This window comes from Limnospira fusiformis SAG 85.79 (assembly GCF_012516315.1).
GTDB classification, from domain to species: Bacteria; Cyanobacteriota; Cyanobacteriia; order Cyanobacteriales; family Microcoleaceae; genus Limnospira; species Limnospira fusiformis.
Map to the genome: position 1 here is coordinate 6,108,586 of NZ_CP051185.1, position 57,671 is coordinate 6,166,256.

Annotated in this window: 60 protein-coding genes, 1 tRNA gene, 1 pseudogene and 1 other annotated feature (2 of these 63 only partly in view); of the genes and pseudogenes, 31 read left to right on the forward strand and 31 right to left on the reverse strand. The window is 45.1% G+C overall.

Annotated features, from left to right (window positions below):
* Positions 1-777, forward strand: the 3' portion of a protein-coding gene (locus HFV01_RS28465; protein WP_035758960.1) for a 4-Cys prefix domain-containing protein. The gene continues 1,209 nt to the left of window position 1, outside the view; 777 of the gene's 1,986 nt are visible here — the last part of the coding sequence; its start codon lies beyond the left edge, outside the window; its stop codon occupies positions 775-777.
* 148 nt (positions 778-925) lie between these two features.
* Here HFV01_RS28465 and HFV01_RS28470 read toward each other — a convergent pair whose 3' ends face one another.
* Entirely contained in the window at positions 926-2,095 is a 1,170-nt protein-coding gene (locus HFV01_RS28470; protein ID WP_006622624.1) for an AbrB family transcriptional regulator, read from the reverse strand.
* Between the two features lie 124 nt (positions 2,096-2,219).
* Positions 2,220-2,681: a peroxiredoxin gene (locus HFV01_RS28475; protein ID WP_006622625.1), complete on the reverse strand. Its 462-nt coding sequence runs from the start codon at positions 2,679-2,681 to the stop codon at positions 2,220-2,222.
* Between the two features lie 189 nt (positions 2,682-2,870).
* Between HFV01_RS28475 and HFV01_RS28480 the strand changes: the two genes are divergently transcribed.
* The 7 genes from HFV01_RS28480 (at position 2,871) to HFV01_RS28510 (ending at position 9,361) form a co-directional block, all read left to right on the forward strand.
* Entirely contained in the window at positions 2,871-4,457 is a 1,587-nt protein-coding gene (locus tag HFV01_RS28480) for a B12-binding domain-containing radical SAM protein (RefSeq protein WP_006622626.1), read from the forward strand.
* Positions 4,458-4,543: 86 nt separating this feature from the next.
* Positions 4,544-5,236 (forward strand): deoxyribose-phosphate aldolase, encoded by a 693-nt coding sequence (gene deoC, locus HFV01_RS28485; RefSeq protein ID WP_006622627.1) that lies wholly within the window; start codon positions 4,544-4,546, stop codon positions 5,234-5,236.
* Positions 5,236-6,132: a DNA repair protein RecO gene (recO, locus tag HFV01_RS28490; protein WP_006622628.1), complete on the forward strand. Its 897-nt coding sequence runs from the start codon at positions 5,236-5,238 to the stop codon at positions 6,130-6,132. The genes deoC and recO overlap by 1 nt, the downstream gene beginning before the upstream one ends.
* An 85-nt stretch (positions 6,133-6,217) precedes the next feature.
* Positions 6,218-7,291 (forward strand): HindVP family restriction endonuclease, encoded by a 1,074-nt coding sequence (locus HFV01_RS28495; protein WP_006622629.1) that lies wholly within the window; start codon positions 6,218-6,220, stop codon positions 7,289-7,291.
* A gap of 17 nt (positions 7,292-7,308) precedes the next feature.
* Positions 7,309-8,253, forward strand: a complete 945-nt coding sequence (locus HFV01_RS28500) for a DNA cytosine methyltransferase (protein WP_187758618.1) — start codon at positions 7,309-7,311, stop codon at positions 8,251-8,253.
* Positions 8,254-8,351: 98 nt separating this feature from the next.
* Positions 8,352-8,549 carry a hypothetical protein gene (locus HFV01_RS28505; RefSeq protein ID WP_155839116.1) on the forward strand — a complete coding sequence of 66 codons (198 nt, stop codon included), beginning with the start codon at positions 8,352-8,354 and terminating at the stop codon, positions 8,547-8,549.
* A gap of 314 nt (positions 8,550-8,863) precedes the next feature.
* Positions 8,864-9,361 (forward strand): ATP-binding protein, encoded by a 498-nt coding sequence (locus HFV01_RS28510; protein WP_006622631.1) that lies wholly within the window; start codon positions 8,864-8,866, stop codon positions 9,359-9,361.
* A gap of 46 nt (positions 9,362-9,407) precedes the next feature.
* Here the strand turns inward: HFV01_RS28510 and iscB are convergent, their stop codons facing one another.
* Both iscB and HFV01_RS28520 read right to left on the reverse strand, forming a co-directional pair.
* Entirely contained in the window at positions 9,408-10,679 is a 1,272-nt protein-coding gene (gene iscB / locus HFV01_RS28515; RefSeq protein ID WP_193520651.1) for an RNA-guided endonuclease IscB, read from the reverse strand.
* Positions 10,680-11,013: 334 nt separating this feature from the next.
* Positions 11,014-11,280: a DUF6439 family protein gene (locus tag HFV01_RS28520; RefSeq protein WP_006670603.1), complete on the reverse strand. Its 267-nt coding sequence runs from the start codon at positions 11,278-11,280 to the stop codon at positions 11,014-11,016.
* A gap of 41 nt (positions 11,281-11,321) precedes the next feature.
* On the opposite strand from HFV01_RS28520, the gene HFV01_RS28525 reads away from it, so the two are divergent.
* Positions 11,322-11,705: a sll0565 family protein gene (locus HFV01_RS28525; RefSeq protein WP_006622634.1), complete on the forward strand. Its 384-nt coding sequence runs from the start codon at positions 11,322-11,324 to the stop codon at positions 11,703-11,705.
* Positions 11,706-11,709: 4 nt separating this feature from the next.
* Here HFV01_RS28525 and mtnA read toward each other — a convergent pair whose 3' ends face one another.
* Positions 11,710-12,816, reverse strand: coding sequence for an S-methyl-5-thioribose-1-phosphate isomerase (mtnA, locus tag HFV01_RS28530; protein WP_193520652.1), 1,107 nt, complete (start codon positions 12,814-12,816; stop codon positions 11,710-11,712).
* An 89-nt stretch (positions 12,817-12,905) separates the two neighbouring features.
* Between mtnA and gcvP the strand changes: the two genes are divergently transcribed.
* The 3 genes from gcvP (at position 12,906) to HFV01_RS28545 (ending at position 19,444) form a co-directional block, all read left to right on the forward strand.
* Positions 12,906-15,845 (forward strand): aminomethyl-transferring glycine dehydrogenase, encoded by a 2,940-nt coding sequence (gene gcvP, locus HFV01_RS28535; protein WP_193520653.1) that lies wholly within the window; start codon positions 12,906-12,908, stop codon positions 15,843-15,845.
* 887 nt (positions 15,846-16,732) lie between these two features.
* Complete coding sequence (locus HFV01_RS28540) at positions 16,733-17,905, forward strand: WecB/TagA/CpsF family glycosyltransferase (protein ID WP_006622637.1); 1,173 nt, start codon at positions 16,733-16,735, stop codon at positions 17,903-17,905.
* Between the two features lie 555 nt (positions 17,906-18,460).
* On the forward strand, positions 18,461-19,444 hold the full coding sequence (locus tag HFV01_RS28545) for a serine hydrolase (RefSeq protein ID WP_318286041.1): 984 nt from the start codon (positions 18,461-18,463) through the stop codon (positions 19,442-19,444).
* 27 nt (positions 19,445-19,471) lie between these two features.
* Here HFV01_RS28545 and rplL read toward each other — a convergent pair whose 3' ends face one another.
* The 9 genes from rplL to glyQ all read right to left on the reverse strand — a co-directional run bounded on the left by rplL (position 19,472) and on the right by glyQ (position 24,891).
* Complete coding sequence (rplL, locus tag HFV01_RS28550) at positions 19,472-19,876, reverse strand: 50S ribosomal protein L7/L12 (RefSeq protein ID WP_006622639.1); 405 nt, start codon at positions 19,874-19,876, stop codon at positions 19,472-19,474.
* Between the two features lie 47 nt (positions 19,877-19,923).
* The gene (gene rplJ, locus HFV01_RS28555) at positions 19,924-20,493 is read right to left on the reverse strand and encodes a 50S ribosomal protein L10 (RefSeq protein ID WP_006622640.1); all 570 of its coding nucleotides are present in this window, start codon (positions 20,491-20,493) and stop codon (positions 19,924-19,926) included.
* A gap of 60 nt (positions 20,494-20,553) precedes the next feature.
* Positions 20,554-20,726 (reverse strand) — a sequence feature (ribosomal protein L10 leader region).
* Between the two features lie 185 nt (positions 20,727-20,911).
* Complete coding sequence (rplA, locus tag HFV01_RS28560) at positions 20,912-21,628, reverse strand: 50S ribosomal protein L1 (protein ID WP_111892340.1); 717 nt, start codon at positions 21,626-21,628, stop codon at positions 20,912-20,914.
* Between the two features lie 96 nt (positions 21,629-21,724).
* Positions 21,725-22,150: a 50S ribosomal protein L11 gene (gene rplK / locus HFV01_RS28565; protein ID WP_006622643.1), complete on the reverse strand. Its 426-nt coding sequence runs from the start codon at positions 22,148-22,150 to the stop codon at positions 21,725-21,727.
* Positions 22,151-22,153: 3 nt separating this feature from the next.
* Positions 22,154-22,825 (reverse strand): transcription termination/antitermination protein NusG, encoded by a 672-nt coding sequence (nusG, locus tag HFV01_RS28570; protein ID WP_006622644.1) that lies wholly within the window; start codon positions 22,823-22,825, stop codon positions 22,154-22,156.
* Complete coding sequence (gene secE / locus HFV01_RS28575; RefSeq protein ID WP_006622645.1) at positions 22,822-23,046, reverse strand: preprotein translocase subunit SecE; 225 nt, start codon at positions 23,044-23,046, stop codon at positions 22,822-22,824. Before secE ends, nusG begins: the two co-directional genes overlap by 4 nt.
* A 205-nt stretch (positions 23,047-23,251) precedes the next feature.
* Positions 23,252-23,324, reverse strand: a tRNA-Trp gene (locus HFV01_RS28580).
* Positions 23,325-23,442: 118 nt separating this feature from the next.
* Positions 23,443-23,829, reverse strand: a complete 387-nt coding sequence (gene rplS, locus HFV01_RS28585; protein ID WP_035760001.1) for a 50S ribosomal protein L19 — start codon at positions 23,827-23,829, stop codon at positions 23,443-23,445.
* A gap of 180 nt (positions 23,830-24,009) precedes the next feature.
* On the reverse strand, positions 24,010-24,891 hold the full coding sequence (glyQ, locus tag HFV01_RS28590) for a glycine--tRNA ligase subunit alpha (RefSeq protein WP_035760003.1): 882 nt from the start codon (positions 24,889-24,891) through the stop codon (positions 24,010-24,012).
* 151 nt (positions 24,892-25,042) lie between these two features.
* Here glyQ and HFV01_RS28595 point away from each other — a divergent pair, with 151 nt between their 5' ends.
* Complete coding sequence (locus HFV01_RS28595) at positions 25,043-25,513, forward strand: hypothetical protein (protein WP_006622649.1); 471 nt, start codon at positions 25,043-25,045, stop codon at positions 25,511-25,513.
* Between the two features lie 452 nt (positions 25,514-25,965).
* Positions 25,966-26,214, forward strand: a complete 249-nt coding sequence (locus HFV01_RS28600; protein WP_052584871.1) for a hypothetical protein — start codon at positions 25,966-25,968, stop codon at positions 26,212-26,214.
* 35 nt (positions 26,215-26,249) lie between these two features.
* Here the strand turns inward: HFV01_RS28600 and HFV01_RS28605 are convergent.
* Positions 26,250-27,438 (reverse strand): annotated as a pseudogene (locus HFV01_RS28605) (RNA-guided endonuclease InsQ/TnpB family protein).
* Positions 27,439-27,518: 80 nt separating this feature from the next.
* Positions 27,519-29,111, reverse strand: a complete 1,593-nt coding sequence (locus HFV01_RS28610; RefSeq protein ID WP_318286312.1) for a DUF2079 domain-containing protein — start codon at positions 29,109-29,111, stop codon at positions 27,519-27,521.
* A 290-nt stretch (positions 29,112-29,401) separates the two neighbouring features.
* On the opposite strand from HFV01_RS28610, the gene HFV01_RS28615 reads away from it, so the two are divergent.
* Positions 29,402-30,589 carry a histidine kinase gene (locus HFV01_RS28615; protein WP_006622654.1) on the forward strand — a complete coding sequence of 396 codons (1,188 nt, stop codon included), beginning with the start codon at positions 29,402-29,404 and terminating at the stop codon, positions 30,587-30,589.
* 237 nt (positions 30,590-30,826) lie between these two features.
* Here HFV01_RS28615 and mutT read toward each other — a convergent pair whose 3' ends face one another.
* Both mutT and HFV01_RS28625 read right to left on the reverse strand, forming a co-directional pair.
* Complete coding sequence (mutT, locus tag HFV01_RS28620; protein ID WP_006622656.1) at positions 30,827-31,243, reverse strand: 8-oxo-dGTP diphosphatase MutT; 417 nt, start codon at positions 31,241-31,243, stop codon at positions 30,827-30,829.
* 75 nt (positions 31,244-31,318) lie between these two features.
* Positions 31,319-32,314: an RNA polymerase sigma factor, RpoD/SigA family gene (locus HFV01_RS28625; protein ID WP_006622657.1), complete on the reverse strand. Its 996-nt coding sequence runs from the start codon at positions 32,312-32,314 to the stop codon at positions 31,319-31,321.
* Positions 32,315-32,881: 567 nt separating this feature from the next.
* On the opposite strand from HFV01_RS28625, the gene HFV01_RS28630 reads away from it, so the two are divergent.
* The 10 genes from HFV01_RS28630 (at position 32,882) to HFV01_RS28675 (ending at position 43,715) form a co-directional block, all read left to right on the forward strand.
* Positions 32,882-33,649, forward strand: a complete 768-nt coding sequence (locus HFV01_RS28630; protein WP_008052815.1) for a proteasome-type protease — start codon at positions 32,882-32,884, stop codon at positions 33,647-33,649.
* A gap of 97 nt (positions 33,650-33,746) precedes the next feature.
* Positions 33,747-34,706 carry an ABC transporter permease gene (locus HFV01_RS28635; protein ID WP_006622659.1) on the forward strand — a complete coding sequence of 320 codons (960 nt, stop codon included), beginning with the start codon at positions 33,747-33,749 and terminating at the stop codon, positions 34,704-34,706.
* 316 nt (positions 34,707-35,022) lie between these two features.
* Positions 35,023-35,919 carry an ABC transporter permease gene (locus HFV01_RS28640; protein WP_006622661.1) on the forward strand — a complete coding sequence of 299 codons (897 nt, stop codon included), beginning with the start codon at positions 35,023-35,025 and terminating at the stop codon, positions 35,917-35,919.
* 100 nt (positions 35,920-36,019) lie between these two features.
* Positions 36,020-36,661, forward strand: coding sequence for an alpha-ketoglutarate-dependent dioxygenase AlkB family protein (locus HFV01_RS28645; protein ID WP_193520655.1), 642 nt, complete (start codon positions 36,020-36,022; stop codon positions 36,659-36,661).
* A gap of 192 nt (positions 36,662-36,853) precedes the next feature.
* Positions 36,854-37,006, forward strand: a complete 153-nt coding sequence (locus tag HFV01_RS28650) for a hypothetical protein (protein WP_193520656.1) — start codon at positions 36,854-36,856, stop codon at positions 37,004-37,006.
* Positions 37,007-37,102: 96 nt separating this feature from the next.
* Positions 37,103-38,809, forward strand: a complete 1,707-nt coding sequence (locus HFV01_RS28655; RefSeq protein ID WP_193520657.1) for a DUF262 domain-containing protein — start codon at positions 37,103-37,105, stop codon at positions 38,807-38,809.
* Positions 38,799-39,011, forward strand: a complete 213-nt coding sequence (locus HFV01_RS28660) for a hypothetical protein (RefSeq protein ID WP_006669003.1) — start codon at positions 38,799-38,801, stop codon at positions 39,009-39,011. The genes HFV01_RS28655 and HFV01_RS28660 overlap by 11 nt, the downstream gene beginning before the upstream one ends.
* A 349-nt stretch (positions 39,012-39,360) precedes the next feature.
* Positions 39,361-41,532 (forward strand): dynamin family protein, encoded by a 2,172-nt coding sequence (locus HFV01_RS28665; RefSeq protein WP_193520658.1) that lies wholly within the window; start codon positions 39,361-39,363, stop codon positions 41,530-41,532.
* A gap of 39 nt (positions 41,533-41,571) precedes the next feature.
* Positions 41,572-42,567 (forward strand): P-loop NTPase family protein, encoded by a 996-nt coding sequence (locus HFV01_RS28670; RefSeq protein WP_006669001.1) that lies wholly within the window; start codon positions 41,572-41,574, stop codon positions 42,565-42,567.
* A gap of 11 nt (positions 42,568-42,578) precedes the next feature.
* Positions 42,579-43,715, forward strand: a complete 1,137-nt coding sequence (locus HFV01_RS28675; protein ID WP_046318891.1) for a PilN family protein — start codon at positions 42,579-42,581, stop codon at positions 43,713-43,715.
* A 78-nt stretch (positions 43,716-43,793) separates the two neighbouring features.
* Here the strand turns inward: HFV01_RS28675 and HFV01_RS28680 are convergent, their stop codons facing one another.
* The 10 genes from HFV01_RS28680 to HFV01_RS28725 form a co-directional block, all read right to left on the reverse strand.
* Complete coding sequence (locus HFV01_RS28680; RefSeq protein ID WP_008056158.1) at positions 43,794-44,447, reverse strand: Uma2 family endonuclease; 654 nt, start codon at positions 44,445-44,447, stop codon at positions 43,794-43,796.
* An 8-nt stretch (positions 44,448-44,455) separates the two neighbouring features.
* On the reverse strand, positions 44,456-44,689 hold the full coding sequence (locus HFV01_RS28685) for a DUF433 domain-containing protein (RefSeq protein ID WP_006622668.1): 234 nt from the start codon (positions 44,687-44,689) through the stop codon (positions 44,456-44,458).
* Between the two features lie 294 nt (positions 44,690-44,983).
* Positions 44,984-45,295 (reverse strand): type II toxin-antitoxin system VapC family toxin, encoded by a 312-nt coding sequence (locus HFV01_RS28690; protein ID WP_006622669.1) that lies wholly within the window; start codon positions 45,293-45,295, stop codon positions 44,984-44,986.
* Between the two features lie 26 nt (positions 45,296-45,321).
* Positions 45,322-45,699, reverse strand: a complete 378-nt coding sequence (locus HFV01_RS28695; protein ID WP_006622670.1) for a HEPN domain-containing protein — start codon at positions 45,697-45,699, stop codon at positions 45,322-45,324.
* 403 nt (positions 45,700-46,102) lie between these two features.
* A complete protein-coding gene (locus HFV01_RS28700; protein ID WP_006622671.1) occupies positions 46,103-46,426 on the reverse strand; it encodes a nucleotidyltransferase domain-containing protein in 324 nt (107 codons plus the stop codon).
* Positions 46,427-46,452: 26 nt separating this feature from the next.
* A complete protein-coding gene (locus HFV01_RS28705) occupies positions 46,453-46,656 on the reverse strand; it encodes a hypothetical protein (RefSeq protein WP_006622672.1) in 204 nt (67 codons plus the stop codon).
* A gap of 177 nt (positions 46,657-46,833) precedes the next feature.
* Entirely contained in the window at positions 46,834-47,223 is a 390-nt protein-coding gene (locus HFV01_RS28710; protein ID WP_006622673.1) for a type II toxin-antitoxin system VapC family toxin, read from the reverse strand.
* Positions 47,220-47,450 (reverse strand): type II toxin-antitoxin system Phd/YefM family antitoxin, encoded by a 231-nt coding sequence (locus HFV01_RS28715; RefSeq protein ID WP_006622674.1) that lies wholly within the window; start codon positions 47,448-47,450, stop codon positions 47,220-47,222. The genes HFV01_RS28710 and HFV01_RS28715 overlap by 4 nt, the downstream gene beginning before the upstream one ends.
* Before the next feature lie 95 nt (positions 47,451-47,545).
* Positions 47,546-48,598, reverse strand: a complete 1,053-nt coding sequence (locus HFV01_RS28720) for a CHAT domain-containing protein (protein WP_193520659.1) — start codon at positions 48,596-48,598, stop codon at positions 47,546-47,548.
* A 37-nt stretch (positions 48,599-48,635) separates the two neighbouring features.
* On the reverse strand, positions 48,636-51,653 hold the full coding sequence (locus tag HFV01_RS28725) for a tetratricopeptide repeat protein (RefSeq protein ID WP_193520660.1): 3,018 nt from the start codon (positions 51,651-51,653) through the stop codon (positions 48,636-48,638).
* 157 nt (positions 51,654-51,810) lie between these two features.
* Here HFV01_RS28725 and HFV01_RS28730 point away from each other — a divergent pair, with 157 nt between their 5' ends.
* Positions 51,811-52,056, forward strand: coding sequence for a ribbon-helix-helix domain-containing protein (locus HFV01_RS28730; protein ID WP_193520661.1), 246 nt, complete (start codon positions 51,811-51,813; stop codon positions 52,054-52,056).
* On the forward strand, positions 52,053-52,292 hold the full coding sequence (locus HFV01_RS28735; RefSeq protein WP_193520662.1) for a hypothetical protein: 240 nt from the start codon (positions 52,053-52,055) through the stop codon (positions 52,290-52,292). The genes HFV01_RS28730 and HFV01_RS28735 overlap by 4 nt, the downstream gene beginning before the upstream one ends.
* 24 nt (positions 52,293-52,316) lie before the next feature.
* On the opposite strand, the gene HFV01_RS28740 is transcribed toward HFV01_RS28735, so the two are convergent.
* Together HFV01_RS28740 and HFV01_RS28745 are read right to left on the reverse strand one after the other, a co-directional pair.
* Positions 52,317-52,547 carry a DUF4926 domain-containing protein gene (locus HFV01_RS28740; protein WP_193520663.1) on the reverse strand — a complete coding sequence of 77 codons (231 nt, stop codon included), beginning with the start codon at positions 52,545-52,547 and terminating at the stop codon, positions 52,317-52,319.
* 156 nt (positions 52,548-52,703) lie between these two features.
* Positions 52,704-53,282 (reverse strand): hypothetical protein, encoded by a 579-nt coding sequence (locus tag HFV01_RS28745; RefSeq protein ID WP_006622684.1) that lies wholly within the window; start codon positions 53,280-53,282, stop codon positions 52,704-52,706.
* A gap of 183 nt (positions 53,283-53,465) precedes the next feature.
* Here HFV01_RS28745 and HFV01_RS28750 point away from each other — a divergent pair, with 183 nt between their 5' ends.
* Positions 53,466-54,419, forward strand: a complete 954-nt coding sequence (locus HFV01_RS28750) for a hypothetical protein (protein WP_187757797.1) — start codon at positions 53,466-53,468, stop codon at positions 54,417-54,419.
* A gap of 86 nt (positions 54,420-54,505) precedes the next feature.
* On the opposite strand, the gene HFV01_RS28755 is transcribed toward HFV01_RS28750, so the two are convergent.
* The gene (locus HFV01_RS28755; protein ID WP_006622687.1) at positions 54,506-55,177 is read right to left on the reverse strand and encodes a DUF1349 domain-containing protein; all 672 of its coding nucleotides are present in this window, start codon (positions 55,175-55,177) and stop codon (positions 54,506-54,508) included.
* Positions 55,178-55,649: 472 nt separating this feature from the next.
* Between HFV01_RS28755 and HFV01_RS28760 the strand changes: the two genes are divergently transcribed.
* The 3 genes from HFV01_RS28760 to ahcY all read left to right on the forward strand — a co-directional run.
* Positions 55,650-55,817 (forward strand): hypothetical protein, encoded by a 168-nt coding sequence (locus HFV01_RS28760; RefSeq protein ID WP_006622688.1) that lies wholly within the window; start codon positions 55,650-55,652, stop codon positions 55,815-55,817.
* Between the two features lie 105 nt (positions 55,818-55,922).
* Complete coding sequence (locus tag HFV01_RS28765) at positions 55,923-56,633, forward strand: histidine phosphatase family protein (RefSeq protein ID WP_006622689.1); 711 nt, start codon at positions 55,923-55,925, stop codon at positions 56,631-56,633.
* 122 nt (positions 56,634-56,755) lie between these two features.
* Positions 56,756-57,671 carry the 5' portion of an adenosylhomocysteinase gene (gene ahcY / locus HFV01_RS28770; protein ID WP_006622690.1) on the forward strand. The gene runs 365 nt beyond the window's last position, so 916 of the gene's 1,281 nt are visible here — the first part of the coding sequence; its start codon is at positions 56,756-56,758; its stop codon lies beyond the right edge, outside the window.

The following is a 57,671-nucleotide window of genomic DNA, read 5'->3' on the forward strand; positions in this document are numbered from 1 at the left end:
TTCGATTTTAACAATGCCCATGAACTTTATATTGTTAATGTCGGTGATAGTCGCGCCTATTGGATAACGCCGGAGTCTTGTCAACAGTTGACCATTGATGATGATGTTACCATCCGGGAAGTGCGTCTGGGTCGTGCTGTATACTGGGATGCTAAACAACGCCGGGATGGCGGCGCTTTAACTCAAGCCTTGGGAACCCGAGAGGCAGAATTTTTGCGCCCGGCAGTTCAACGGTTTATCATTGAGTCTGATGGTCTACTTTTGTTGTGTTCTGATGGACTCAGTGACAACCAATGGGTTGAGAAAACTTGGGCGGACTATGCGCCTTTAGTTTTACGGGGCGAAAAATCCCTAGAATCAGCGGTTCGGGATTTGATTGAGGTGGCTAATACTCAAAATGGTCGGGATAATGTTTCGGTGGTTCTAACTTATTTTGGGGTTTCTCCTCAAAAATTGGTTCTGGTCGAACCCACTGCGACCACTCAAGAGTCGCCACCCTTAGAGTCGGAATTTACAGCAGCATCACGCGCCTTGATGGAAGAAGAAGCTGTGACTTCTGTTGACAAGAGGGCTACTCGTCTCCAGCGATTGAAACAGGCTGTATTGATTCTGGCTTTATTGATTTTGGCGATCGCAGGTGGTTATTTAGTTTGGCGGTTAGTCTACCAAGACTCCCCCACAGACTCCCCCACGGAAACACCCACGGAAACACCCACGGAAACACCCACGGAACCCTCAACCACAGAAGTAGATTCTGCTACCTATTACATTTCCTAGGCGAACCTTCAGAGGGCGGGTTGATTTATCTTATCCCTAGGAGGGAAGGATATAGGCGAACCCTCAGAGGGCGGGTTGATTTATCTTATCCCTAGGAGGGAAGGATATAGGCGAACCCGCCCCTACATGAGATCTGGTGGAGAGTTGGTTATTCTTTTTTGTCAATCATCATCTGCTGTAAAATCCAGGGTACAATTAGCAGAATTAATAGCATTCTGGTCATCTGCATAGCCATGACCAAACCGGAATCTCCCCCTAGTTGTAGGACTGTGGCTATCATAGCGGTAATTCCGCCGGGGGTTGAGCCTAAAATAGCGGTCATGGTGTCAACTTTAGTAATTAGATGGAATATATATCCAACCCCTAAACAGCTTAAAATTAAAACTATGACTAAGATTACCTCAATTAATACGGCTTTGATTAACTTTTTGGCGGTGTTCCCATCAAATTTAAGACCGGTACCGAGTCCGACGAATAGCAAGCCGACAGTAAAGCCGAGGGGTGGCATTTCAAAGGTATAAGGTAAACTCCAAAAGCCAATTAATCCCGCCAAAAAAGGGCCGAGAAATAGGGAAGAAGGAAGCCGCAGCAAAGGTCCTAGCCACACTCCCAAACCGCCGCAGACGCTGATAATTAGCCAGTTAAGGAAAGCTGGGGCGTGGGGGGGACTAGACAGGGAAGTAGGGGAAGATAAGACTAATGGCATTTCTGGAAGTCCAGGGGAAGCAAACCAGAAACTAGCTAGGGTGGGGATAATTAAAGCGACTAGGAGAATGCGGATATATTGGAGGACGGCGACGGCGATCGCATCAGCACCCATTTGTTCACTGATAGCTACTAAACTAGGACCAGCACCGGGAATGCAACCTAAAAATCCGGTAGTGCGATCGATTTTCGCCCACCGCCATAATAGATAGCCATTACAGACACTCATGGCACCTGTTACTACAATACAACCTAATAGGGGTAAAGCGTAGGTTTTACCGAGTATCAAAGTTTCGGGGGAAAATCGAGTAGCAGTAGTTAAAGCAACGATCGCCTGTCCGACCAGGTTAAAAGACTTGGGTAAAGGTGTAGACTTCTGCCAAATTAGAGCCAATAAAATCCCGACAATCATCGGACCTATCAGCCATCCTACTGGCATATTTAAGGAAGCCAAAAGCCATCCTGCCATGATAGCGATCGTCATCTCAATTAGGATAACTCCCACTTTTTCCCCATTTAATAGTAACGTTTTTAACGGGCTTTCATGTATCGAAAAATCAAGATGTTTGGCGGTAAATTGCATGGGAATAAAAGCAGAGCTATTAATTTTCATTTCATGACTATCTATATAGAATGGTTCAATGTAATTCTGAGAAAGCGGAGGATAAAGATTTTAATAAATACTAATCATACCAGGGCGGGCATTATAGCCCGCTCGAATTTTGCCCCAAGTCCACCTAGACAGCAGACATAGAACGCAAAGTTTTTAAGGCTTCATCCACATGACCTTTAAAATCCAACATGGAATCAAAAATGTGACGGACTACCCCTTGATTATCGATTACATAAGTCACCCGACCGGGAAGTATCCATAAGGTGGCTGGAACTCCGTATAATTTCCGCACCTGATTTCCCTTATCACTTAACAGAGTAAAAGGCAAATTATACTTACCGACAAATTTCTGATGTTCATCGGGGGAGTCCGCACTGACTCCGATAACTTCCGCCCCAGTTTCCTGAAAAATCGTGTAACTGTCCCGAAAGGCACAGGCTTCGGCCGTGCATCCTGGGGTATCATCTTTAGGGTAAAAATAAAGCACTACTGCTTTGTTACCCCGAAAGTCTTTGAGGCTAACCGATTCCCCGGTCTGGGAGGTTAAAGTAAAATCGGGGGCGAGGTCTCCAACTTGAACTGGCATATTTGCGATATCCTGTAACTTAACTTTAGCAAAAATGTTAAATTTTGTGTGCCTTTGTTATGATATCGCGGAATCTATCCTGCGGAAACCTAATTAATGGAAACCTATTCCCCCAGGTTCCATGCTGCACGATTCTATAGTTCCGCGCCCAAAAGCGATCGCCATATTAAACAATGAGGTATTGATTAAATGCGAGTTTTACTAATTTATCCAGTGTTTCCTAGAACCTTCTGGTCCTATGACAAAATTCTGGAACTGGTCGATCGCAAAGTCCTGTTACCTCCCCTAGGGCTGATCACCGTAGCGGCGATTTTACCCCAAGAATGGGAATTTAAGTTAGTCGATCGCAATATCCGACCCGTCACCGAAGCCGAATGGGAATGGGCGGATCTAGTCATTCTCACCGCCATGATCGTCCAAAAAGTCGATCTGCTGGCACAAATTCAGGAAGCCAAACGCCGAGGTAAACCCGTCGCTGTTGGTGGACCTTATGCCACCTCAGTCCCTGGTGAAGTTGCAGCCGAAGCAGATTATTTAATCCTGGACGAAGGCGAAATCACCTTACCCCAATTTGTCGAAGCCATTAACCGGGGAGAAACCAGCGGCACTTTCCGATCGCCAGAAAAAGCTGATGTTAGCACTACTCCAGTTCCCCGTTATGATCTGCTGGAATTGGATGCTTATGACTCTATGTCCGTACAGTTTTCCCGTGGCTGCCCCTTCCAATGCGAATTTTGCGATATCATTGTACTCTACGGGCGCAAACCCCGCACCAAAAATCCTGAACAACTCCTCAAAGAATTAGATTATCTGTATGAATTAGGATGGCGGCGGGGAGTGTTTATGGTCGATGATAATTTTATCGGCAATAAGCGCAATGTTAAGTTATTGCTAAAAGCCCTCAAGACTTGGCAAATTGAACATCAATATCCTTTCCGATTTAATACAGAGGCATCAGTGGATTTAGCCGCCGATGAAGAACTCATGGATATGATGGTTGACTGTAATTTTGATGCGGTATTTTTGGGTATTGAAACCCCGGACGAAGCTAGTTTGGCTTTAACTAAAAAATTCCAAAATACCCGTAGTTCTTTAAGCGAATCTGTCGATAAAATTATCCGGGCTGGCTTGCGACCAATGGCGGGATTTATTATCGGTTTTGATGGCGAAAAATCTGGGGCGGCTTCCCGGGTGATTGAGTTTGTAGATCAGGCTGGTATTCCTACTGCCATGTTGGGGATGTTGCAAGCCCTCCCCAATACCGGATTATGGCATCGGTTGGAGAAAGAAGGACGCTTACTAGCGGATCGGGAAAATATTAGCCAACACGCTACTAACCAAACTATGTTAATGAACTTTATTCCGACTCGTCCGGTTGAAGAAATTGCCGCCGAATATATCCAGGCTTTTCGGACTCTCTATGAACCCGATCGCTATTTAGACAGAACCTATAACTGTTTCCTGAAATTAGGCGCACCTCGCAGTAAAACCCCTTTTAAAACTCCTGAATTGGTGGATTTACGGGCTTTGGCAATTATTATTTGGCGACAAGGAATTAAGCGATCGACTCGGTGGAAATTCTGGCATCATTTATTGGGTATTATTCGCCATAACCCGGCGGTTTGGGAACATTATTTAACGGTCTGCGCCCACAATGAACATTTCCTCGAATATCGCGACATTGTAACTGCTGAAATTACTCAACAACTAGAGAATTTTAAAAAAGTGGAGTCGGCGGAATTGCCGCCCGCCGAACTCTCGAAAGTTACAGCTTGAAGTGATTAGTTATGGGGAGCAAATTTGCTCCCTGTTATGACGTTCAATTAATTTAAATCTATGATACTGAATTAGAGCATCCTAATATGATGAGAGAATCTTACGATGATCTTGATATTGCGCCCCTAATTGACCATACCTTATTAAATCAGACGGCTTCTGATGAACAAATCCAAAAGTGTTGTGAAGAAGCGGATCGATATAATTTCGCTTCCGTTTGTATCTTCCCTGGTTTTGTCAAACTGGCGCGGGAACTTCTGCACAATAAAAGCCCTAAAGTTTGTACGGTAATTGGGTTTCCCTGTGGTGCGAATACTTCCGCCGTGAAACTGTATGAAGCCTTAGAAGCGGTCGAAAATGGGGCGACTGAGTTGGATGTGGTGATTAATTTAAGTTGGTTAAAGTCGGGAAAAACTAATGAGTTTAACCGGGAATTAGCCGAAATTTGCGAGGAAACCGGAGTGGTGGTTAAAGCCATTTTGGAAACAGCCGTTTTGACAGACGCAGAAAAACGTCTGGCCGCGGAATTGGCTATTGATGCGGGGGTTACTTATCTCAAAACTAGCACGGGATATTATGGAGGTGCGACGGTCGAGGATGTTAGGTTACTCAAGCAAGTAGCGCGGTCTCAGGTGGGAATTAAGGCTTCTGGAGGTATTCGCACTTATGATCAGGCGATCGCACTTTGGGAGGCGGGGGCGACCCGTTTAGGTACTTCTGGAGGGGTACATATTATCCGCAACCCGCGCCATCAACTCAACCAAGAAAATCAGGATTAATGAGTCGTACTTATAAAGCTACTGGGATTATTTTAAAGGCGATACCTCTGGGAGAGTCCGATCGCCTATTAACTATTTTAACACCAGAATTTGGTCTGATGCGAGTGGTAGCACCGGGGGCGAGAAAATCGCGATCGCGTCTGGGGGGGACTACGGGTTTATTTGTGGTTAATCAGTGGTTAATTGCCAAAGGGCGATCGCTTGATAAAATTACTCAGGCGGAAATTATCAACTCCCATAGTGGACTCGCTAAAAATTTGGGTAAATTAGCCGCTGGTCAATATTTGGCTGAATTGGTTCTTAGTCAAGCCTTGAGTGAACAACCTCAACCGGAACTCTTTTTGCTATTGTCAGAACATTTAGACCGCCTAGAAGGACTTCCTAATACCTCTACAGAGGAAAATGCGATCGGTATAGTCGCCCGTTTAACTCATGGAATTTTTCACCTCTTAGCTTGGGCGGGAATTGCTCCCCAGGTCCAGTTATGTTGTCTAACTCAACATCCTTTAAACCCTAATTTTAGCGACCCTAATTGGTTGGTAGGGTTCAGTTTAGCGGCTGGGGGTATCATTAATTTAGTCGAATTATCCCGCATTACCAGCCAACATAATGACCATCAATCATCCTCAGTTTCCGAAGCAGGTGGGCGTTATCTAACTGAGGAAATATCCATCAAAATTGATGCGCGTCTAGCAGCAGAACCCTTGGCAATTCTTCAACATTTAGCCCAATCTGAATTAACTAATCTCTGGAATACCTATCAACCATCAGCTTGGATAACCGTGGAAAAAATACTACGCCGCTATGCTGAATATCAGTTTGCTCGCTCGATTCAATCTGCCTCTTTAATTGACAGTTGGCTATTGAATTGTTCCCCTACTAATTGGTGTCAATAACTAGGACTGATGATTGATTAATCATGGTTTCGGTAGCTGGTCGATTTTGGTTATATTTTGGATAAACGATTCAATCATAATAAAAATGGTTAAAAAGCAGCCTAGCTTATTTGGGATAAGATATTATAATCGCGATTTCTTACAAAAAAAATCCTGGGGTAAAAATTGTTTTAATTCATCTTTTCCGACAGCTTTATGTTGCTATTTGCATGAGATCAATCTTGAAAATATCTATATTAAAGTAAATTCTAACTTAGAGATTGAGCATACAACTATTGCCACCGAAGATGTTTTTGGTATTAATCCTCAATCGGATCTAGCATTTTATGCTTTTGAATCACAATTTACACCCTATCAACAATATTTAATTGGTACCCTTCCCAGAGTTGATTTAGTTACGCAAACTAACGGACTTTGTTTGCGTGCTATGGAAATTAAACTGACCGCATTACCAGATAATACAACTTGCGAACTACCTGAAAATCAGTACGGATGTGAAATTGTAGTACGACCCGATACTATTGTTGATTTAGCCTGTAGCATAGCCTCTAATCTTCGGCAACAAGGAACTAATATGGCGGAATTACTACAATTAACATTTCCACAGGATTTAGATTGGACAGAACCCCTATCAGTAATTCCTTATGTCTCAACTATGATAGAAGCGATCGATAACTTAATGAGCCACATTGTTTCAGTTCAAAAACCATTTTTAATGCAGCCAATTTGGAAAACTCAGGGAAAGTCTCCCCAATTGTCTACTAACTGTTTAGATGTATTTATTTGGAGTGATATTTCCTTTAGTCGATTATTTATCAATTTGGCTAAACAAGAAATAGAAAACTTTGGTCAAATCATCAAAATTTCCAGATATACACGAACAGTAATTTGGCTATTTAAAATGTTAAGTGATTTTGGCGATCGCGGATTATTTGACCATGTAAGCATTATTGATTCCTGCTCATACAACACCAAAAATGATAAAGCATTTGCAGTCAATGGAAAAATAACTCACGAATATATGAACTCAGAGTCTTGGCGACAACCAAGAATCCCTAAGCAGGAAATCAAAAATATTATTTTAGGAGATGGTCAAAATTTACTGAGTCCCGAAAGAAGGTTTGATGCTATAATATACAACTCACCAGATTTATTTTGACTATAAATTTGTGAACTATGAGAACTATAGATTTGTTTGCTGGATGTGGTGGATTATCTTTGGGATTTGAAAATGCTGGATTTGATATTAAAGCTGCATTCGAGATATGGCAGCCAGCCATTAAAGTTTATCAACGTAACTTCAGACATCCCATTTTTCAAGTTGATTTATCTGAAGAAAGCGTGATACATACTCTGCGAGAGTGTAAACCAGAAGTCATTATTGGTGGTCCCCCATGCCAAGATTTTTCCAGCGCGGGTAAAAGGGATGAAAGTTTAGGACGTGCTAACTTAACTATCAATTTTGCTCGCATTATTGCTTCTATTAAGCCTCGCTTTTTTATGATGGAAAATGTTTCCAGAATCACCAAGAGTCAAACTCTTAAAGTGACTTGGCAAATCTTAAAAAACAGTGGCTATGGTTTGACTGGCTCAGTTTTGGATGCTAGTTATTGTGGGGTTCCACAAGCCAGAAAACGATATTTTCTCATCGGTGAACTAGAAGGAAAAGACAATTTTTTAGAACCTTATTTGTTCAAAAATTATGCCTCTAAGCCGATGACAGTTTTTGATTATCTAGGTTTGAGTTTGGGAATTGAGTATTTTTATCGTCACCCAAGAAGTTATCAAAGGCGAGGAATTTTTAGTATCTATGAACCTAGTCCCACAGTGCGAGGTGTAAATCGACCTATCCCTAAAACTTATCAAAAACATCACGGCGATGCCTGTGACCTCAATCCCTCTCTACGACCACTAACTACTATGGAAAGAAGTTATATCCAAACCTTTCCTAAGTCTTTCAAATTTGAGGGGAGTAAATCTGACTTGGAACAGATGATTGGCAATGCGGTTCCCGTCAAATTAGCTGAATATGTGGCAGGTTCTCTTCTTAAATATATTGAAGATGGTTATAATCACGTTGGGTCTCACGATTCCTATATACAACTTAGCCTCTTTAATTGACAGTTGGCTATTGAATTGTTCCCCTACTAATTGGTGTCAATAAATTAACGGGGGGGGGACAAAATTATGATTAACTTGTCATTAACTATGGTATAATCTTGGCCCGTCTTGAAAATCCTAGTTATTCCGTGCATGGGGTTGACAAAATACTAGATTTATGCAGTGAGGCGATCGCTAAAATCGGCAATTTAGTATCTGATGATACAGTAGATTATGGCGGATCAGTTCTATGTAGGATATCAATTCTCAGGGGCTGCCACCAGTGGGAATGTTGCTCCCCAATCACTGATTTATGAAAAGGGTGATCTCCGAAGATAATTAATAATGATAACTAAGGAATAGATAATACCCTAATGCAAAACATATTCGGGGGTGGGGTCAAAAGTACCACATTGGCCAAACCAGGCAATGAGTCCTTGTTACTATCATTAGATTTAAAGACAATTGCAGATTATTTTTGAGGAAATTTGCATTTTCCGGATTTTTTTGCTAATATTAATTTAGGGACGGGTACTTAAACTTAAACAACAACTTGATTCAACATAAGTGGAGTATTCACAACTATGCAGTTGATGAAAATAGTTCACCTGAAAGCCTGGGAGTTTTCTAAGTGATTGCCATATCATCACGTCCGGTTAAACGTAACTGGGTCACAATTAGCTTTGCTTCTACACTCTATCTGGGATCGATTTTGGATTTACTTCTCGCCGAAATCCCCTCGGAGTGCCAAGATGAAATCAGACTAGGACTACAAGAAGCCCTAGTTAATGCTGCCAAACACGGCAATAAGCTAGATCCCAGTAAAACGGTTGTCGTTCGTTTTGCGATCATCAATAATCAGTTCTGGTGGTTGATCTCAGACCAAGGACGGGGATTTAAACCCCCATCCTGTGGCTGTAGCTTGTCAGCAGTGGAAACTAATGATAACTGCTGGGATGACCCAGAACTACCCCATGATGAACATGAATGCGGACGAGGATTGTATATTCTTGAGCAAATATTCGATCGCGTGGAGTGGAACCAAGATGGAACCGAACTAATCCTAAGTAAACAAATCCCCGCTATATCACGTAAACCTCTTGGGAGCGTGGAAGCCCCGTGTCTTTAGACCGGGGAGGAAACGCGACAGGGGGACTTTAGTCCCCGTCAATCTTTCAAGCATAGGCGTAACCATCCTTCCTGTGAATGGGTTGGCAGTATTTGTGGCTGATGCCTGCCACCCGTACCGAAGCGGTGGTAATATCAAAACTACCAGACGCACGGCAGAGAACCCGTCCTAGATATGAGCCAATTTTCTTCCCCGCTGTGACCAGTGCCGTCACCATGTCGCCAGTCTGAAAGCCTTTATGAATTTGCCTCCTGGAGCGGTGACGATTCGGGAATCCGTACTTATTCGTCCCGCACATCTGACGGGTTCCATGCCCCTTTGCTAAAATCAGCAACGGTTTTGAAGTCAGAACTTCGAGTGATTCGACTGGTCCAACACAGGCAGCATCAAGCCAGTGAGCTTTAGGTAGGTTGAGCCTCAGTCGATTGAACTTCGTTTGTCCGCCCGTTCCTGTGGTAACTGGGAGTCCTGTTGCTTTCAGAGCCTTGAACAAGGCCCATCGGGTCGAGTTAACGGCAGCCGCATCTTTAAGGGGTGATTTGGCCTGCCTGAGAAGACGACTCAGGACATCAGGCTGGCCCGATAAAAAATCCCGAATGTCCCCATTGCCTTTGGCTTGATTGCATGAGTGGCAAGCCATCGTCAGGTTAGAAACCCGGTCAGAGCCACCCTTAGACCGAGGCTGGATCTGCTCAACTTCAAGTGGTACATTTTGAGCCCCACAGTAAGCACAGGTTCTGTCCCACTTGAACAACAGGTATTCCCTGACTTCATAGCCTTGTAATTCTCCCTGCTGATACTCAACACCTGATATCTCAGGGTTTTCCATCAATTGCAGGTCGAACCGTACTAGCTCTTGAGCAATGCGGCCAACTGGGGCAAGTCTACGAAATCGGTGAACCCAGGTCATTAGAGTATCTACTCGATGCTGCAAGCTGGGAGCTAACCAACCTTCGGGACGAGTCCGATTCAAGAACCGAGCTGGTCGATATCGGGTCTTGCGGTTTCGTCGAGAACGTCGGAGTTGACGACGAGAGAGCAATGCTTCTTTAATCTGCTGTCCTCGGTGCTGCAACTCGGCAGCAAAGATAATATGATTCCCTTGCTTTAAGGCAATTCCAGTGACTTTAGAGCCTGGGTCTAATTTGAGTTCGAGGGGTTCAGGATTAGCGTCAACCTCCTTGTTTAGAATAATGGTGAATGGGTAGCGTCGAAATACCGATGCTTTCCCGGCTTTGAGCAGTGATCGTGCCACCCCTGGCTTGCACGGTGTCAGGGGCTTGCGGTTGGTATCTAAAACGAAAATATGGTTAGACATTGTTGCGTCTGTTCTGATTGCTCGTAACGTTTGCGCTTGCGCTAACGCGCACGCTGCGCGAACGCTAATGTTCAGAGTCGGTACTTTCCAAATCGCACTGTCTTAACCCCTTAGAACTGTTTAACGATTTGGTTCTAGTGCCTGGAACTAGCACGCATTCCAGGGTAGGAACTTTAACTCTTGCTCGCTCACGTAGCCAGTTAAGGCTTAAGCTGGTCAGCTACCTGAAAGCGGGGGCACGAAGCCCCCGTGCTTCAGCCGGGGGTGCTGACAGTCTAGTCGAGGCTGGTAGCCCTATCTGTGGAATATTTGATTCAACAACCCATTTCGGGGATCATTTAGAGCCATGAGTAGGACATGGAGGTGCAGAGATGGACCTATCTAACCAACCGACCGCCTGTTGTAATCTGGGGATAGCCTCAGATGGTTCATCCTTGAGCAAAAAAATCAAAGCCGCGGCCACCTGTTCCCGAGCCCGAGCATTACGATTAGATTTGAGACGATGCCAGTCCCGTTCAGAAATAGCCAGATGTTCAGCTAGTTTCTGGGCTAGTTGCAAAGTCTCGGCATTATCAATTTTGGTTGAACTAGAATGAGTCATGGTGATTCTATATTTGAAGTTGGGAGAATTTTCTAATCATTATGCCAAGAAATACCTCATCCCAACCTAACCCCAATGATTCTCAACTGAATCGGGACCAAGAGGAAATCGAAGAAGCCCTCGAATCTGCCTCGACAGCGATCGCCACCATACAAGAGAGGATAGCTCAAATTCAGCGCGATCGCCAACGTCAAGCCGAGCTGAAAAACCGTATTGACCAAGTGATCCCCCAACTCCAGCAGGTCAAATCCCAACAACTCAAGCAAGAATTAAAACAGCTTACCCAGGAACTAGAAGCCGTAGAACTCAACTTAGAAAGCAGCCTGTTTACCTGGGGTAGCCTCAAAGAACCCTTTTGGCAAGCAGTCCGTTTTGGGGGACTAGGGGTAGTAATTGGTTGGCTGCTGAAATCCTGTTCTGGTTAGACATTCAGCATTGATGAACCATAAGATTTTTGAGATCCCCAGGTGCTACAGCCCCATGTTCAGTAATAATTGCCGTAATTAACTCAGCCGGAGTCACATCAAAAGCCGGATTATAAAACTCCACACCTGGGGGACAAATAGCAGTCGAGCCAATTTGATAAACTTCTTTCGGGTCTCTTTCCTCAATAGGGATACCTTCCCCGCTCTGTAATCGAAAGTCTACCGTAGACAGGGGAGCAGCTACAAAAAAGGGGATATTGTGGGCGCGAGCCACCAAAGCCACATTATAAGTGCCAATTTTATTAGCGGTATCTCCATTAGCCGCAATGCGATCGGCACCAACGATCGCCGCATGAATTAACCCCAACTTCATACAGTGAGCCGCCATATTATCCGCAATCAAAGTCACCGGGATCTGATCCTGTACACATTCCCAAGTAGTTAATTTTGCTCCCTGTAGACGGGGGCGAGTTTCATCAGCATAGACCCGCCCCAAGCGTTGCGCCGCCTTACAGGATCGAATGACCCCCAAAGCCGTACCATAACCCGCCGTAGCCAAAGATCCCGTGTTACAGTGAGTCAAAATATTAAGCTGTTCGGGAGTTTTGGGTAAAACCGCCAGTCCGTGATCTCCGATCGCCTGACAAGTATTCAAGTCCTCAGCTTGAATTTGTTGAGCCGCAGCCAATAGCACCTGGGGAATTTCCGACACAGAAACCGAAGTTTCCCTAGCGATTTTCAGCATTCTTTCAATAGCCCAAAACAAATTTACCGCCGTGGGGCGAGTATTCCCCAAAATCTCAGCCACCCCTTTAAGTTCCGCCAAAAACCCATCGCGATCGCTTTTTTGAATATCCCGCGCCCCCAAATACATACCATAAGCGGCTGCAATACCAATAGCCGGAGCGCCTCGGACAATCATAGTAGCGATCGCCCTAGCCATATCTTCATAGCGCTTAATTTCCACGATCGCATACTCATGACTGAGGCGAGTTTGGTCAATGAGTAAAACTCGATCCTCGTGCCAAATAACCGGATAAACCTTAGTTTCCATAGAGATTGTTAATTTATCATAGGGAACACCAGCGATCATCTGTTGTACACTTCCCATCAAGCCGCCATTGTACCCATTCAGGGATTTAGGGACTACAATTTGATGATTCTGTTTTAAATGATCTTTGTTGAATCAGTCGGAGTTTCATGCTGGATATCAATTTACCCGGTCCCACAAAATCCCCAAACCATAGTACATCGAATCTCAGCCATCCCCGTGATGGTCACATCAATAGAACCCCCGCCGATCAATTCCTCAACCGACATATCGGCCCCAATGACGCTGAAATTCAACAAATGCTGTCAGCGATCGGATACAACAGTATAGAAAGCCTGATTGATAATACCATTCCCCAAGGCATTCGTTTAAACCGCCCCCTGAACCTACCCGCCCCCCTTACCGAACATCAGGCTTTAGTCAAACTCCGCGAAATTGCCAGTAAAAATCAAATTTACCGTTCCTTTATCGGTATGGGTTACTCCGACTGTATCACCCCCCCCGTTATCCAACGGAACATCCTAGAAAATCCGGGATGGTACACCGCATATACTCCCTACCAAGCCGAAATCGCCCAGGGACGCTTGGAAGCCCTACTAAACTTTCAAACACTCGTTATCGACCTAACCGGGCTAGAAATCGCTAACGCCTCCCTTCTTGATGAAGGGACCGCCGCCGCCGAAGCCATGACCATGAGTTATGGAATTAGCAAAGCCAAAGCCCATCACTTTTTTGTCTCCCAAGACTGTCACCCTCAAACCATAGAGGTCCTACAAACTAGGGCTAAACCCCTAGGTATTGAAATCATTATTGGAGATTTCCGCACCTTCGACTTTAGCGATCCAATTTTTGGGGCTTTATTGCAATACCCCGCCACTAATGGCGCAATTTACGACTATCGGGAATTTATCCAAACCGCCCATAACCATAAAGCCATTATTACCATGGCTGCAGATATCCTCAGCCTTACCCTACTGACACCCCCAGGAGAATTAGGCGCTGATATCGCCGTAGGAAGCACCCAGCGCCTCGGTGTTCCCCTAGGTTATGGGGGACCCCACGCGGCTTATTTTGCCACCAGGGAAGCCTTTAAACGCTCCTGTCCTGGTCGTATGGTCGGGGTTTCCATTGATAGCCAGGGTCAACCCGCCCTCCGACTCGCCCTCCAAACCAGAGAACAACATATTCGCCGCGATAAGGCTACCAGTAATATCTGTACCGCCCAGGTTCTGTTAGCTGTCATTGCTAGTATGTATGGGGTGTATCATGGACCACAGGGCTTAAAACAGATTGCTGAGAATATCCACGAGTTAACTATGATGTTGGCTACGGGTTTGCAAAAGTTGGGATATGCGATCGCCAATCATCACTTTTTTGATACCCTACAAGTTGAATTGGGTCATATATCCTCATCAGAAATTATCTCCCTCGCCCAACTCCGCCAGATTAACCTACGACCAATAGCCGATAACTCTATTGGTATCAGCCTAGATGAAACTACCACCACCGCAGATATTATTAATCTGCTGGAAATTTTTGCCCTGGGTAAACCCCTCAACTTTGGCTTAGAAGAACTTGCCATCAAATCCGCCATTCCCCCCCATTTAACTCGCACTTCTGCTTACCTCACTCACCCCGTTTTTAATAGCCATCACTCAGAAACCGAATTATTGCGGTATTTACAACGCTTAGAAAGTCGGGATTTATCCCTGACTACCTCTATGATTCCTCTGGGTTCCTGTACCATGAAACTTAACGCCACCGCCGAGATGATTCCTGTCACTTGGCCGGAGTTTGGTAAGTTGCACCCCTTCGCACCCAAATCTCAAACTCAAGGTTATCAGGTATTGTTTCAACAACTTGAGGAATGGTTGGCAGAAATTACCGGATTTGCTGGCATTTCTCTACAGCCTAATGCAGGTTCTCAAGGGGAATATGCTGGTTTATTAGCAATTCGTGGTTATCATCAAAGCCGAGGAGAAAATCAACGCCATATTTGTCTAATTCCTGAATCTGCACACGGTACTAATCCCGCTAGTGCCGTTATGTGTGGCATGAAAGTTGTACCTGTTAAATGTGACAGCCAGGGTAATATTGATATTGATGATTTGCAGCAAAAAGCTGAACAGCATCAAGACCAACTCGCTGCTTTGATGGTAACTTATCCCTCCACTCATGGCGTGTTTGAAGACGGTATTCGCCATATTTGTGACATCATCCACCGCTGCGGGGGTCAGGTTTATATGGATGGTGCTAATATGAATGCACAGGTAGGGTTATGTCGTCCCGGAGATTTTGGCGCTGATGTCTGCCACCTGAATTTGCACAAAACTTTCTGTATACCCCACGGCGGCGGGGGTCCGGGAATGGGTCCCATTGGGGTGATGCCACACCTATTACCGTTTTTACCCGGTCATTGTGTCGTGGATATGGGGGAAACTTACTCAGGCGGTGCGGTTTCGGCTGCGCCTTGGGGTAGTGCTAGTATTCTGGTCATCTCCTGGATGTATATTGCTATGATGGGGGCTTCTGGCTTGAAAAAAGCTACCGAGGTCGCCATTCTCAATGCTAATTATATGGCGCGTCGTCTACAGGGGGTTTATCCGATTCTCTACAAGGGTAACAATGGTACAGTTGCCCATGAGTGTATTTTGGATCTGCGATCGCTCAAAAAGTCTGCTAATATTGATGTGGATGATATCGCTAAACGACTCATGGATTACGGTTTCCACGCCCCTACTATTTCTTGGCCAGTGGCGGGGACTATGATGGTGGAACCTACAGAAAGTGAGTCTCTCGATGAGTTGGATCGTTTCTGTGCCTCTATGATTGCTATTCGTCAGGAAATTGCTGCCATTGAGTCCGGGGAGTTTGACCGGGAAAATAACCCCCTTAAACAAGCCCCCCACACCGCAGAATCTCTGATTGTGGGTGAGTGGAATCGTCCCTACTCCCGGGAAGTAGCCGCTTATCCCGCCGCTTGGACTCGCGACTATAAATATTGGCCGCCTGTGGGTCGCATTGATAATGCCTTTGGCGATCGCAATTTTGTCTGTTCCTGTGCGCCTGTGACCGCTTATCAGGATTAAGCCATAACCCTCTCTCTCCCATTCAGTCATGGGGCTTATCTACCTGATACAGCCCCGGCTTCTGTGTTATTAAATTAAAAGCGATCGAAATTTTACCCTCCATCTTAACTGATCCTTTACAATGGTTTGTTAATTCTTTACATAATTTTCTTGATTTTCCCAGCTATTCACCCTTATGATGTGGTTAACTGCCTCAGCCAAGGGATTCGGTTTTAGCACCGCACTGGCTGCTGGGTGGTTTTTTATCGTTTCACCTCCAGCGTGAAATTCCCATGATAGTTTGATTGACTTTTCACTAAACCAGCCATTTTCCTACTATATCCTTCTTTGTAGCAAAATCAAAATTGGCAGTAGTTCAGTCAGCACCCCCGGCTGAAGCACGGGGGCTTCGTGCCCCCCTTTCAGGTAGCTGACCAGCTATAGCCTTAACTGGCTCCGTTCAGAGCAAGAGTTAAAGTTCCTACCCTGGAATGCGTGCTAGTTCCAGGCCCTAGAACCGAATCGTTAAACATCTCTAAGGGGTTAAGGACGTGCGATTTGGATAGTACCGACTCTGAACATTGGCGAAGCAAACATTACCCCGCAAGGGAGTCGGAGCCAACCATAGCTCCATGGAGGGGCAACCATACCCCTCCACCCCGCAAAGGGGTGCTGGCGGCTAAAGCCGCTTGAGTCGGTTTTCCTCTCCGTGATCAATCACGGAGCTTCCAACCCTCCCAGGAGTTTTACGTGAAACTTAGTTAGCCAAAATATGCCGAGGTATTCGTGCTAAGTTTCATTCATTAAGTGTTACAGACAAGTCAGCCCACTGCAACCTAACAAAAACTCCATCAAAACCATCTATTATCTGGTTTTTGGTACAACTGTAAAAACACGGTACATATATCATGAACGAAGTTAAGTTATTCAATATATGTATTGACAATATTACCACCGAACAACTCCTAGAAGAACTTGGGAGACGTGGCGGTATTGTTTTCACTCCTAATGTCGATCACTTGATGCGATTGCAGAAAGACAAAGAGTTTTACGACATCTATAATAAGTCGGATTACCGCGTTTGTGATAGTCAGATTGTCTACTATGCTTCTCGGCTTTTAAACCAGCCTATTGCTGAAAAAATATCCGGCTCTGACCTATTTCCCGCCTTCTATAATTACTACCGAGATTGTGAAGAGATTAAGATATTTTTGCTCGGTGCTGCTGAAGGTGTAGCCGCTAGGGCGAAAGTTAAAATCAACGAAAAAGTCGGTCGTGAAATGGTGGTTGACTGCTACTCTCCACCCTTTGGTTTTGAAAAAGACGAGCTGGAATGTCAACGCATTGTCGATCGCATTAATCACTCAAAAGCCTCTGTTCTTGCTGTTGGGGTCGGCGCTCCCAAACAAGAAAAGTGGATTATGAAACATAAGGATAAACTTAACCATGCCAAAATCTTCTTAGCTATTGGCGCGACTATTGATTTTGAAGCCGGAGAAAAACCCCGTTCACCTCAGTGGATAAGTGAAGCAGGTCTGGAGTGGTTACACAGACTCGTATCTGAACCACTGCGCCTCTGGAAGCGCTATCTCATTGAAGATATGCCCTTTTTCCTGCTACTCATGCAACAAAAACTTAACCTTTATCATTCCCCCTTTAGCTCTTTGGGAGACATGGCTACCCCTCATTGGCAAATGCCTTTATTGGGACAAATGCTTGAGGATGCCGGTTTATTAGATGAACTTCAGGTGCAACGGGTGCTTCAAATTCAAGAGCAAAGGCACAATCTCCGCTTTGGTGAAATTGTCACAGATTTGGGTTGGCTACGTCAAGAAACCGTGGACTTTTTTGCCGAGCAGCTACCTCAAATTGGTGGGAGTCAACAAAGGCAACCTTTGGGTTATTACCTCAAACAGGCTATGCTTTTGGATGATCAACAAATTAACTTGATTTTGCTTGAACAACAGCAAAAATATCTCAGGTTTGGCGAACTTGCCGTCCAGAAACAATGGCTCAAGCAACAAACTGTTGATTCTATTCTGTCCTATCTCACCCGCCCACAGACCGAAATGCCGCTTTGAATCTACACCAATGTTAAGTTTTGTAACGAAAAATTAAGAAATGTTACAAAAAATTTCCTCTGGGGAGGGGGGTTGCGTTTCGCGGGAGCTTGTGGTATCATTTTAAATAATGGAAATATTGATAATTTTTAATTTTTTGCACAGATTCCAATTATTTAACTTACTACCTTAATAGTATCATGAGTTCCCAGGACTTGTCAACCCCCGGCGCTAAATTACGAGGGCCATTTTTTAAAAATTGATGAAAAAATCAACTTTGAATTTTCTTTTTCTATGGTAGCGATCGCCTTGGGTTAAGGTATGGTATGTATGCAGGTCAATGCTGAGAAAATGGTTTATATTCGCCGACGGGGACACTCCTATAAAAAAAATCGGATTATGGGTAATGTAAAGCCTCTGCCAAGGTTACGGTATGATCGGCTGTTATTGCTAATGATAGTAACGATCGCTTTGGGGTGGGGTATGCTGTCGATAGTCAGGTCCCTAGTGTTGAAACTCTCAACCGCCAAAGTAGATCAAATCTCATCAACAGAACCAATAAAAACCGGGTATAATGTGCAGTCAGCACCCAACTGGGATAGTAAAGCACAACTACAGGCGATCGTCAATGAAACAGTAGCGATCGCCAAAAACAAAGGATTCCCGACCGAAGCACTGTCGATCACCTTAGTAGATGTGAGCGATTCCGGCAAGCACTACAAAGCTGGATACAACAACCAAATTTTAAGGTTTCCCGCCAGCGTTGCCAAACTATTTTGGTTAGTCGGCTTTTTTGATCAAGTTGAACGTGGGTCAATTAGGGATGAATCTAAATTTCATGACCACCTCAACCAAATGATTCGCATTTCCGATAATCAATCAGCCAGTGAAATTGTAGATGCTATTACCCAAACCACTTCCGGGGAAGCCTTAACCGGAAAAGACTTAACAACCTGGCTAAACCAACGCAGTCAGATTAACAAATTCTTTGAACAAGCGGGTTATGCTGGAATTATTCTCAGCATGAAAAATTATCCCATCGACAACTCACAAGAAACACCCACAGGTAGAGATCTGCAATTAAAGCAAACTCGAGACCTAGTTAATGGAAACCAGATCACCACAGACCAGGCGGCGCGGCTAATGTATGAAATTTACACCCAGCAAGCCGTTTCTCCCATAGCCAGCACCAAAATGGCTTACCTTCTCACCCGAGATCTAAATTCCGAGACTTGGGACGAAAGCGATCGCCACTTTATCGAAGGATTTTTAGGTCAATCATTACCCACAGACATTTATTTTGGTTCCAAAGTTGGTTATACCAGCCACTCACGCCAAGAAGTGATTTTTGTAAGAACCCTAGATGATCAGACCATTTATATTCTGGCAATTTTCGCCAATGATCCCGCCTACTCTCAAGATCAAGACATCTTTCCTCAAATGTCCCGCCACATTTTTGATCGCCTCAATAGAGCCTCCCAAAACCTGACCCCCAAAGAAGTCAGCGTTTTTCACTCCACCACCGAACCCAGTCAACTCAAAAAACCCTCCCTGAATTAGGGGAGGGTCCTGTTCGCATTCAGAGAATTATTTAACTTCCACTTTAGCGCCAGCTTCTTCTAGTTGTTTCTTAATGCTTTCCGCATCTTCTTTGGTGGTAGCTTCCTTAATAGCTTTAGGAGCACTTTCTACCAAGTCTTTAGCTTCCTTCAGACCCAAACCGGTAATGCTACGAACTACTTTCAGAACCGCGATTTTCTTATCAGCGGGGAACTCAGTCAGAATCACATCAAACTCAGTTTTTTCTTCTTCCGCCGCCGCTTCCGCACCAGGAGCAGCCATACCAGGAGCAGCCATCATCATCATACCGCCGCCAGCAGAAGCCGAAGCATCAACGCCAAAAGCCTCCTCAATTTGCTTAACCAACTCAGATGCTTCTAACAGGCTCAAAGATTTTAGTTGTTCTAAAATTTGATCAGTTTTTTCAGACATGGGTTAACCCTCAACAAGTAATAAATAACAAACAATTGAAAAGCGATTTAAGCCGCCTGGGAATCGTCTTTTTCGGATACAGCCTTGATAGCGCGCACCAGAGAAGCCGGAACCTCTTTGATACCAACCGCCAGCTTCGTGGGAACTGCATTGACTCCAACCGCCACCTTCGTAGGAATAGAGTTGATCGCTCCCGCGATACGAGCCATGAGTTCTTCCTTGGTGGGAAGTTCTGTAATAGCTTTGATCTCATCAGGACTCAAAGCGCGACCTTCCATCACCCCGCCGCGTAGCTCAGTTTTTTTGCTTTCCTTTTGAAAAGCCTGATACGCTTTAATCGCAGCACCAAAATCGTCTTGAATGAAGATAAACGCTGAACTACCGCTGAGGAATTTCTCCATCGGTTTCCAGTTGTCATCTCCTTCAACCGCTTTCTGCATCAAGGTGTTTTTCGTGACTTTGCAGACACTACCCGTTTCCCGAAGGCGGTTCCGCAAGTCAGTAATTTGGGAAACAGACAGCCCAGTGTAGTCAATCACCAAAGTCAGTTGAGCGGAGCTTAACTGCTTCTGGATATCTACAACAATGTTTTCCTTTTGGGCTAAGGTTCTTCCCATTCCTGTTGAACCTCCGTATTTGATGAACGCCCAATCCCTAATGGGTCAAACAGAAGACAAATTGGCATTAAAAAACCCGGAACTCACCAAGCCGGGTAAAGGAATAAAAATTATCCGTTAGAACTCAAGGCATAATTAGCCTTTAATTCACCGTTAAAATCTTTAATACCTTAACCTCGGCAGGATATTAAGCCAGTTGCGCCTGCTGTCTTCGGTTATCAGATCTTTAGAATTATAAGTGGGCTACAGTGCTTAATTGCACAATTAAACATTATTACACTATTCGTGTATGTTGTCAAGCAAAAAGTTATTTTCGGGGAAATCAGCAGCAGGGAGCAGGGATGAGTATATTTGAGTACCAACCTTCTCCCTGTCCACTTCTCGCCCGGAGTTTCTGTAGCCTACAGATTCCCTTTCCCTATGCAGCTTCCGCGATTTTCAGATCCCGCAAAGCATTGATATCTAACTGAATCGCTGGACCCATAGTGCTACAGACATAAACACTCCGCCAATAGCGACCCTTAGCCCCAGAGGGACGGTTACGGTCAATACATTCTTGTAACGCCGACAGGTTAACCAGCAGGTCTTCCGCTGAGAAAGATACCTTTCCAAACATCACGTGGACAATCCCGGTGCGATCGCTCCGAAACTCCAGTTTTCCTGCCTTAAATTCAGCGATCGCCTGAGTTAAATCCATAGTCACCGTACCACCCTTGGGGGAAGGCATCAAACCCTTTGGACCCAACAAACGACCCAACTTAGCCACCTGGGGCATCATATCCGGTGTAGCGATTAACTTGTCAAAATCCAGCATTCCTTTCTGAATTTCTGCGATCAGATCATCTGACCCCACCAAGTCCGCCCCGGCGCTTTGGGCTTCAGCCACCTTATCACCTTTAGCCAGAACAGCCACCCGCACCTCTTGTCCCGTTCCTTTCGGCAGTGTCACCGTTGTTCTCAGTTGCTGATCCGTATATTTCGGGTCAATACCAAGACGAATGTGGGCTTCTACCGACTCCGAGAACTTAGCCGTTGCCGTTTCCTTGAGTAGTTGCAGGCCCTCTAGGGGTTCATAAAGTCTATCTTCAACCTTTTGTTGAAGTTCTTTTAATCGACGCGATACTTTTTTTGGCATGATTTCCTCCTGGGGTCAATAACGAAGTTAAACTTCTCCCCCAATATGTCAATTCAACAATTGGGTTGGCTCAAATTTTTTTCTTAGCTACCTAAATTAATCCGCGACAGCAATACCCATATTACGGGCTGTCCCTTCCACAATTTTCATGGCAGCTTCCAAATCATTCGCATTCAGGTCCGGCATTTTCACCTCTGCGATTTCTCGCAACTGGCTGCGGTTAATTGTTCCCACTCGAACCCGGTTCGGTTCACCTGAACCTTTTTCAATTCCGGCCGCTTTCTTAATCAGCACTGACGCTGGCGGAGTTTTGAGGACAAAAGTAAAACTTCGATCTTCATAAACCGAAATCTCTACCGGAATCACCAAACCCACCTTATCCGCAGTTTTGGCGTTATACTCCTTGCAAAACATCATGATGTTCACCCCATGCTGACCCAAAGCTGGGCCGATGGGGGGAGCCGGGTTTGCTTTTCCCGCGTTAATTGCTAACTTGATAACTGCTACAACTTTCTTTGCCATTTGTTAGCCCTGCTTTTCAACCTGATTGAACTCCAATTCCACTGGCGTGTCTCGTCCAAAAATCGACAGTAAGGCCTTGAGCTTATTACGTTCCGGGCTCACTTCAATGACATCCCCTTCAAAGTCTTTGAACGGGCCAGATAGCACCAGGATATGATCCCCACTCGCCATCTCTACCTTCACAACAGCTTCCTGTTGCTGGGTTTGTCTGAAAATCCGATCAACTTCTGATGGACTTAATGGCAGGGGTTTAACATGGCCCCGCCCTCGCCCGGAGTGACGTTTCTGCTCTGCCCCGACAAAGTTAATCACATGAGGGGTATTTTTGACAACCTGCCAAGCCTCATCGTCAACATCCCACTGGTTGAACTCATTATTCCAGTTCAGTTTCATCTGGATTAACACATAGCCCGGAAATACTTTTTCCTGACTATGCTGGCGACTGCCATCCTTACGGAGTTTAATCGCCTGAGTCTGGGGAATCTCCACTTTGAGAATCCGGTCAGCCACATCCAGAGTTTGAACCCGTTGGTCTAAGTTCAGTTTCACCCGCTTTTCGCAGCCAGATGCTACCTGAACAGCATACCAGCGGACTTGTCCTGGCGCATATTCTGGCTCACTGTCTATTTCAGACATTACATTGAGTTGTTCTGACTCATCTGATCCAAAAGTCATCCAAATACCTGCCCCGACGACCAACGAAAGAAGTTATCTATTAAATAGATTAGTGTTGCTGAAAGCATTACCATTAACAAGACTCCCGCCGATTCACTCAGCAGTTGCTGGCGAGTAGGCCAGACCACCTTATCTAGTTCTTCCTTGGTTTCTTTCAAAAAACCACCAACACTAAACCCCTTCGGGACTTCCTGAATCCCTGCTTCTTCTTTCTTTGACACAGCTTTCCCCCTCGTGATTTTTAACTTAACAGTCGATTTTAACAACTGCGGCACGCTGGCTCAAACTACTTATTGTAACATCCTCAGTGCCATACTGAAACATTGCCCTAATACTTTTTGAGTTTTAGTTAATTGATGTCGCCCGCTTTCATTAGCCAAAACCAGGCTAACAAAAACTTAACCTGGTTGACTTTTGCTTAGTTAACGCGCCCTGAAGGACTTGAACCCTCGACATCAGGTTTTGGAGACCTGCGTTCTACCAACTGAACTAAGGACGCACCCTGCATGGGGCTTTTATGCCATAACCGCTCGCTAGTATAGCACGGTGTCTTGATAGATGCAAGTGCTTTTTGTGGAAATTTAAAGTTTTGGTCGCCAACCTTTACAGAAAGGGACTTAAAGAGGACGATCAAAACGCTGAGGAACTCGCGTCGCTTTCCCAACGCGATCGCGAAGATAGTACAATTTAGCCCGACGGACCTTCCCTCTCATGATTACCTTAATACTAGCAATCCGGGGTGAGTGGAGCAAGAACACCCGTTCTACCCCAACCCCCTGGAAAATACGACGGACGGTGATGGTTTCGTTGATACCACCATTACGCATAGCGATTACCGTCCCTTGATAGGGCTGAATCCTTTCCTTTCCACCTTCAGTGATTCTCACACCGACCTTCACCGTATCTCCTACATAGATTTTAGGGATACTTCCTTTTTGGACCTTGGTTTTGATACTCTCGATCTCTTCTTGCTCAATGGCGCGGATAATTTCCTGGGCTTGCATGGCAGTCGTTTCAAACTCACAATCTCTCATTATGACATCCTTTGGTCATTTTTTCAACCCAACCGACAAGGATTTTCCAGGATCACATCAACCCCTACCCCCTGCACCATGAAATTAACCCTAGGGAAGGGACAAGGCTGGACTTGTCTGTATACCTATCTGGCATGACTCGGAGGAATTTCAAGCCGCTTGAGGAGATTTGAGGAGGGGAAAACCCAGACCTTCTCGCTGTTCCAAATAACAGTGAGCCACCCGACGCGCCAGATTCCGAATTCTGCCAATATATCTAGTACGTTCAGTCACCGCAATTACCCCCCTAGCATCTAATAAATTGAAACTGTGGGAACACTTGAGGACGTAATCTAAACTCGGTAAAACTAAACCTTGCTCAATCAACTGTTCCGCTTCCTGTTCATACAACGAGAATAAATTAAACAGTAACTCGGGGTTAGATGCTTCAAAATTGTAGGTACATTGTTCTATTTCCCCCTGTAGATGAATATCACCATAGTTAATCTCATCAGTCCAAGCAATTTTGACAATAGCATCTACATTTTGCAAATACATCGCCAGCCTTTCTAATCCATAGGTGATTTCAATACAAACCGGACGACAATCAATTCCTCCACATTGTTGGAAGTAGGTAAACTGAGTAATTTCCATCCCATCTAACCACACTTCCCAACCTACACCCCAAGCACCTAAAGTGGGTGACTCCCAGTTATCCTCGACAAACCTAATATCATGGTCTTCTGGATTGATTCCTAGTACCCGCAAAGAGTCTAAATAAATCTCTTGGATATTGTTGGGAGAAGGCTTGATTAGTACCTGATATTGATAATAATGTTGAAAGCGGTTAGGGTTCTCCCCATAACGTCCATCTGTAGGGCGGCGACAGGGTTCTATATACGCCACAGACCACGGTTCTGGACCGATCGCCCGTAGAAATGTATGATGGCTCATGGTTCCTGCCCCTTTTTCGGTATCATAGGGTTGGGCAATTAAACAACCGCGATCGCTCCAAAATTGGTTCAGGGTGGCAATAACTGATTGAAAGTTCACTGGTAAATTATTGATAACTAAGGTGTCCGCCACAATTCTATCAAATATCATCCTCATTATTTCACCCTTCCCAACTTCCCCCAACTGTCCCTCGACTATTGCTGCTTTGATGATAAGATGAGTCTGGCAACAATTATGGAGAGATAAAATTATGGCTGCTACACATTACTTGTCGGTTTGGAAAGGCTGTAAAATGCTGTGGCTGGCGGGATTATTAGCAACTTTTGCGAGTCCGGCTCATGGTCAAATCAACCCTGGTTTTTCTGAGGATATCATCCTGGCTCAGAATACTAGCAGCGATATAGTATGGCGCAGGCTAAATCAACAGGAAACCCGTGATACTATTGATGCCATACTTGGTAGCCCCATGGGTATCGCTGGATTAAATCAATTGGCGATCGAAGGCTTTATTGGCTTTGATTGTGGCAAAAGTTATTATCAGGATGTAGATGGTTTTCGCTGGCTACTTCAGGTTAATTGTCGGACACCTAGAGGGGTTTCTACTGCTGTGGCTTATGATGAAATTCGGGTGATTTTTAACTCTTTTGAAGGGAGAATCGAGTCCTTTACTACTGAGCGACATGGCGGCGATTTGCCTACGGGTGCGCTCCGCTTGGATTGAATAATTGTATTATTTGACTTAGCGGCTAATACTATTAATAAATAAGCCGCAAATTGCTATATAACGCTCGTAAAACCCTCGGATGATACTATAGCTATCCTCGATGATGTGCGGTCAGACCAGCTAGATGCAAAGCCTGGGATACCCTCGGCGATTAAGCCGGTTTCTCTTTTTGGCTAGTTTATTAATTTCTACTCAATAGGCGTATCTTAGGTAACACTAAATTTGGCAAAAATGGGCGGACTTAGTTAAGTTTAGCTAATGTATAGCTGGGGATAGTTTTGATTTTCGTAAGTTTGTTAAGAATTGAGAGTAACTGATATGCCAGAAAAATCCTGCCCCTGTTTTCCTGTGATCGCTAACCTGAGTACAGGTATAGGGAGAGTCTCGAAGAGGGTGGTTTGATGAGATTGATAGTCTTAGGTTTAGTGTGGTTTGGTTTATTGTCAGTGATGATAGTACCAGTGTCAGAGGCGGCGATATGTCGAATGATCGATAATCACCAGATATGTATAATTAGCCTTAAACGCAGCGCCAAATATCATTGGGAATATAGGGCGAAACTGAGTATTGACGGGGTAGCACAGGGAGAGTGGATTTATAATTGTCGCGATCGCCTCCGGGTAGATTCAGATGGAAAACAGGCGAAATTTGAACCCAACAGTTTTGGGGAGTATCTTTGTCGGACAGTTAACTATTGACACTCCCCGGCGTGAACGCACGGGGATTCTTTGTTCTACGACACGACTTGCTGATGCAGGATTTCTCCAACAACAGTAGAGGACTTGTCTCCCAAAGCGTTGCTCGGCTGCCCGAAAGTTCCGGTATGCCCTACCGTACTCAATCCTCGACTCCGAATATTTCTAGCTGCGTTTTCATCCCTATCCATTGAGCAACCACACTTACAAACGTGCGCGGATTGTGGATAGCGTTTTCTTCACAATTGCACCGCAGTTAGAGCATTCTTGGCTAGTGTATTGCGGATTTACCGCAACCGTTACTCTTTCAAACACTTTAGCAAAGTATTCAAGCCAGACACGGAATTGATACCAAGATGCGTCGTTGATAGACTTAGCTAAACAATGATTCTGCACCATATTTTTAATTCTCAAATCTTCGTAGGCTATCAAGTCGTTTGACTGAACTACGCACCTTGCCAACTTCACAGCATGGTCTTTACGTTGCCTACTTATTTGAAGATAGTGTTTACCTAGAATCTGTCTAGCTTTGCCTCTGTTTTTTGAACCTTTAACCTTCTTCGATACGCGACGGTGACTACGTTTTAAGAGACGTTCGCCTTTTCTCAGGAATTTAGGATTTTCAACGGTGACTCCGTTTGAATCGGTGTAATACTCTTTCAGTCCAACGTCTAAGCCAATGGTATTGCCTGTCGGCGCTGTGTTTTCTTTCCTGTCAACGTTAATACAGAATTGAACGTACACACCATCAGCACGTTTCACCAGTCTTACCCGTTGGCTCTGGCTGACTTGGTAAAAGTGTAAATCGCGTGTACCCTTGATTTTGAGTTTACCAATTCCTTTTTTATCTGTGAAAGTTATTGATTTTCTGTCGTCTGCAAGTTTCCACCCGGTTGATTTATATTCAACTGAGCGACAATCTTTCGGAAACTTCGGATACTCCTTTTTACCGGGAATCTTCTTCTTGCAGTTTTCATAGAATCGAGAGATAGCTGACCAAGCTCTTTCCGCACTGGCTTGTCTCCCTTGAGAATTGAGTTCGTCGGCAAATGGAAAAGTTGCTGCCAGCACCGCACAGTATTTGTTCAAATCGTACTTATTCTTTTGAGGATTATCCATCCAATAGCGCCAACAGCTATTGCGAAAAAACTGTGCTGTACGAATTGCCTCAGCTACTGCAATGAACTGACTTGGTTTTCCGTAGGTTTTGAACTCAAAAACTAGTATGGCTTTACCTCCTATCTTATGCTAACGCCATCAGCACAAAATATTCGATATTGCCACAAAAATTTACAATTAAAGCCGTCCTAGAAGGACGGGGTTTTAGACCCAGTTTCTTTATAACCTCTTGTCGAAATTATAACCTCTTGTCGAAATTCCCCCCAGGCTTCGATAGCATCAGGATTAGAAGTGACACCTCGGCGCATTAAAAGCAAGCCATTATGGAAATGCAAAATACCATATTCTTGAGTAGAAGTCAAGCGATCGGTAGTTTCGACGATCGCACGTAAAGCATCACGATCGCCACTAAAAGCGACCTGATAGCGTTGAAGTTGCCACAAATCAGCAATAATATAATCCATAGCCACCAACTTACCCTGATCATTGATTAATTGATACAGAGGGAAGCGTAAAACCTCGCGGCGACTGGACAGATGAGGAATTAAATAAGTAGTCCCCGCCACACTAGCATCTGGGGGAATTTGGGCTAAAAGCGATCGCATATTTTGAGACCTTGGCCATTGTTCAGCCAAAGAAACATAAACCCAAGGTTGAATGGAATCAGGGATTAAAAAATACAGAGTTCGATTGGGATTAGAAGTTACCGTAAATATCAAAGACAGACAGATACAAGCGACCCAAAAACGTCGGAATTTGGGAGAAGGCAACTCAGCTTCGGGGGATTTTTCTTGTTGTTTAGACCACCACAAAATACTACCATAAAACAATCCGGGAACTACGGTCATAGCGTAGCGAATTGTAATAGCCAAAACGGACATTCCCTGAGCGGAAAATAACTTTAATAAAGGAAAGCCTGCAATCATCCAAGAACCGGGAGCGATCGCGGGAATGAAAGCCAAAGGCAACCATTGACCCAAAAGATATGTAACAGTACGACCAAAGGGAGTAAATAACTGCTGAATAAACCGCAAGGGATTACTAACCATTCCCCAAATAATTTGTAAAGTGGAGGCTTCATCTCCCTCGGCGTATTGACCAAACCGTTCCATCATGAACCGCTGGGAGATGTCCGCCGAAAACAAGGGCATAATCAGATTAGTTAAAACCAGCATATAACCGAAACTGAGAACACAGACAATCAAGCCACGGCGGGGGAATCTGTGGCTGAGAATCATATAAACTCCCACCCCAAATAAAACCACGCCCGCATCTTCTCGCACGCCTAAAATTAAAACGGACAATATCCAGAATAACCACCACCAACCCTTCTCCATAGCCAAGAGAAGAGTAAACACAAATAAAGGAATTTGGCTGACATCGTGAAAATTAGCTAAAGTAGGACCGATAACGGCATTAGCGCCATAAAAACTAACTACAATTAAGGCAGATAGAGGCGGTTCTAAATATTGTCTGGCTAGGAGGTAAAGAACTAAACCCGCAGCGGTGACCAAAGTTACCTGTAACACGCTGAGGGTGACAGGAGAGGGAAAGATTGCGTACAGGGGTAGCCATAGCAGTAAAGCGGGGGTAAAGTGTTGTCCGAGGCGGTGATAGGAAACGTTGGGGAACTGGCCTTGGTGGACAACATTAGTAGACAGGGCCGAAGATAGGGAACTCTGAAAAAAACGCCCGTGGATACCATTCCAGAAGACTTGGTTAAAAATGCCCTGGTCGTAGGAAGCATAAAAGGTGAAGTAGCGGTGCAGCAACAAAACCATACAGATGCCAAAAAAGGCGATCGCACTACCTAGCAACAGTTTCAGGGACGGGTTTTTATGCCAGTTGACCAAGATAACCACTCCATCTTAATTAGCTCAAATGATTAATATCTCATATTTAGGGCAGGTAGGGGTCAACTTGATTAGCCATGATGTCAAATCACAGGCTAGAATCTAAAGCAGATATTAAATTGAGTCAACAAGTAAGCGCTAGTATCATCCTCTAGCCCTTCATATTCCAGCAGCAGTGTCGAATTGATCAGGTCTTTTGTCCCCCTTGAAAGTCATTCATGGAAGTCGGAACTACCCATAGCAAGACCAACTCTGAAGAATGCTTACAGCTTTTGCTGTTTGTCGATGGTCGCCCTAGCTCCAGAGAGCAAGTCCAACAAATATGTGAATATCTCGAAGTCCTTAAATCTGAGGACAGATTTGATTTGCAAATTATTGATGTGGGAGAGCAACCCTATCTAGCCGAACACTTTAAGTTAGTTGCGACCCCGGCTTTGGTCAAAATTCACCCCTCACCCCGACATATTCTAGCGGGTACTGATATTGTTAAGCAGCTTAATGAATTTTGGCTACGGTGGCAGCAATCTCTTGAAGACTATCGAAGTCAGCAGCCATTTGAGGTGAACGGTTCAGTTAAAAATTATCGCTCTGTTGCTGACCTGAACTATATTGCTGAACTGATCCGACTTAGTGATGAGGTGTTCCGCCTCAAGCAAGAAAAAGAACAATTGCAACAACAGGTAAGTTTTAAGGATCGCATTATTGAAATTTTGGCTCACGACCTCCGTAGTCCTTTGACCGCCGCCTCTCTGGCTTTGGAAACTTTGGAAAATAGCCAAATGGCGGGTGTGGCTAACTCTAAGAAATTTACACCGGCTCTCAAATCTCGCTTAATCCAACAAGCTCGTACTCATATCCGTCAGATCGATAGGATGATTACTAATATATTAAGGGCTGCAACGGGTCAGAGTTCTCGGTTACAACTGCAACCTTTGCCATTGTCACTGTTGGCATTTTTTCACGAGATACTACCAGAGTTTCATGATCAGTTACAGGCGAAATCTCTGGAACTCAAAACTGATTTACCCACTGATACCCCTTCTGTCTATGCCGATCGCGAACGGATTCGTCAAGTTATTGTGAATTTGTTGGATAATGCGATTAAATATACCCCAGAGGGCGGAACTATTTGGGTGTCTGTCTTGCATCGCACTACCCAAAAAATACAGGTCAGTATTTGTGACAGTGGCCCTGGTATCCCTGAAGAAAATCGCGATCGCATTTTTCAGGATCACTTCCGTCTCGAACGCGATGAGTCCCAGGATGGTTATGGTATTGGTTTATCTCTCTGTCAGAGAATTATCCATGCTCACTATGGTCAGATTTGGGTCAGTTCCACCTCTTCCACCGGCGGTAGCTGTTTTCACTTTACCCTACCTGTCTATGAAACTTACCCTAGCTTTTAAGTGGAATTGTTGATTTTTTGTTCAATTTTAACCCGAAAATTCCCGATTGGGGGGTTGACAGGGGCGGGGATTGGCGGTATAATATTGACAATACACTGAATAATTGAATATTGGCAAAAATAAAAAAAGTGCAACCATCCCATTATATAAAAATAGTACCGCAACCCGTGCCAAAAAGCTACCCCTCCCCCAAAAAAAGCAAAAATTTTAACATTTCTTAATTTTCCGTTACAAAACTTAACAATGTAGCTGTCGGAGAGCGGTAATAATCTTCTGATTAGCTTGAGGAAAGGAAAACTGATCAATTTCTGCCAAAGTGACCCAGCGAATTTCTTGGCATTCTAGTGTTTGAGGTACTCCGTAGAGATGAGTGCAGTTATAGACCTCAAGTGTAATCCGAAAATCGCTATAGGAATGTTCAACAGTGATCAGATGGTCTTGGACAGCGATCGCAATACCAATTTCCTCATAAATTTCGCGTCGGATACAATCTTGGATAGTTTCACCGGGTTCAATTTTACCACCAGGAAACTCCCAAAGTCCGCCTATAGCACCTTGAGGAAGACGTTTATCAATCAAAATCTGTCCGTCATCGTTCCAGATCACAGCAACACCAATAGACTTATGGGGAAAAGCAGATAATAGTTGAGACATGAGAGATGGAGTGATAGTGAAAACAACTGGGGAAATGGTTGATTTCCCCAGAGTAGAATCAAAAGAAGTAGATTATTAACTAGCTAGGTAATCATTAACATCCTGCTTACGCTTACGAAGTTTAGTCAAAGCCTCCCGTTCAATCTGTCGGACTCGTTCACGACTGATATTAAGGCGATCGCCAATTTTAGCGAGAGTTAAAGTCTGTCCATCATCCAAACCAAAGCGCAGAGCTAAAACCTGTCGTTGCTGGTCAGTAAGATCAGTCATCAAAGATTCTAAATCCGATCGCAAAGAAGAATTAAGAGCAAACTGCTCAGGGGAATTGCTGGTATCTTCCAACAGGTCAACCAATTCCGTATCCTGATTATCACCAACCCGCAGATCCAGAGATAAAGGAAGACGTGATTTTTCCAGATACTCACGAATCTGCTTAGGGGTGAGATCCAACTCAGCAGCCAATTCATTCATAGTAGCTGCTCGGCCTAACTGTTGTGCAAGTTGACGCTGTGCCTTTTTGATTTTATTAAGTTTTTCTGTGATATGAATGGGCAAGCGAATAGTACGGCCTTTTTCAGCGATCGCGCGGGTAATTGCTTGTCGAATCCACCAATAGGCATAGGTAGAGAACCGATAACCCTTAGTAGGATCGAACTTTTCGACTCCGCGCTGCATCCCGATAGTACCTTCCTGAATGAGATCGAGCAGATCCACATTGCGCTTGATATACTTTTTGGCCACAGAGACCACCAGACGCAGATTAGCTTCTACCATCTTACGCTTGGCTAATTGACCCTGATGCAAGATATGTTGCAATTGTGCCACAGACAAGTTAACTAATTCGGCCCATTGAGCCTCAGTAGGTTCATAGCCTAATTGTTTAGCCAACTCATTGCGTTTTTCCTGCAATAAAGTTGCCTGTTGTACCTGTTTACCATAGACAATTTCTTGTTCATGGGTCAGCAGAGGAACACGACCAATTTCTCGCAGGTAGGCCCGCACCGAATCTGTGTCCGAGGTTTTAGCAGTTTTCATGGCATCTCCCCGATAGCTCTGACAAATTAAGCCCATAACTTGAACTGGAAATAAAAGCGACGGGCAATCACGCTTTTCTCCGATGTAGCAGCCAGGAACTAGAGCCGCCCAGCCTTTATCAACGCCAAGGCGTTTACATTACTCAACGTTATGTTACGAATGTTAACATTTATGAGACCAAATGACCATCCTTTTTTCGATTGAATTTTTCTAATTTGCCAAATCAATTGTTTTGAGGGTAGCCCGTAATCAATCCGGCAATTGCATCATGGAAAACAAAATCGGCTCAAGATCAGATAATTTTAGCCCCCTCCCCATATCCGTCCCAGGGAGTAGTCAGCCACAATACGCTGCATTGTTTCTAAGTTCGATAGTGAGGTATCGTCAGAAGTGACCAATAATTTTGAGTTTAAAGCCCCACCCTATAGGGGTGGCCAGCAATGAAATCTCAGCCAACTGGGTCTGTCTGTAAGGTGCGTCAGTTGTTGATTTTTCCGGTTTTCCGGTTATTTTTCTCAATCTGACGCACCCTACCAATCCTAATCATCCCCGTCTCCATGAAGCGCGGGGAATGTCAATATGCCGTTATCACTTCCTCCCCTTATGACCTACTGTCTCGGTATAATTACCTCCTCCGGCTTTGTAATGGCCGCCGACTCCCGCACCAACGCGGGAGTTGATTACATTTCTACCTATCGCAAACTATTTGATTTTTCTAATCCTGGGGAAAGGGTGATTTTACTCTCTACCGCCGGAAATCTATCTATCACCCAGGGAATTATCAGCACCCTGGAGAAAGACCTCAAATTTCACGACAATCAAAATCTCCATAACCTCGAATCCATGTATGATGTGGCTCGTTATGTGGGTGGTCAACTGCGGCGAATGCAAGAATTTGATGAAGCCTGGCTCAAAAAGCATAGCATTGATGCTAGTTGCACCTTACTGTTAGCTGGTCAGATTAAAGGTCAAGACCCCGCCCTATTCCTGATCTATAATCAAGGTAACTTCATCCATGCCACCAAGGACACCCCCTTCCTACAAATTGGAGAGACCAAATATGGTAAACCCATTTTAGATCGTACCCTCAGTTTTAATACCCAATTAGAGGCGGCGGCTAAATGCGCCCTTTTGTCTATTGACTCTACCATGAAGTCTAATATCTCTGTGGGTCCCCCTATCAATCTGGCTATGTATGAACGAGATACTTTTGTAATTGATAACTGGCTGCGTCTGCGTCTCGGAGACCCCTACCTAGCCAAAATTAGGAAAATGTGGGAAGACTCCCTTAAACAGGCTTTTGAACACATTCCCAATATCAACTGGCAACACCGGGAAGAGCAATCCTCTGAGGATATTCTGATTGACTAAGTTGGGAAAAATATCCCTCAGACAAGGTAAACCTCACCCCAGGCTTACCTTGTCGATATCACTCAATCTATCTGATTCATCATCAAACCCTTAACCGATGACTAGATATATTATTAATCGCCTATTAACTGCTATCCCTACTTTGATAGCTATCAGTGTTGTATTATTTCTAGTCTTGGCATTAGCCCCCGGCGACCCTATGGGAGAGTTCGCCTCTAACCCTTCTATTACGGCGGAAGTTCGCGAAAATATTAGGCGATCGCTTGGTTTAGATCAACCGATACTGATTCGGTATTTTAAGTGGGCTTGGTCATTTTTACAAGGGGATATGGGCTACTCTTTTACCAGCCTAGTTCCTGTCAGTGAATTAATTAGCCAACGACTACCAACCACCATCTGGATAGCTGGTTCTGCGTATATTTTGGCAGTCATTATCGCTTTTCCCTTGGGTATCATTTCCGCCATCAAGCGCTATTCACTATTTGACCAAGTAGCTACTACCTTCGCTTTTTTGGGATTCTCACTACCCCCCTTTTTTACCGGTCTGTTATTTATTATCATCTTTAGTGTGAATCTCAACTGGTTTCCGTTTATATATAATAGTAACCTACAGGTCACTAATTTATCTACATTATGGCAACAGATTCAACAGTCAATCATGCCAATTTCTGTATTGGCATTATTTCAGTCAGCCGTGTTAATGCGATTTATTAGGTCGGCTATCTTGGAGGAGTTAAACCGCGATTATGTCCGCACCGCACACGCTAAAGGATTACCTGATTTTCAGGTGATTAACTTTCATATCTTACGCAATGCTTTAATTCCTGTTATCACTTTAATGGCCTTAAATATCCCGGAAATTTTTACCGGCGCATTGGTTACAGAACAGGTGTTTAGAGTCCCCGGAATTGGCGCGCTTTTGGTCAATTCTATTTATCGTAGTGATACCCCAGTCGTCATGGGTATTACCTTTGTTTATGCGGTTTTGGTCGTGTTTTTTAACCTCATTGCTGATATACTCTATGGATTTTTAGACCCTCGAGTTCAGTATAAATAGTCCCGGATGATTGTTAAGTTATGTTAAGTTGTGTTAAGAATTGTAAAATTTTTTTTGGTGGGGGTTGGTGGCTTTTTGGCTTGACTTGTGATATCATTTTAGATAATGGGAATAGTTGCAAAATTTTTATTTATGCAAATACTCCATTATGTAACAAATATGTCAATATACTATCATTAGCTCCCGGCACTTGTCAACCCTCAGCCATGATCTGGATGAACAATTTTTTTTAAATTGACGAAAACATCAACTTGATAAGATCAAATCAAGATTAATCAATGAATGGGCCCAAAATCAAACAAAAATCAAAGGTGATATGAATAATGATGTGTTGAAAACCCGCAGTGTATTGTTAGATATATGGGTGAGATTTCGTCGGGATAAAATGGCGGTAATTGGTAGCTGTGTGTTGCTACTGATTATAGTGTCTATTGTGTTGGGTCCGATGATTTATACGACACCAGCGGATCGGATTGATTTTGGTAATTCTGTGTTACCTCCTAGTTGGAATCATCCCTTTGGTACTAATGATTTAGGACAAGACCAATTAGCGAGGATTCTGAGGGGTGGACGCATTTCTTTAGCGGTGGGTTTGGCGGCGATGTTAGTGGCGATCGCTTTAGGAACTGCTGTAGGTGCGATCGCCGGATTTTATGGAGGGATTTTAGATAGTGTATTAATGCGATGCACGGATTTATTTTTAGCTTTACCGCAACTGCCGATTTTATTATTAGTAATTTACCTATTTCGGGAACCCATGAGAGCGATCGCCGGTTCGGAAGCGGGAATTTTCATCTTAATTGTATTAGTAGTCGGGGGACTTAATTGGATGTCTGTAGCGCGGTTGGTGAGGGCGAGTTTTTTGTCAACGAGAGAGATGGATTTTGTGATAGCAGCTAAGGCGATCGGGGCTAAACCTCACCGTTTAATTTTAGTTCATATTCTCCCGAATGTTCTGACTCCGATTATTGTCGCAGCGACCCTATCAGTAGGAACAGCAATTATCACGGAATCAACCCTAAGTTTTCTAGGGTTAGGATTTCCCCCGGATATTCCCACCTGGGGAAGGATGTTATATGATGCCCAAAACTACATAGAAACAGCCCCCCACATGGTTATATTCCCTGGTGCAGCTATTTTTTTAACAGTGATTAGTATCAACTATATTGGCGATGGATTACGAGATGCACTAGACCCAAAATCTCAGCTTTAATCCTGATAATTAGCAGCCGGAAAGCGGCGTTTATGCCCAAAGATCGGTAATGAGAAAATAGCATTTCTAACTAATTAATTTTTGGGGGTAATATCAGCAAATGAGACTGTGGGATAATCAGCGAGATATCAGCCATCCTGGTTCAGTGAATGATTTAGACAAACAAGTGATTATTGATACTGATGGTTTGGTCATATTGTATGGCAATTTTTTGACGTTGGCAGAAAGCGATCGCTTATTTGGGGAGTTGTATAAATCCATTAATTGGAGACAAGAACAGATTAAAATATTTGGGAAAATCAGACCCATACCGAGACTCACAGCTTGGTATGCAGATGAAGGTAAATCCTATACATATTCAGGGATCGAACATCATGCACAACCCTGGAACCCGACACTTAAATCAATCAAATCCCAGGTTGAAGATATAGCGGAAGTGACTTTTAATAGTGTTCTAATTAATCTGTATCGGGATGGAAAAGATAGTATGTCGTGGCATAGCGATGATGAACCCGAACTAGGGAAAAATCCGATAATCGCCTCAGTCAGCTTAGGGGGAACCCGTCGATTTGCTGGGAAGCACAAAATCAGCAAAGACCGGAAATTTAATATTGATTTAACCAGCGGTAGTTTGCTGTTAATGAAAGGGGAGACACAGCACTTTTGGCAACATCAAATCCCCAAAACTTCCCGGGTTGTGGAGCCGCGAATTAATTTAACTTTTAGAATGGTAAAATCATAGCGATTAAGATATTGGGGAGGCGATCGCCTTAACCCCCAGCCATCTCGCGCCCATCCCTCAGCTAGATTTGGGTGCTGATTTGGGCATGGGATATGAAAATTTAATTAAGAAATCCGGTTGCGGAGACTTGGGGGATATTTCGTGCTATAGTATTCGAGACAGTTTACCATTGAATATCATAGATAGATTGGCATGAACAAAAGCCAAGAAATACAGAGTATTATTGCCCAACGTCAACCTCTGGCCCAAAAGGTGGCAGACATCGAAACGGGTTTATCATCGCTGTATGGTTTGATTCCGAGTTGCGAACAAGAAGGCGATCGCTCCTATTTGTCAAATGGCTAAACCAGTAATTTAGTCGCAGTGCGATCGCTAACTTAAAGGGGATTGGAAATAACAACCCTGTGTTCTAGCCTATCCAGTAAATCTACCCTTACTCCAATGAAAGCCTCCGAAACCAAGCTACTCGCCTTTATTAAGAAGTCACCGCAGTTCGCCATCCCGATTTACCAGCGTACCTACTCATGGACAGAAAAAGAATGTCGGGAGTTGTGGAGTGACATCCTGCGTACTGGCTCCAATGATGAAATCACTTCTCACTTTTTCGGTTCTATTGTCTATATTGAAAAAGGACTTTATCAAGTCTCTAGTCAGTCTCCCCTCCTAGTTATTGACGGACAGCAACGCCTAACCACAGTAACATTAATAATTGCAGCCCTGGCGAATGCCCTGGGGGACACTGAACCCGTGGAAGGGTTTTCCCCGCGCAAATTGCGAAACTATTATTTGCTTAATCCAGAAGAGGATGGAGAAAAACACTATAAGCTGATTCTCTCGCAAACTGATAAATCTTCATTGATTGCCATTCTCGACCAAGACCAGCAGCCCAAAGACTCTTCTATCCGGGTTACACAAAATTTCAGTCTATTTGAGTCACTCATTAAGGAGTCTCAAAACCATCTGGAGACTATCTGTAAAGGATTAGCGAAATTACTGGTGGTAGATGTTGCCCTGAGCCGTGAACAGGACAATCCCCAACTGATTTTTGAGAGTATGAACTCCACGGGTCGTGAGTTAACCCAAGCAGACTTAATCCGTAATTACATTCTGATGGGACTTGAACCCGAACTTCAAACCAGGCTTTATGAGAAGTATTGGCGACTTATGGAAGTGGAGTTTGGACAGGAGGCTTATGGAGAACAATTCGATAGTTTTATTCGCCATTTTTTGACGGTAAAAACTGGTAGTATTCCTAAGCAAAGTGCCGTGTATGAAAAGTTTAAAACTTATTCAAGAGAGCCACAAGTTGCTCAAGCGGGTGTGGAGGCGTTGGTCAAGGATATTCATACCTTTGCTCGGTACTACTGTGCGATGGCTTTGGGTTATGAGCAGAACCCGGAACTTAAACTAGCCTTTCAAGACCTGCAAGAATTAAGGGTAGATGTAACTTACCCATTCCTCTTAGAGCTGTATCATGATTATGCTTCAGGTGAGTTGCCTATAACAGATTTTTTGCAAGCGGTTAGACTGGTGGAATCTTATGTTTTTCGCCGTGCGATTTGTGGTATTCCTGCTAATTCATTAAACAAAACTTTTGCTAACTTTACGAAAGCCATCAAAAAAGATCGCTATCTCGAAAGCATTCAGACTAATTTTCTGGTACTGCCGTCTTATCGACGGTTTCCTAATGATGATGAATTTAAGCGATCGCTGCAAACCAAAGACCTTTATAATGTTCGCCATTACAATTACTGGCTGCGACGGTTGGAAAATCACGATCGCAAAGAACGAGTAGCAGTAGATGAATACACCATTGAACATATTATGCCCCAGAATAAAAATCTTTCTCCTGCATGGAAGGATTCACTGGGTCCAGACTGGCAACGTATTCACAAAACTTATTTGCATACCCTGGGAAATCTAACCCTGACTGCATACAACTCGAAATATAGTGATAAATCCTTTCTTGAGAAGCGTGATATGGAAAAAGGCTTTAAAGAAAGTCCCTTGAAGTTGAATCAAGGGTTGGGACAGATTGAGCAGTGGGATGAAAATGCTATTCTCCAACGAGCAGAACGACTCTCTCAAATGGCGCTAGATGTTTGGATTGCGCCAAAATTAGAATATGATGTGCTTGATGGTGATTAACTTAACCCTCAGAAATCAGGTTACACGATACAAGATCACCCCTATAATTAATGACCCCAAGGCAATTTGCCGAGATGTATCCGGTGTGGGGCGATGGGGAAATGGGGATGTTGAACTTGGTATCAAATCTCTTGATGAATTGCCCTATGTTTTATGGTTGGTGAGGCAATCCCTAGAAAAACAAATGGGAGAATTAGAGTAGATGATTTAAACTCAGTATACGGGGGATTTGGTATCGGATATCTGGCGTGCTGTTGATGAAAGGTGAAATGCAGAACCTTTGGCAATATCAAATCCTCAAAACTTCCCAAGTTGTGTAACCCCGAATTAATTGAACTTTTAGAATGGTAAAATCATAGCGATTAAGATATTGGGGAGGCGATCGCCTTAGTCCCAAACAATCTCGCGCCCATCTCTCAACTAGATTTAGGTGCTGATTTCAGCATGGGATATGAAAATTTAATTAAGAAATCCGGTTTCGGAGACTTGGGGGATATTTTGTGCTATAGTATCCCGAAAAGTTTACCATTGAATATCATGGATAGATTGGCATGAACAAAAGCCAAGAAATACAGAGTATTATTGCCCAACGTCAACCTCTGGCCCAAAAGCTGGCAGACATCGAAACCGGTTTATCATCGCTGTATGGTTTGATTCAGAGTTGCGAACAAGAACGCGATCGCCAGCTTGAATATTGGTCGGGGAATACGGCAACCCAGGAAAAACTCCGAAATCTGGATTTTGCCCAATTTGAGCAAATTGCCCGTTCTTCTCTCGCATCATTGCACCGACTCCAGGGCAGATTTTCCCGCCAAACCCTTAATATTGGGGTGATTGGGCGCATGGGACAAGGGAAAAGCACCTTGTTGCAGAGTTTAAGTGGGCTGACAAATGACGTGATTCCGGCAATGCAGGGGAAGGCTTGCACGGCAGCGCGTAGCACCATTTTTCATCAACCCAGAAATTCCACCACCGCCGAAATTCAATTTCACGATCGCGAGTCTTTTTTAAAAGAGGTGATTATTCCCTACTACGAGAAACTCGGATTGACCCCCGTGCCGCGTTCTTTTGAAGAGTTTGCCCATAGCGAGATTCCCACTTTACCCACTAAGGCGGATCAAACGGACATTAACATTTATAACCGCTTGAAAGACGATTATCATATCCATGCTAAGAAATATCAAGAATACTTGGGGAGGGGTTCTTTAACTGTTCAAGACGAGTCACAGATTTCTGATTATGTAGCGTCAAAATATAATCGGGACTATCAACTAACTAACCATCAATGTTTGGCGGTTAAGCACGTTAAAATATCTTGTCGGTTTCCCCTGGATGAAATAGGGGCGATCGCTCTAGTAGATGTTCCCGGCTTAGGGGATTTCCGCTTAGGAGATGAGAGTTTAGTGATTGAAGCCCTCGCTCAAGAAGTGGATTTTATTCTGTTTATTCGCAAACCTTCCAAAGACCGGGCAAACTTCGAGCAGAATGATACACAATTATATGCTTTGGCGAATAAAGCCTTAAACGATTTGCCCTCTCGGTCTATATTGGTACTGAATGCGGATAGCAATGGGGAAAATCAGGAAAGTTGCCTTTCTCTGAAACGGGATATTGATTCTGAAACGGTGAAAATGCCGGTGTTAGATTGTGTGATTGCTGACTGTTCTTCCCAGGAAGAAGCAAATAACAAAGTGCTTCAGGCGGTTCTGGATAATCTGCGATCGAATGTGACGCAACTAGACCGGAATTATACCCAACAAAAAATCACCGATTTGCAAGCCAGCCTCACCGAATTAAAGCAGCAATTGCAACTAGCCCAGGGAATCTTACCAGATATCGATGAAGATGAAATAGCCAATGAGTATGAGGATTTATTTGAGGAATTTTGGGAGAATATAACCAATGAAATGACCGATTTGCAAAAGGAACTGATTAAAACTCGCGAAGACCAAGATGAAAACCTAAAAACTCAAATTGAAACGGTACTGGAAGCCTGTCGGAAAGTGGAAATGCCGACGATTGAAGAAATAGAGAAACGTCGGAACCGACTGGAATCTTACGCCAGCACTTACAGTGAATATTTGATAGAAATGAGAACCAATCTATCGCTCAAATTCCTGGACATGGATAAAGGATTGAAAAAAACCATTGAACGCACCAAAAATAAAGTGGCTGCTGTTTTAGTGGAAAAATGCAATTTAGGTGGGCTGGCAAAAGTTAGTGGGGAAGAGTTTTTGGCGGAAGTTGCTAGTCAAATTCCCCCAGACTATACGGAACTGAAAAAAGGGTTTGAGATTCTCTCAGAATTTAATCTCTCTTATCGAGGATTAATTCAGCATCGGATTCGCTTGCAATTGGATCCGTTAACCCCGGATAAAACCGCAGGATTGAAAACAGAAGGTGTGAAGGCTCAAGATATTTTAGATACCTTAAACGAACTGTATCAACAAACAATTTACAATTGTGAAGATGCTTTGAAGGGATTTTTATCTGAACCGAGCCAAGCCTCTTTTGCTATAGTAGAAGAGTTTGCCGATCGCGTTCTCCGAGCCAAAAGCGCCAAGAAGGAATGGAAACGATTTTTGCGCCGCAAGCGGGGTCAGATTTGGGAAGATTTTGATAACCTGCAAAAACAAAGTAATGCCAGTCAAAAATGGTCAAGACTTTTAGAGTCTGCTTATGGTCATATCGATGACTTAGAAGCATCCTTAAATAATTTGTAGAACCATCAAAAAACCAGAGTAACTTTGTGAGGATAGTCAATGACATCTGTTTGGAAAAACCCATTTCGCCAGGAACTACAAAAGCTAAATGTCACCATGCTGGGGCCGGGTGGTGTAGGTAAAACTAGCTTACTAGCAGCCATGTATGACCAGTTTGATAACGTCAGTCAGGATTTACAACTGCTGGCTGTAGGACAAAGTAAATTTGAGTTAGATACAAGACTCAAAGAACTTAAAAGTATGGTGGAATCCAGCAGTAGTATTAAAGTGCAAGATGGGGTTAGCGGAACGAAAAGTAAACCCCGATCATTTAAGTTTGAGTTTGGACAAACCGGAACTGCTCCAGTTTTAGAAATTAATTTCCAAGATTATCCAGGAGGATGGTTAGAAGAAGATGAACACAAAAACAAGGTGAAAGACTTGATTCGAGACTCGGTAGCGGTGTTGATTCCTATTAATACCCCCCCTTTAATGGAAAGGGAGGGAAAATACCATGAGAAGTTTAATCAGCCAACCCAATTAAATGATCTGTTCAAAAATATCTACAAGGATTTAGATTCACCCCGTCTGGTAATCCTGGCACCGGTCAAATGTGAAAAATACATTAAAAACCCCCCAGAGTTATTTAGAAAGGTGAGAGAGGGTTATCAGAAAATGCTGAATCAGTTTGCCAGTGAGAACTTATTGCCAAAAGTGGCGGTGGCGATTACGCCAGTACAAACCGTTGGCAGTGTAGTATTTTCACGATTTGAAGAAATTGATGAACAGCCAATTTTTTACTATCGAAAACCACAGCCAACCGACCCCTATCAGCCGCAAAATACGGAAGTTCCTTTACGGTATCTATTGCGGTTTTTGCTGAAATTACATCTGGATAGGAGACGGGCTTCTATATTCACCATAATTCCCGATTTTTTGGGTCAACAGGTGGGGCTGTCAAATAATGAGCGGCTGATCAATGCGGTGAGTCGCTTTGCGGAACCGAGAAACGATGAAGCGGAGATTGTTCAAGGAATAGAGTGGTTGAAACTATAAGAGGATTAAACATGGATACTTATGTACAAAGCCGTGGGATTTCTAAAGACTACTGCTGGTTAGATCAAAATCAAAGGAAAATTTCCGATCTGCCGGAGAATTTTAAGCGAATGCTAAAAATGGTGGATGGGGATTATTTTTCCCTGGTGATTTATCGTGCCAATGGTCAGTTATCTTTGTTGGTTACGGCGTTGAAATCGCAAAATCGCATCGATAACCAAACTCGAAAAATTTGTAATTCGGTTGTGTGGGCGGGCTGGGTTGGTCAAGATTCTGATGAAGCCATATTGCGATCGCTTGCGATTCAAGCATTAAATGGGGAGTTAGCGGCGAAAGTCGATCCAGCGGTTATTTCGGAAAATAATGCTCAAGGATTTACGGTAAACTTCGACCTCTTAAAACCTAAGAATATTGGCGTTGTGTCCGTGCAAAATAACCCGGCTGATTCGGAGAAAATCGGCAACTTATCCGCCCTAAAAGATGAGCTAATTGGCGACCTGAAAAAATATGCTTTGCCGAAACATGACGGGATGTTAGTTGTAGTTGGCTCAACGGTCTCGAAATCCAGCCTTGAAGAAGAGCGAGTTTGGCGAGGTTTGTCGGATCAAATTTCTGATGATAGCTGGATAGACTTGGCTGGGGAGGATGATAAAAGTGACAACTTTCGCCGTCAATCTTCTTCTTCTAATCGTGATACTAATATATCTTCAAAGCCCGAAAAATCGAAATCTGGAACTGCTTCTACGCCTTCTTCGGGTTTACCGAAATCTTTTTCGGCCTCTCGAAGAAGTGATCAAAGAACTCCAGAAGATTCTCCCCTGAAAAAATGGATGCCGATTATTATCGCTTTTGTAATCGGTTCATTAATTGGGATAGTTGGACATTACCTATACCACACTAATATCCCCAATAGGCAAAGATCTCAAATTGAACAAAATCAAAAAATAATTGATGGTCAGCAAGAAACGATTGACCAAAATAAAGGAAAAATTGATCAACAGAACGACACGATCGCCCAAAACGCAGAAACCATCAAAAATGAAGAAAAACTCATCAAAGAAATGCTAGATTATCTAAATGAATTTACCCAAAAAGGTTCACCCTTAATCAAGCGTGTTGAGGAGTTGGTCGATAAAATTCAAAAATAAATAACCGCCAGACATTTAAGGGCGATCGCAGTAACTTTCGTTGCTCAGTTTAGGGTTGCTATATTCTCATGTTAAATGTCAATTTCCAGGGGACTGAAACTGCGCCATTAACCAGGCTCCAACTTGTGACTGGTCTTGATTGCGGCTCCGTTGCAGGGCTTGGTCTAGGGTGGCTATCTCTAGTCCTGGAAACATCACAGAGATATCAATTCGCTGACTCCCGCGATCGCTCATTTGATAAGCCAATACTTCCCCAGTTTCGACGTTCACAATCCAATATTCAGCAATCCCGACATCTTCATACAGCACTCGCTTAACGGTGCGATCGTCAAGCAGGGATGATTTTGCCACCTCCACCACCAAATCTGGCACGGGATACTCTTCCAGATTCACAATATCCGTGCCGCTAGGGATGGCGGTTGCTTTGTTGCCAACATAATACGCTAAATCGGGCTGAAATTCGGCATAGCCAGTTTTGCGGAAGGAACAGTTGTCTAAAATCGTGAACGGAATGCCTTTCAAAATGCCATAGAGATTAACAGCCAGGGAAATCACACTATGATTTGTGCTGTGGTCAAAGCCTACGGAGACTTGCATTTCTAATCTCATTCGCCCATTGCTGTAATAGCCTTTAGATTTAGCATGGGCGGGGTCATCCAAAGCACTCAGGTACTCATTCCAGGTAGCCGGAACCCAGGTATCACTAGCGATTAGATTAGAGAGGGGATTCATGCTCATCTTTAAATGCTTAACAGATTCAAACGGGGGTGGTTTAGTTTACGAGCCGCATAGATTAGACAAGCCTTGAGATCATCAGCTTCCAGATCGGGCATTTCTTCAAGGATTTCTCCCTGACTTAAACCGGAGGCAAACAAGTCCAGGACATCGGATACTCGGATTCTCATTCCTCGGATACAGGGGCGACCGCCACATTGTCTAGGATTAACGGTAATTCTGGAAAGTAGTTCGCTCATACTTGATGGTTCCCTTGTGATTCGGTTCGATTCACGGTGTCGTTAATTTTAGTTTACTATAGCAATCCTAAATGATTTGTAACATTTTTAGCTCCCCTCTCCCGTTCTGGGAGAGGGGTTGGGGGTGAGGGTCTTCCACAACTGATTTAGGACTGCTATAGAAATTCCTGGAGTTCTGACTTACTGTCTTTACGAAGTCCCATCTAATCCGGTTAAATAGCCCAAACCCATTGTTCCAGAAACCCGGTTTTGGGTCAGGATGCGCGAATAAGTGGGAGATGACCTAATCTGGCATTAATCACCTGTCCAATCTTCAATTTTTAATGCCGGAACTTTCCTGAAATCTTGGAGGTTTCGGGTTAACAAAACCCTATCACGGGACAGGGCGATCGCCGCCATTCTCAGATCCATTGTAGAGACTCGAATTTTTTGCTGTCGTAGCTCCTGGAAAACAGCGATCGCCTGAACATCAAAGGGTAAAATGGGAGCCGAGGTAAAGCATTGGAGAATCTCTGACAATAGAGTATATCCCCGCCGGATATCAGTATCGGTCTGAGCACGGTTAATAAAATCATGAGCGCCAACAACCTGCTCATGAAAGCTCACAATTGAAAAAGCAAAGTTGTCTAAGGTTACAAGTTTTCGGTCGCGAAACTGATAAATTGCTGACAGTGATCCAACAAAATTTCAACCTCAACATCCGTGATTTTCAAGTCATCATCAACGCTATAATCAGCAGTTGCTCGTTTATTTTGGGCATTAATCAAAAACCGATGAAATTCCAGAGGAACAATCCATTTTTTAGCGATATCTCGCCCAAAAGCTGCAATAACTGCTCCATGACTTGAGAACGTCAAATCTTGCTCCCAAAGAAAAGCTTCAGCAATGTAAAACATCCCATAGTAAGCTCGTGAGGCAGCAAAATCATAAAACCCCTGTTCGTTTAAAACCTGAGCCGCTTGATAACTTTCTTGAGCTTTGGCGATTAATTTTTGAGACTTGGGTTTCATATAGCTTGTTTAACTGAAAGGTAACCGGGGAGATTGTTCTCGTCTTTGGATTGAGCTGGTGCGTCAGTCTTCATCGCATACATTTTCCTTGACCTTTTAGACGCATATAGCGGTTCCCGGGCTGATGAGGTACTTTTCAAAGCCCCTCTCCCCCTGAGCTAAGTCGAAGGGCTGGGAGAGGGGTTTGGGGTGAGGGTCTGTACCTTATGGACATGAGAAAAGCTATATAGCGGTTCCCGGACTGATGAGGTACTTTTCAAAGCCCCTCTCCCCCTGAGCTAAGCCTGTCCTGAGCGAAGCCGAAGGGTCGAAGGGCTGGGAGAGGGGTTTGGGGTGAGGGTCTGTACCTTATGGACATGAGAAAAGCTATACCACACTCTTTATAAGTCTACCTGGATGCAGTTTATACAAAAATCCCCTCTTTTTTGACATTATAAATAAAAGGAGAATCCTGAGTTTTGAACCTTTCTGAAGTAATAAACTGCCACGATATCACCACATCATAATCTAAGCAAATTTGGGTGATAAACTCCGTTGTTTTATCAATTTCCTGAAAAGGATGTTCCAAAACCTTCAAAATAATCAAAAAGTCAATATCCGAATACTCTTGGGCATCTCCTCGCGCTTGAGACCCATATAAAATAATCGCTTCTATCTGGTCTTGATAATAATTCATCAGACCTTCTTTAACTCGCTGGATAACTAATGGTAGGTGGGGATTTTGCATAGAACTTGGCTGTTTTTTACTTCATTCTAGCTCTTTTGGCGAAAAGTGCGCCCATGTTCAAGGGCTTCCAGAAATGCGGTTTCGTCAGAAATAGAACCCACAACTTGAGTCAGCCAATTCTCAGGAGGAGACTGACTCTCGACTTTTTGTTTGAGTTGGGAAACCGTTTGCTCTAGGGTAAGCAAACGCTGTTCTAGGGTCACTTCGTCTAATATAATTTTCTCAACCAAGCTAACTCTTTTTTAGTTTAGAGGATGGGAACCCCAACTGTCTCCGGTCAACCATCAGTTTCTCTGGTAGGGACTCCCTAACGGGGGTCGCCAATCAACACCAACGGCGACCAGAAAAACGGATGACGGTGAGACTGACTTAATTTAGCCTCACGCAATATCACTCTAGACTATTGCTTAACTAACGGTTTGGATCGCTGAATTGCTGATAATATTAGCATCAACTGTAGCCAGTGTTAACCCATAGTACATAGCGGTGGCTACAATAAATCTGTCGGCTGGGTCTTGATGGGGTAGGGAAATCTGGCGACTTAAAATAGCAATGGCATAATTCATCTCAGCTTCACGAGTTTTCAGTGTTTTCAAAGCTAAGTTAACCCATGTAATCGGGTCAGGATGTAAAGATATCCGTTTTTTTTCTGCTAAAATCAATGTTTCCCAAATGCTAATTGGACTCAGCCAAAGTTCAGTATTAGGAGCGACAATTGTAGTTTGAAGTTGGCTTGATAAGCGTTGGTCTCCCAGTAAATACCACAGCCAAATGTGGGTATCTAGCAGCAGTTTCATTGCAGTACATCCCAGGGTTGAGGCTCTGGAGTAATTATATCTCCTAAAATTTCACCGCTTCCCTTCATGACCCCAAAAGCCGGGCGTTCATCTGAGGGAGTGGCGGGATAGATAATCACTAACGGTTTACCTTCATGGATGACCGTAATCGGGGTTTTAGTCCGTTCGACTTCTAAAAAGAGATTCTGGAGAATTTGAGGCAGTTCATGGGTCGTAATTTCTGTCATCAATTACCTCCTGGAGGGTGAAAAAATCTGGTAAATGCCGCACCGCTTAATTTTAGTTTACTAGAAATTCCCCGAGTCCTAACCCAGCGTCTGGACTACCGGGGGTCGCCAATCAACACCAACGGCGACCAGAAAAACGGATGACGGTGAGACTGACTTAACTTCGCCTGACGCAATGCCTCCACCTTACTCAACCCCTCCTCCATAATCAGGCGATAAAACTCCGTTGTCACTGCTGCTGTTGCCGCATCATCCGCATTCCACAACGTGGCCATCAACGCCCTCGCCCCCGCACGTTCCCAAATATAAGCCATTCCCATAATCGCATCTCCATCCAGATTGGTCTGTAATGCGGTCTGACAGGCGGTCAATGCCACCAATTGGGTATCCTGTAACCCTAGTAATGCCGCGTCGGCTAGGGGATATTCTCCATCGGCAAATAACAGGGTGTTGGCGTTCATGTGGGTTTCTCGTAGTTGCTCATCCTCACAAATATCTTGCCCCAAAAAACAACAACCCAATTGCTGAAAACAGCCGTGGGTGGCGATATGCAGATAGCGATGACGGGAGGATTGACGTTTGAACACTTCCAACGTCGCCTGGTGGTGGCGGTAAATCTCACTCTCTGGGGCGAGGCGGAGGAGGGCATCGACTTCGGCTTCCGTTCCCGGTAGATTAAACAAGGGGTCTTGGGGTTTAGGATTGGCAAAGCCGAGGACTCGGTAACCCCCAGAGAAGCGGGGGAGGAAGGTGGTGCTAACTAGGGCGAGGGTGAGCAAGGTTCCCCCCAGTTTCCAATGGTGTTTGACTGTGGCTCCCATGCCGATGATTCCTAGGAGGAGGGAAAGCGTCCACAGGGGAAAGTTGAGAAACGGGGAGGGGGAAGGACTGGCGAGGAGGGAACGACTGGAGAGACGAGTGAGATAATGGATGGGGTACTGTTGCAGCAGGAATTGGTCCTTTTCCGAGTCCCGGAGGGTTTCAAAGGGGAATTGGCGCAGGGACCCGGTGGCGATGATGGCGAGTTGTTGGGGGTTGAGGGCTTCAATCTCGGCGGCAACAGGGCGGATTAGGTGGTCGTAGAGGGTGGCGGAAAGGCGACGATAGCCGGAATCGCCGCTTTGGAGCATTTGGCGATATTCTGTCACCCACTCGTTGAACTCCTCGGCATCGATGGGGACTTTTTTAACCCTGAGACTGTCGCGGCTGAGGAGAAAGAGGGCGATCGTGTTGGGAACGTTTTGGATATTTGTGAGGAGAACGGGTTGTAAGACAACGGTTCCCGGGGGGGAGGATGGTTTGCAGTTGGCTGAGGTCTTCGGGTTGAATTTCAAAGAGTTCCGCAACTTCGGGGTAGGTATTGGCGAGGGTTTCCGCTTGTTGGAGGACTTGCGCTTCTAAGTCGCGCATTTGGTCCACCAGGGCAGTGCTGAAGTTGTCTTGCAGTTGTTGGCGCAGGGCTTGCAGTTGTTGGGATTGCTCGTTCCAGTCATCAAGGGCGGCTTGGGCTTCGGGGTTAGCCACTCTCACACCGATGAGACGGTTATAATCGGCTAGTTCGTAGGTGGTGACGCGGTTCGCCCATTCAAAGGCGCGTTGGGGCTGGTTTTGGTCGATGAGCAGGTCAACCAGGGCAACGGCTCTCCCGCGATTGGTTTGGAGGAAAGTCTCGCGGAATTCTTTTTGCAGTTCACCTCGGAGTTCAAGGAGGATGTTCAGGGAGTCTTCCCAGTAGGTGATGGCTTTGTCGGGTTGGTTGGTGTCTCGGTAGACGGAGGCTATGTTGCTGAGAGTGGTGATTTCTTGAGGGCGATCGCCCACTTCTCGGTGAATGAGCAAGGCTGGATTGTGGTAGTCGTCCAGGGCTTGAGTCGGTTTGCCCAAAGCATTGTAGACCGCACCAATGTTGTTGAGAGTGTAGGCTTCTCCAGGGCGATCGCCCACTTCTCGGTGAATTGGCAAGGCCTGATTCAGGTAGTCCAGGGCTTGAGTCCGGTTGCCCAAGGTATTGTACATTGTACCAATGTTGTTGAGAGTGGTGGCTTCCTTTGAGCGATCGCCCACTTCTCGCTGAATTGACAAAGCCTGATTGTAGTAGTCCAGGGCTTCAGTCCGCTTGCCCAAGGCATTGTACACTGCACCAATGTTATGGAGAGTGGCGGCTTCCCCTGAACGATTGCCCACTTCTCGCTGAATTGACAAAGCCTGATTGTAGTAGTCCAGGGCTTCAGTCCGCTTGCCCAAGGCATTGTAGACCACGCCAATGCCATTGAGAGTCATGGCTTCTCCTGAGCGATCGCCCACTTCTCGCCTCATTGGCAAAGCCTGATTGTAGTAGTCCAGAGCTTGAGTCCGATTGCCCAAGCTCTGGTACACCAAGCCCATATTATGGACGGTGGTAGCTTCTTCAGAGCGATCGCCCACTTCTCGGTGAATCAGCAAAGCCTGATTGTAGTAGTCCAGGGCTTGAGTCCGGTTGCCCAAAGCATAATAAACCAGGCCAATGTTGTTGAGAGTTACGCCTTCCCCAGGGCGATCGCCCACTTCTCGCCGAATCGACAGGGCTTGATTGAAATAGTCCAGGGCTTGAGTCCGATTGCCCAAGGTATCATACCCGCTACCAATGTTATGGAGGGTGGAGGCTTCTCCTGAGCGATCACCCACTTCTCGACAAATCGACAGAGCCTGATTGTAGTAGTCCAAGGCTTTCGTAGGGTTGCCCAAGGTCTTGTACACTCCACCAATGTTATTGAGAGTGGTGGCTTCCCCTGAGCGATTACCCACTTCTCGGTGAATCCGCAAGGCTTGATTATAGTAGTCCATGGCTTGAGTCCATTTGCCTAAAGCATGGTACACCAAGCCAATGTTGTTGAGAGCGGTGGCTTCTCCTGAGCGATCGCCCACCTCTCGCATGATAGGCAAAGCCTGATTGTAGTAGTCCAGAGCTTCAGTCCGGTTGCCCAAGGCATTGTAGACACTACCAATGTTATAGAGAGTCTTGCCTTCCCCTGAGCGATCGCCCACTTCTCGCCGAATCGGCAAAGCCTGATTTAAGTAGTCCAGGGCTTCAGTCCGCTTGCCCAAGGCATCGTACATTACACCAATGTCGTTGAGCGTGGTGGCTTCCCCTGAGCGATTACCCACGTCTCGCAGAATGGGCAAGGCTTGATTGAAATAATTTAGGGCTTGAGTTTGGTTGCCCAAGGCATGGTACACCGAGCCAATGTTATAGAGAGTGGTGGCTTCCATAGAGCGCTGGCCTACCTCTCGCCAAATTGGTAAGGCTTGATTGAAGTAGTCCAGGGCTTCAGTCCGCTTGCCCAAGGCATGGTACATTCCACCAATATCGTTGAGAGTGGCGGCTTCCCCTGAACGATTGCCCACCTCTCGCATGATAGGCAAAACCTGATTGTAGTGGTTCAGGGCTTCCGTCCGCTTGTCCAAGGCCTCGTACACTCGACCCATGTTAGTGAGAGTGGCGAGTTCCCCTGAGCGATTGCCCACTTCACGCCAAATTGACAAAGCCTGATTAAAATAGTCCAGGGCTTCCATGTGCTTGCCCAAGGCATGGTACACTCCTCCAATATTATTGAGGGTGGTGGCTTCCCCTGAGCGAGCGCCCACTTCTCGTCTCAGAGCCAAGGCTTGATTGTAGTAGTCCAGGGCTTCAGTACGGTTGCCCAAGTCATCGTAAACTAAACCGATGTTATGAAGGGTGGTGGCTTCCTCTGAGCGATCGCCCACTTCTTGCAGAATGGGCAAGGCTTGATTGAAATAGTCCAAAGCTTTAGTCCGGTTGCCCAAGGCATTGTACACGCTACCAATGGTAGTGAGGATGGTGGCTTCCCCTGATCTGTTATTCGTCTCTCGAAAAAGAATCAGTGCTTTTTGATAGAATTCTAAAGCCTTGGGGTTTTGTCGGAGCTGGTTATAATTTCGACCAATTCCGAAAAGGGCTACGGCTTCCAACTGCTGATTTTGCAATTGTCGAGCCGCCTCTAAAACACGCTCCAATGTTTTGATCGCCTGCACAGGTTGCCCCTGTCTTGTCTGTTGAGTACCCTGCTTTAACAGTTGCTCAACCTCCCTTTGCGACATCCTCCCCTGCGCCAAAACCGTCTGTGCCTCCACCCAAGGCGACAGAGAACCCATGCCCAACAGCAGCGAAACCGTCAACAGCGAACTCACCCAGCGTCCAGTCATGGCTCGACTCTCCCTGTGACTCTATCTGTTCTATTATGACCCGAAGGCGCAGAAATTGAGTCTCTCCAAGGACCGCACAGCCATAATATCAGCCTCATCGCCGCCCAGTTTCTCCACCACTATAATCAAGGTAGTCTATAACGCTCCTACTGGTGTCATGAACCTATCACTCACCCCAGAAATCGAACAAAGGATTGCGGCTCAACTCAACCAAGGACATTACCAATCCGCCCATGAGGTCATCTTAGCGGCCCTAGAACTCCTGGACCAACGCCAGCAATACCTGACTGAACTGCGTCAGGAAATCGCGATTGATGCCACTCAAATTGAACAGGGACAAGTGATAGATGGAGAACAGGTTTTTGAGCGTATCCTCAACCGTTTACATAATTTTATAACATGAAAAACACAACTCAATTTCAAAAAATTGCTGCCGAAGTGCAACTGTTTAATGATATTGAAACCAAGGAAAAGTTTGTGTTTGTCGTGGGTGCTTTAGTGGCTCGATTAATTAGCCTTCAGAAAGGAGCCGAAATCATGGAAATGGAACCGGAAATGCTTTTAAAGATTTTGGAAATGATGAGCATCGATTTTTCTTATCTTACTGCCGAAGATATTAAAGCGGAAAAAACTTGGTAAGACTGATGAAAATTCTCTGCCGCGTCACGAGGATGCCAGAACCCGCGCTTGAGCGATTTCTCTGTCTCCAATTCCCCGCACTTGAGAACTCAAGAGAGAAATAATCGCAATGGTTTCTCCGGCGATGGTCATAAATTCTACTTCATAGCCCAAACCTTCTTGATGGACTAAGACAACTGTACCCATATCGCCGGATTTTAAATCATATTCCGGTAAATCTACGGTTAAAACAACTCGGTCTAATTCACTAATCATGGTTTACTAAATTTGTCCTCGTGACGTGGATTCAATGTCCCTCTCCTGTGCTGGGATTCCGATTTAGGGTGAGGGTGACAAAGAGGATAGGGAAGCTGAGGTGTTCCGGTTAGGTTTTGCCCTTGGCTTCACGGAACCCACCCCAACTCCGATGACTTACTCCTCCCGGTCACGACGTACTTTACTCACGACAATTTCCATCTCATCCTCTGACAGGGGGATAAGCTGATCCAACAGAAAATCAAAATCGTTCTGGTTTTCCAGTTTCCCCTGTAACTCATCATTCTCCCAAGCCTGCTGACCCCGAATCATCATTTTTTCCTCCTCATAGTCTAGGGCAGAGAAGGGAACCCGCCAAGTTTCTGGGGTACTCATATCCTCCCCGCGAATGTTGGGCCGCCCTCTGACAACTAACCCCTGATTTGTCAGGCGATCGCGCTCTATTTTCGCAACTTCCGTCAGGGGCAATCCTTGGGAGCGTCCCGCCAATTGCAGTTGGCGAGTTTCTGGGTTAAATCCCAGTAATTCATGGTTGCCACTCCCCCCGGCTTTTAACTCAATTTTGATATTCACCGGGAGCATCACTTGAATAATTGGCGGTGAGGGTAATGGATTGAGTTGCCCAGTAGGGGTAACTTCAGCGGTTTGGGAAGGAGGGCTAATGGCACATCCCCCTATTCCCAGGGAGGAAACCATTAAAACCAGTGACAAGATATGGCAAGTTGGATGTTTCATAACAGCTTAGACTGGTGTAGAACTCGATGGGGGGACCCTCACCCTACTTTGAATCCAAAGCCCCCTCTTGCTCCCTCTCCCATTTTGGGAGAGGGCTGGGGTGAGGGCGGATGAGGGCCGACTGGCTAAACGGTAAGAGGTAGCCCCGAGAGGGTTTGTTGTCATCTTTGGGATAAGGTTGAGATGAGTGATTCACAGCGTTTACCCCCGGAAACTTTTGCCCTGGGAAGAATTGCCAGTTTGCTGGTGATGTTGGGGGCGGTGCTATACTTCACGGGGTGGACTTATCGCTGGATCTATTTCGCGTTTTTCCAACTGGAAGTGACGACGCTGCCTTTGCCCCTAGAGTCGTTTTATATTGCTGCCTTTCAAGTGTTTTTTGGCAGCTTCCGAGCCATTTTCCATACCATTATAACGGCGGCGTTGGTTGTGGTGGGGGTTTATTGCAGTCTGTGGTTACTGGAAGGGCAACCCTCACTCCGGTTCCAAGCTGGACTCGAGAACATCCATGGGCGGATATTGGCTTCCCTCAATAATCGTTTAGCCAGTCAACCGCCTCAAACATTCTGGAAACGCTGGCTATTTCGGTTGTATCGGGAACTGTTGCAACTGCTAAAATCGTTTCTGGAGTTCCACCTGTTGGAGTATCAATCCCTACGATTTGTGCGATCGCTTTTGGATGAAACATTGATTATCTGTTGGGTGCTGGCGGGCTGTTTCTGGCTGGCACAATGGCAGGGAGAAGCGGATGCGTGGCGGGATGCGGTGAATGAAACCTCGTCTCTCCCGGTGGTGACGGTGGTTGTGCGAGAGGATAGTTTTCCCTTGGGGGTGAACCCCGATGATATCCGCAATCCTCAAGGTATCCGCATTATTGGTGACCCAAGCAGCTACCAGCAACTGCTGAGTGCGGCGATTAATAACCCCAGCCAGAATCGGGTCTGGCGGTTGCTGATTGATGTGGATGGGGATTATTATATATTCCCAGCCCTACCGGAACGGGATGAAACCCGCCGCCCTGCGTTGGTGGTGATTCCTCGCAGCCATCAAGGCGATCGCCTAATTCAGTTGCGCCCCACACTCGACACGGATATTCCCAGTCAAGCTAAAGATAATCAGCCGACTAATAGTAAATAGACGCATCAGTTTTATACACCCCTAGCTGTGCAATCTGGTGAGTTTTTGGGTTATGCGATCGCATAACCCAACCTACAAACTCAGTTCTAATCAACCACTGGTGCTGTACTCAGTTCTACCGTGAAAGACTCAAAAGTTACCTCAAATCCTTCCCGTTCTGGGGATGCACACACCGGGCCAACCCAAGCCGTAGGTTCTTCGGGAAAATCCGTCAGACGTAATAGGACAAATTTATCACCATCGAGGGAGTAGAGAACTGCAATGGCTTCATTTCTGCGCCGTACTTCAAACCAAACCCGATCGGGTTGACCTGCCAAGGGAGCAACGGCCCAATCCGATCGCTCCCGTGTCACAACTGCACTGGCGTATTGGACACCATCTACATATTCAATGCCACACTTGAGCCAATGGGTTTTACTGACTCTAACCATCAATCCAGCTTGATCATAGAGTTCCTGGTATTGCCCCGAAAAACAGACCCGGGCTCGAAAGTTGCCCAATACTTCACGGTAGTAACAGTGACCAGAATCCCGAATAAAACCGTAGTGAGTTGTCCGCCAGAAATCGGTTTTCAACCCGGTTTTAACCCAAAGCCGATCGCCGCGATTCTGCCATGCCGCAGGGGGGTTATACCACTGCATGGATGACCAAGGGGTGATTGGTGAAGGTTCCATAGTCATGGCTCGTCCTATCAAATTGACTACTCCCCGCGCTAAAGCGACGGGGATTCCCCGGAGGGATTTCAGAACTTCCGACAAGTCGGACTCCTAGGCGAAGTCAAATACGCCTCTATAGGTTGCCCGAAGGCTTCCTTTTACTTATTTTCATTCAATCACCTTTTGTCTCTCGCCAATGAAACGTCTTTGCTGCCGACATTTCTGCATGATGCAAGTCTGCCCTCACGGGATGTTAAGCCCCTTTCATTTGGGTCATAGAGAAGGCGATACCATTCTATCATAGTCATTGCGGCTAAAGCCGCCGAGTCGTTTTTCCGCCCCGCTTTAAAAAGACGGAGCTACCAAACTCCCGAATTTTTGCCGTGTATTACTGGGAACATAGCAGAACTCAAAAACAACAGAAATGGCTGTCGCCGGAATCTATGGAAGATGTTAACAACGGTAACACCCAGAGAACTAGATCAGTCAGATCCGCATTATTGGTGACGCAAGCAGCTACCAGCAACTGCTGAGTGCGGCGATTAATAACCCCAGCCAGAATCGGGTCTGGCGGTTGCTGATTGATGTGGATGGGGATTATTATATATTCCCAGCCCTACCGGAACGGGATGAAACCCGCCGCCCTGCGTTGGTGGTGATTCCTCGCAGTCATCAAGGCGATCGCTTGATTCAGTTGCGCCCCACACTCGACACGGATATTCCCAGTGGGGATAACAATTGATAATCGCTCATCGATACCTAGGTAATAGGAAAGCCCGAAGCGTCGGTGATGGGATGACTATCGGGTTATGATTGAACCCGAAAAGCGTGACAACCTGCCATTAAGATGAATCAAACCCTGTGGATAGCCCGACACGGCGATCGCCAAGACCATGCCGATTCTAATTGGTATCGTAGCAGTAGCAATCCTTTTGACCCGCCCTTATCAGCCAAAGGGGAAAAGCAAGCGATCGCCCTAGCCCAACGTCTAGGGGGAGAAAAGATTAACTACATTTTCGCATCCCCATTTCTGCGAACCGTTGCTACCGCCCACGCCGTAGCCGAAGTTCTGGATTTACCAGTGCAACTAGAACCGGGACTGGGAGAGTTTTTAAGTGGTTACAGCTTCCCCTATTTGCCGAAAATGCGATCGTCATCAGAACTAAAAGCCGATTTTCCCCGCATCAATCTTAACTATGAATCGCCCCAAGGTTGGCAGTATCCCGAAACCTGGTCTATGGCTCAACAACGCATGACCAGCACTATCCAACGCTTAACCACACAATACCCCGAAAATCTCCTTTTGGTAGGTCATGCAGCCTCAGTGAAAGGACTCACCCAAGCATTAATTACGCGAAAGCCGAAACTCAAAACCTCTCTTTGCTGTCTAGTCAAGTTGGTAGCTGATGATGATGGTTGGAACCTGGAACTAGCCGGAGATACTAGCCATCTGGAACTAGCCGGGGTGGCTTCCCAGTCTCATCTACTCAGAGCCGCTCTGAGATATTACCGCTATTATCGATATGCTTACCGATATCAGCCCGAATTACCTCGATGATATATAATATCTTGCGGTTAATGGTGCTAGAATCGTAAAGGCCAGTCGTCCATAAGTTGGGTGCCCCCATAATTTGCCAAACACTTGGCAGCCAAAACGCGATTTATAAAGGAAATAACTGCATGAGTTCAACAACCGTCCAAGCCAAATATGAAATTAAAGACCCAACACTTGCCCCAAAAGGCAAACAACGGATTGAATGGGCGGGGCGTGAAATGCCAGTTTTGCGCCAAATTCAAGAACGTTTTGCCCAAGAAAAGCCCTTTGATGGTATTCGTTTAATTGCTTGCTGTCACGTCACCACAGAAACAGCACATTTGGCGATCGCTCTCAAAGCTGGGGGCGCGGATGCTATACTTATTGCTAGTAACCCCCTGTCAACCCAAGACGATGTAGCCGCTAGTTTGGTGGTTGATTATGGCATCCCCGTTTTCGCCATGAAAGGGGAAGATACAGCCACCTATCTGCGCCACGTCGAGATTGCCCTTGATCACCGCCCCAATATTATTATTGATGATGGTAGTGATGTTACCGCTACCCTCGTTAAAAACCGTCAGCATCAAATACCTGAAATTATTGGCACTACCGAAGAAACCACTACCGGAATTGTCCGTCTGCGGGCTATGTTTAATGATGGGAAACTGACTTTCCCAGCTATGAACGTTAACGACGCAGATACTAAGCACTTTTTTGATAACCGCTACGGAACTGGTCAATCTACCCTTGATGGTATTATCCGCGCTACTAATGTTCTGCTCGCCGGTAAAAATGTCGTCGTTGTCGGTTATGGTTGGTGTGGTAAAGGCTCCGCCTTGCGCGCTCGTGGATTGGGTGCTAATGTCATTGTTACCGAAGTTGATCCAGTCCGGGCTATTGAAGCCGTCATGGATGGTTTCCGCGTGATGCCTATGGAACAAGCTGCCTCTCTGGGAGATTTGTTTATTACTGTCACTGGTAATAAGCACGTTATTCGTGGGGAACATTTCGATGTGATGAAAGACGGCGCTATGGTTTGCAACTCTGGTCACTTCGATATTG

Coding starts and splice junctions, on each gene's coding strand:
- HFV01_RS28470 (WP_006622624.1), bottom strand. CDS start 2,095: ATGAAAATTAATAGCTCTGCTTTTATTCCCATGCAATTTACCGCCAAA.
- HFV01_RS28475 (WP_006622625.1), bottom strand. CDS start 2,681: ATGCCAGTTCAAGTTGGAGACCTCGCCCCCGATTTTACTTTAACCTCC.
- HFV01_RS28480 (WP_006622626.1), top strand. CDS start 2,871: ATGCGAGTTTTACTAATTTATCCAGTGTTTCCTAGAACCTTCTGGTCC.
- deoC (WP_006622627.1), top strand. CDS start 4,544: ATGATGAGAGAATCTTACGATGATCTTGATATTGCGCCCCTAATTGAC.
- recO (WP_006622628.1), top strand. CDS start 5,236: ATGAGTCGTACTTATAAAGCTACTGGGATTATTTTAAAGGCGATACCT.
- HFV01_RS28495 (WP_006622629.1), top strand. CDS start 6,218: ATGGTTAAAAAGCAGCCTAGCTTATTTGGGATAAGATATTATAATCGC.
- HFV01_RS28500 (WP_187758618.1), top strand. CDS start 7,309: ATGAGAACTATAGATTTGTTTGCTGGATGTGGTGGATTATCTTTGGGA.
- iscB (WP_193520651.1), bottom strand. CDS start 10,679: ATGTCTAACCATATTTTCGTTTTAGATACCAACCGCAAGCCCCTGACA.
- HFV01_RS28520 (WP_006670603.1), bottom strand. CDS start 11,280: ATGACTCATTCTAGTTCAACCAAAATTGATAATGCCGAGACTTTGCAA.
- HFV01_RS28525 (WP_006622634.1), top strand. CDS start 11,322: ATGCCAAGAAATACCTCATCCCAACCTAACCCCAATGATTCTCAACTG.
- mtnA (WP_193520652.1), bottom strand. CDS start 12,816: ATGGGAAGTGTACAACAGATGATCGCTGGTGTTCCCTATGATAAATTA.
- gcvP (WP_193520653.1), top strand. CDS start 12,906: ATGCTGGATATCAATTTACCCGGTCCCACAAAATCCCCAAACCATAGT.
- HFV01_RS28540 (WP_006622637.1), top strand. CDS start 16,733: ATGAACGAAGTTAAGTTATTCAATATATGTATTGACAATATTACCACC.
- rplL (WP_006622639.1), bottom strand. CDS start 19,876: ATGTCTGAAAAAACTGATCAAATTTTAGAACAACTAAAATCTTTGAGC.
- rplJ (WP_006622640.1), bottom strand. CDS start 20,493: ATGGGAAGAACCTTAGCCCAAAAGGAAAACATTGTTGTAGATATCCAG.
- rplA (WP_111892340.1), bottom strand. CDS start 21,628: ATGCCAAAAAAAGTATCGCGTCGATTAAAAGAACTTCAACAAAAGGTT.
- rplK (WP_006622643.1), bottom strand. CDS start 22,150: ATGGCAAAGAAAGTTGTAGCAGTTATCAAGTTAGCAATTAACGCGGGA.
- nusG (WP_006622644.1), bottom strand. CDS start 22,825: ATGACTTTTGGATCAGATGAGTCAGAACAACTCAATGTAATGTCTGAA.
- rplS (WP_035760001.1), bottom strand. CDS start 23,829: ATGCAAGCCCAGGAAATTATCCGCGCCATTGAGCAAGAAGAGATCGAG.
- HFV01_RS28595 (WP_006622649.1), top strand. CDS start 25,043: ATGGCTGCTACACATTACTTGTCGGTTTGGAAAGGCTGTAAAATGCTG.
- HFV01_RS28600 (WP_052584871.1), top strand. CDS start 25,966: ATGATAGTACCAGTGTCAGAGGCGGCGATATGTCGAATGATCGATAAT.
- HFV01_RS28610 (WP_318286312.1), bottom strand. CDS start 29,111: ATGGTTTTGTTGCTGCACCGCTACTTCACCTTTTATGCTTCCTACGAC.
- HFV01_RS28615 (WP_006622654.1), top strand. CDS start 29,402: ATGGAAGTCGGAACTACCCATAGCAAGACCAACTCTGAAGAATGCTTA.
- mutT (WP_006622656.1), bottom strand. CDS start 31,243: ATGTCTCAACTATTATCTGCTTTTCCCCATAAGTCTATTGGTGTTGCT.
- HFV01_RS28625 (WP_006622657.1), bottom strand. CDS start 32,314: ATGGGCTTAATTTGTCAGAGCTATCGGGGAGATGCCATGAAAACTGCT.
- HFV01_RS28630 (WP_008052815.1), top strand. CDS start 32,882: ATGACCTACTGTCTCGGTATAATTACCTCCTCCGGCTTTGTAATGGCC.
- HFV01_RS28635 (WP_006622659.1), top strand. CDS start 33,747: ATGACTAGATATATTATTAATCGCCTATTAACTGCTATCCCTACTTTG.
- HFV01_RS28640 (WP_006622661.1), top strand. CDS start 35,023: ATGAATAATGATGTGTTGAAAACCCGCAGTGTATTGTTAGATATATGG.
- HFV01_RS28645 (WP_193520655.1), top strand. CDS start 36,020: ATGAGACTGTGGGATAATCAGCGAGATATCAGCCATCCTGGTTCAGTG.
- HFV01_RS28650 (WP_193520656.1), top strand. CDS start 36,854: ATGAACAAAAGCCAAGAAATACAGAGTATTATTGCCCAACGTCAACCT.
- HFV01_RS28655 (WP_193520657.1), top strand. CDS start 37,103: ATGAAAGCCTCCGAAACCAAGCTACTCGCCTTTATTAAGAAGTCACCG.
- HFV01_RS28660 (WP_006669003.1), top strand. CDS start 38,799: ATGGTGATTAACTTAACCCTCAGAAATCAGGTTACACGATACAAGATC.
- HFV01_RS28665 (WP_193520658.1), top strand. CDS start 39,361: ATGAACAAAAGCCAAGAAATACAGAGTATTATTGCCCAACGTCAACCT.
- HFV01_RS28670 (WP_006669001.1), top strand. CDS start 41,572: ATGACATCTGTTTGGAAAAACCCATTTCGCCAGGAACTACAAAAGCTA.
- HFV01_RS28675 (WP_046318891.1), top strand. CDS start 42,579: ATGGATACTTATGTACAAAGCCGTGGGATTTCTAAAGACTACTGCTGG.
- HFV01_RS28680 (WP_008056158.1), bottom strand. CDS start 44,447: ATGAATCCCCTCTCTAATCTAATCGCTAGTGATACCTGGGTTCCGGCT.
- HFV01_RS28685 (WP_006622668.1), bottom strand. CDS start 44,689: ATGAGCGAACTACTTTCCAGAATTACCGTTAATCCTAGACAATGTGGC.
- HFV01_RS28695 (WP_006622670.1), bottom strand. CDS start 45,699: ATGAAACCCAAGTCTCAAAAATTAATCGCCAAAGCTCAAGAAAGTTAT.
- HFV01_RS28700 (WP_006622671.1), bottom strand. CDS start 46,426: ATGCAAAATCCCCACCTACCATTAGTTATCCAGCGAGTTAAAGAAGGT.
- HFV01_RS28710 (WP_006622673.1), bottom strand. CDS start 47,223: ATGAAACTGCTGCTAGATACCCACATTTGGCTGTGGTATTTACTGGGA.
- HFV01_RS28715 (WP_006622674.1), bottom strand. CDS start 47,450: ATGACAGAAATTACGACCCATGAACTGCCTCAAATTCTCCAGAATCTC.
- HFV01_RS28725 (WP_193520660.1), bottom strand. CDS start 51,653: ATGACTGGACGCTGGGTGAGTTCGCTGTTGACGGTTTCGCTGCTGTTG.
- HFV01_RS28730 (WP_193520661.1), top strand. CDS start 51,811: ATGAACCTATCACTCACCCCAGAAATCGAACAAAGGATTGCGGCTCAA.
- HFV01_RS28735 (WP_193520662.1), top strand. CDS start 52,053: ATGAAAAACACAACTCAATTTCAAAAAATTGCTGCCGAAGTGCAACTG.
- HFV01_RS28740 (WP_193520663.1), bottom strand. CDS start 52,547: ATGATTAGTGAATTAGACCGAGTTGTTTTAACCGTAGATTTACCGGAA.
- HFV01_RS28745 (WP_006622684.1), bottom strand. CDS start 53,282: ATGAAACATCCAACTTGCCATATCTTGTCACTGGTTTTAATGGTTTCC.
- HFV01_RS28750 (WP_187757797.1), top strand. CDS start 53,466: ATGAGTGATTCACAGCGTTTACCCCCGGAAACTTTTGCCCTGGGAAGA.
- HFV01_RS28765 (WP_006622689.1), top strand. CDS start 55,923: ATGAATCAAACCCTGTGGATAGCCCGACACGGCGATCGCCAAGACCAT.